General features: G+C 72.6%; 48 protein-coding genes, 2 pseudogenes and 3 riboswitches (1 of these 53 only partly in view). Of the genes and pseudogenes, 35 read left to right on the plus strand and 15 right to left on the minus strand.

Annotated features, from left to right (window positions below; all coding sequences use genetic code 11):
• Nucleotides 1-163: 163 nt before the first annotated feature.
• The 3 genes from aceB to ACFXGI_RS17235 all read left to right on the plus strand — a co-directional run bounded on the left by aceB (nucleotide 164) and on the right by ACFXGI_RS17235 (nucleotide 3571).
• Complete coding sequence (aceB, locus tag ACFXGI_RS17225) at nucleotides 164-1756, plus strand: malate synthase A (RefSeq protein WP_384706819.1); 1593 nt, start codon at nucleotides 164-166, stop codon at nucleotides 1754-1756.
• Nucleotides 1753-2622, plus strand: a complete 870-nt coding sequence (locus ACFXGI_RS17230; RefSeq protein WP_384706821.1) for a 3-hydroxybutyryl-CoA dehydrogenase — start codon at nucleotides 1753-1755, stop codon at nucleotides 2620-2622. Before aceB ends, ACFXGI_RS17230 begins: the two co-directional genes overlap by 4 nt.
• A 220-nt stretch (nucleotides 2623-2842) precedes the next feature.
• Nucleotides 2843-2916: riboswitch (cobalamin riboswitch) on the plus strand.
• A 166-nt stretch (nucleotides 2917-3082) separates the two neighbouring features.
• Nucleotides 3083-3571 carry a DUF4430 domain-containing protein gene (locus tag ACFXGI_RS17235; RefSeq protein WP_384706823.1) on the plus strand — a complete coding sequence of 163 codons (489 nt, stop codon included), beginning with the start codon at nucleotides 3083-3085 and terminating at the stop codon, nucleotides 3569-3571.
• A 61-nt stretch (nucleotides 3572-3632) separates the two neighbouring features.
• Here ACFXGI_RS17235 and ACFXGI_RS17240 read toward each other — a convergent pair.
• Nucleotides 3633-5044, minus strand: a pseudogene (locus ACFXGI_RS17240) (hypothetical protein).
• Nucleotides 5045-5154: 110 nt separating this feature from the next.
• Nucleotides 5155-5288: riboswitch (cobalamin riboswitch) on the minus strand.
• A gap of 123 nt (nucleotides 5289-5411) precedes the next feature.
• Nucleotides 5412-5484: riboswitch (cobalamin riboswitch) on the plus strand.
• A 131-nt stretch (nucleotides 5485-5615) separates the two neighbouring features.
• On the opposite strand from ACFXGI_RS17240, the gene ACFXGI_RS17245 reads away from it, so the two are divergent.
• The 10 genes from ACFXGI_RS17245 (at nucleotide 5616) to ACFXGI_RS17290 (ending at nucleotide 20688) form a co-directional block, all read left to right on the plus strand.
• Nucleotides 5616-8468: a prenyltransferase/squalene oxidase repeat-containing protein gene (locus ACFXGI_RS17245; protein WP_384706825.1), complete on the plus strand. Its 2853-nt coding sequence runs from the start codon at nucleotides 5616-5618 to the stop codon at nucleotides 8466-8468.
• On the plus strand, nucleotides 8465-9382 hold the full coding sequence (locus ACFXGI_RS17250; RefSeq protein WP_384706827.1) for a hypothetical protein: 918 nt from the start codon (nucleotides 8465-8467) through the stop codon (nucleotides 9380-9382). The genes ACFXGI_RS17245 and ACFXGI_RS17250 overlap by 4 nt, the downstream gene beginning before the upstream one ends.
• A 4-nt stretch (nucleotides 9383-9386) precedes the next feature.
• Nucleotides 9387-10571, plus strand: coding sequence for an energy-coupling factor transporter transmembrane component T (locus tag ACFXGI_RS17255; protein ID WP_384706829.1), 1185 nt, complete (start codon nucleotides 9387-9389; stop codon nucleotides 10569-10571).
• The gene (locus ACFXGI_RS17260) at nucleotides 10568-12223 is read left to right on the plus strand and encodes an ABC transporter ATP-binding protein (RefSeq protein ID WP_384706831.1); all 1656 of its coding nucleotides are present in this window, start codon (nucleotides 10568-10570) and stop codon (nucleotides 12221-12223) included. The genes ACFXGI_RS17255 and ACFXGI_RS17260 overlap by 4 nt, the downstream gene beginning before the upstream one ends.
• Nucleotides 12220-13074 (plus strand): ECF transporter S component, encoded by an 855-nt coding sequence (locus ACFXGI_RS17265; protein ID WP_384706833.1) that lies wholly within the window; start codon nucleotides 12220-12222, stop codon nucleotides 13072-13074. Before ACFXGI_RS17260 ends, ACFXGI_RS17265 begins: the two co-directional genes overlap by 4 nt.
• A 16-nt stretch (nucleotides 13075-13090) precedes the next feature.
• A complete protein-coding gene (locus ACFXGI_RS17270) occupies nucleotides 13091-13426 on the plus strand; it encodes an antibiotic biosynthesis monooxygenase family protein (RefSeq protein ID WP_384706835.1) in 336 nt (111 codons plus the stop codon).
• 52 nt (nucleotides 13427-13478) lie between these two features.
• Nucleotides 13479-14966, plus strand: a complete 1488-nt coding sequence (locus tag ACFXGI_RS17275) for an MFS transporter (RefSeq protein WP_384707073.1) — start codon at nucleotides 13479-13481, stop codon at nucleotides 14964-14966.
• A gap of 136 nt (nucleotides 14967-15102) precedes the next feature.
• A complete protein-coding gene (locus tag ACFXGI_RS17280) occupies nucleotides 15103-16092 on the plus strand; it encodes a polyphosphate kinase 2 family protein (protein ID WP_384706837.1) in 990 nt (329 codons plus the stop codon).
• A gap of 62 nt (nucleotides 16093-16154) precedes the next feature.
• Nucleotides 16155-18875 (plus strand): cation-translocating P-type ATPase, encoded by a 2721-nt coding sequence (locus tag ACFXGI_RS17285; protein ID WP_384706839.1) that lies wholly within the window; start codon nucleotides 16155-16157, stop codon nucleotides 18873-18875.
• Between the two features lie 13 nt (nucleotides 18876-18888).
• Entirely contained in the window at nucleotides 18889-20688 is a 1800-nt protein-coding gene (locus ACFXGI_RS17290; RefSeq protein WP_384706841.1) for a SulP family inorganic anion transporter, read from the plus strand.
• 44 nt (nucleotides 20689-20732) lie between these two features.
• On the opposite strand, the gene ACFXGI_RS17295 is transcribed toward ACFXGI_RS17290, so the two are convergent.
• Entirely contained in the window at nucleotides 20733-22070 is a 1338-nt protein-coding gene (locus ACFXGI_RS17295) for a diacylglycerol/lipid kinase family protein (protein WP_384706843.1), read from the minus strand.
• Nucleotides 22071-22275: 205 nt separating this feature from the next.
• Here ACFXGI_RS17295 and ACFXGI_RS17300 point away from each other — a divergent pair, with 205 nt between their 5' ends.
• A complete protein-coding gene (locus ACFXGI_RS17300) occupies nucleotides 22276-23964 on the plus strand; it encodes an alpha/beta hydrolase (protein WP_384706845.1) in 1689 nt (562 codons plus the stop codon).
• Nucleotides 23965-23978: 14 nt separating this feature from the next.
• Here ACFXGI_RS17300 and ACFXGI_RS17305 read toward each other — a convergent pair whose 3' ends face one another.
• On the minus strand, nucleotides 23979-24713 hold the full coding sequence (locus ACFXGI_RS17305) for a CPBP family intramembrane glutamic endopeptidase (RefSeq protein ID WP_384706847.1): 735 nt from the start codon (nucleotides 24711-24713) through the stop codon (nucleotides 23979-23981).
• Between the two features lie 16 nt (nucleotides 24714-24729).
• The gene (locus ACFXGI_RS17310; RefSeq protein WP_384706849.1) at nucleotides 24730-27210 is read right to left on the minus strand and encodes a SpoIIE family protein phosphatase; all 2481 of its coding nucleotides are present in this window, start codon (nucleotides 27208-27210) and stop codon (nucleotides 24730-24732) included.
• 295 nt (nucleotides 27211-27505) lie between these two features.
• On the opposite strand from ACFXGI_RS17310, the gene ACFXGI_RS17315 reads away from it, so the two are divergent.
• The 8 genes from ACFXGI_RS17315 (at nucleotide 27506) to ACFXGI_RS17350 (ending at nucleotide 34051) form a co-directional block, all read left to right on the plus strand.
• Nucleotides 27506-28840 carry a PP2C family protein-serine/threonine phosphatase gene (locus ACFXGI_RS17315; protein WP_384706851.1) on the plus strand — a complete coding sequence of 445 codons (1335 nt, stop codon included), beginning with the start codon at nucleotides 27506-27508 and terminating at the stop codon, nucleotides 28838-28840.
• Nucleotides 28841-28939: 99 nt separating this feature from the next.
• Nucleotides 28940-29956 (plus strand): MASE1 domain-containing protein, encoded by a 1017-nt coding sequence (locus tag ACFXGI_RS17320; RefSeq protein ID WP_384706853.1) that lies wholly within the window; start codon nucleotides 28940-28942, stop codon nucleotides 29954-29956.
• A gap of 187 nt (nucleotides 29957-30143) precedes the next feature.
• On the plus strand, nucleotides 30144-31529 hold the full coding sequence (locus ACFXGI_RS17325; protein WP_384706855.1) for a rhodanese-like domain-containing protein: 1386 nt from the start codon (nucleotides 30144-30146) through the stop codon (nucleotides 31527-31529).
• A gap of 42 nt (nucleotides 31530-31571) precedes the next feature.
• The gene (locus tag ACFXGI_RS17330; protein WP_384707076.1) at nucleotides 31572-31931 is read left to right on the plus strand and encodes a rhodanese-like domain-containing protein; all 360 of its coding nucleotides are present in this window, start codon (nucleotides 31572-31574) and stop codon (nucleotides 31929-31931) included.
• Nucleotides 31928-32683: a sulfite exporter TauE/SafE family protein gene (locus ACFXGI_RS17335; RefSeq protein ID WP_384706856.1), complete on the plus strand. Its 756-nt coding sequence runs from the start codon at nucleotides 31928-31930 to the stop codon at nucleotides 32681-32683. Before ACFXGI_RS17330 ends, ACFXGI_RS17335 begins: the two co-directional genes overlap by 4 nt.
• A gap of 88 nt (nucleotides 32684-32771) precedes the next feature.
• Nucleotides 32772-33344 carry a rhodanese-like domain-containing protein gene (locus ACFXGI_RS17340; protein WP_384706858.1) on the plus strand — a complete coding sequence of 191 codons (573 nt, stop codon included), beginning with the start codon at nucleotides 32772-32774 and terminating at the stop codon, nucleotides 33342-33344.
• Nucleotides 33345-33409: 65 nt separating this feature from the next.
• Entirely contained in the window at nucleotides 33410-33676 is a 267-nt protein-coding gene (locus ACFXGI_RS17345) for a metal-sensitive transcriptional regulator (protein ID WP_384706860.1), read from the plus strand.
• Between the two features lie 93 nt (nucleotides 33677-33769).
• Entirely contained in the window at nucleotides 33770-34051 is a 282-nt protein-coding gene (locus ACFXGI_RS17350) for a hypothetical protein (RefSeq protein ID WP_384706862.1), read from the plus strand.
• 252 nt (nucleotides 34052-34303) lie between these two features.
• Here ACFXGI_RS17350 and ACFXGI_RS17355 read toward each other — a convergent pair whose 3' ends face one another.
• Together ACFXGI_RS17355 and ACFXGI_RS17360 are read right to left on the minus strand one after the other, a co-directional pair.
• The gene (locus ACFXGI_RS17355; RefSeq protein WP_384706864.1) at nucleotides 34304-34663 is read right to left on the minus strand and encodes a hypothetical protein; all 360 of its coding nucleotides are present in this window, start codon (nucleotides 34661-34663) and stop codon (nucleotides 34304-34306) included.
• 125 nt (nucleotides 34664-34788) lie between these two features.
• Nucleotides 34789-35754 (minus strand): pirin family protein, encoded by a 966-nt coding sequence (locus ACFXGI_RS17360; protein WP_384706866.1) that lies wholly within the window; start codon nucleotides 35752-35754, stop codon nucleotides 34789-34791.
• Between the two features lie 119 nt (nucleotides 35755-35873).
• On the opposite strand from ACFXGI_RS17360, the gene ACFXGI_RS17365 reads away from it, so the two are divergent.
• The 6 genes from ACFXGI_RS17365 (at nucleotide 35874) to ACFXGI_RS17390 (ending at nucleotide 40252) form a co-directional block, all read left to right on the plus strand.
• Nucleotides 35874-36227, plus strand: coding sequence for a tetratricopeptide repeat protein (locus ACFXGI_RS17365; RefSeq protein WP_384706868.1), 354 nt, complete (start codon nucleotides 35874-35876; stop codon nucleotides 36225-36227).
• A 57-nt stretch (nucleotides 36228-36284) separates the two neighbouring features.
• Nucleotides 36285-37472: a methyltransferase gene (locus ACFXGI_RS17370; protein ID WP_384707078.1), complete on the plus strand. Its 1188-nt coding sequence runs from the start codon at nucleotides 36285-36287 to the stop codon at nucleotides 37470-37472.
• Nucleotides 37473-37524: 52 nt separating this feature from the next.
• Nucleotides 37525-38319, plus strand: a complete 795-nt coding sequence (locus ACFXGI_RS17375) for a MerR family transcriptional regulator (protein WP_384706870.1) — start codon at nucleotides 37525-37527, stop codon at nucleotides 38317-38319.
• 138 nt (nucleotides 38320-38457) lie between these two features.
• Nucleotides 38458-39120 (plus strand): DUF6230 family protein, encoded by a 663-nt coding sequence (locus ACFXGI_RS17380; protein ID WP_384706872.1) that lies wholly within the window; start codon nucleotides 38458-38460, stop codon nucleotides 39118-39120.
• Nucleotides 39111-39605: a DUF6114 domain-containing protein gene (locus ACFXGI_RS17385; RefSeq protein ID WP_384706874.1), complete on the plus strand. Its 495-nt coding sequence runs from the start codon at nucleotides 39111-39113 to the stop codon at nucleotides 39603-39605. Before ACFXGI_RS17380 ends, ACFXGI_RS17385 begins: the two co-directional genes overlap by 10 nt.
• On the plus strand, nucleotides 39602-40252 hold the full coding sequence (locus ACFXGI_RS17390; protein ID WP_384706876.1) for a hypothetical protein: 651 nt from the start codon (nucleotides 39602-39604) through the stop codon (nucleotides 40250-40252). The genes ACFXGI_RS17385 and ACFXGI_RS17390 overlap by 4 nt, the downstream gene beginning before the upstream one ends.
• Before the next feature lie 104 nt (nucleotides 40253-40356).
• Here the strand turns inward: ACFXGI_RS17390 and ACFXGI_RS17395 are convergent, their stop codons facing one another.
• A complete protein-coding gene (locus ACFXGI_RS17395; RefSeq protein ID WP_384706878.1) occupies nucleotides 40357-43113 on the minus strand; it encodes a penicillin acylase family protein in 2757 nt (918 codons plus the stop codon).
• 165 nt (nucleotides 43114-43278) lie between these two features.
• On the opposite strand from ACFXGI_RS17395, the gene ACFXGI_RS17400 reads away from it, so the two are divergent.
• Nucleotides 43279-43599 (plus strand): DUF2087 domain-containing protein, encoded by a 321-nt coding sequence (locus ACFXGI_RS17400; protein ID WP_384706880.1) that lies wholly within the window; start codon nucleotides 43279-43281, stop codon nucleotides 43597-43599.
• Here the strand turns inward: ACFXGI_RS17400 and ACFXGI_RS17405 are convergent.
• The 5 genes from ACFXGI_RS17405 to ACFXGI_RS17425 form a co-directional block, all read right to left on the minus strand.
• Nucleotides 43571-45010, minus strand: a complete 1440-nt coding sequence (locus tag ACFXGI_RS17405; protein ID WP_384706882.1) for a dihydrolipoyl dehydrogenase family protein — start codon at nucleotides 45008-45010, stop codon at nucleotides 43571-43573. The genes ACFXGI_RS17400 and ACFXGI_RS17405 overlap by 29 nt on opposite strands.
• Before the next feature lie 126 nt (nucleotides 45011-45136).
• Entirely contained in the window at nucleotides 45137-45526 is a 390-nt protein-coding gene (locus ACFXGI_RS17410; RefSeq protein WP_384706884.1) for a thioredoxin family protein, read from the minus strand.
• Between the two features lie 121 nt (nucleotides 45527-45647).
• The gene (locus ACFXGI_RS17415; protein WP_384706886.1) at nucleotides 45648-47087 is read right to left on the minus strand and encodes an aldehyde dehydrogenase family protein; all 1440 of its coding nucleotides are present in this window, start codon (nucleotides 47085-47087) and stop codon (nucleotides 45648-45650) included.
• A 163-nt stretch (nucleotides 47088-47250) separates the two neighbouring features.
• Entirely contained in the window at nucleotides 47251-48468 is a 1218-nt protein-coding gene (locus tag ACFXGI_RS17420) for a thiolase family protein (protein WP_384706888.1), read from the minus strand.
• Between the two features lie 490 nt (nucleotides 48469-48958).
• Complete coding sequence (locus ACFXGI_RS17425) at nucleotides 48959-49972, minus strand: LacI family DNA-binding transcriptional regulator (RefSeq protein ID WP_384706890.1); 1014 nt, start codon at nucleotides 49970-49972, stop codon at nucleotides 48959-48961.
• Nucleotides 49973-50305: 333 nt separating this feature from the next.
• On the opposite strand from ACFXGI_RS17425, the gene ACFXGI_RS17430 reads away from it, so the two are divergent.
• From ACFXGI_RS17430 to ACFXGI_RS17445, 4 genes are read left to right on the plus strand one after another with little or no spacing between them, the layout of a single operon-like run.
• Nucleotides 50306-51094, plus strand: a complete 789-nt coding sequence (locus ACFXGI_RS17430) for an MFS transporter (protein ID WP_384706892.1) — start codon at nucleotides 50306-50308, stop codon at nucleotides 51092-51094.
• A gap of 33 nt (nucleotides 51095-51127) precedes the next feature.
• On the plus strand, nucleotides 51128-51583 hold the full coding sequence (locus ACFXGI_RS17435; protein WP_384706893.1) for an MFS transporter: 456 nt from the start codon (nucleotides 51128-51130) through the stop codon (nucleotides 51581-51583).
• A gap of 55 nt (nucleotides 51584-51638) precedes the next feature.
• Nucleotides 51639-52343, plus strand: coding sequence for an alpha/beta fold hydrolase (locus ACFXGI_RS17440; RefSeq protein WP_384706894.1), 705 nt, complete (start codon nucleotides 51639-51641; stop codon nucleotides 52341-52343).
• A 58-nt stretch (nucleotides 52344-52401) separates the two neighbouring features.
• Nucleotides 52402-53826 (plus strand): amidase, encoded by a 1425-nt coding sequence (locus ACFXGI_RS17445; RefSeq protein WP_384706896.1) that lies wholly within the window; start codon nucleotides 52402-52404, stop codon nucleotides 53824-53826.
• A gap of 165 nt (nucleotides 53827-53991) precedes the next feature.
• Here ACFXGI_RS17445 and ACFXGI_RS17450 read toward each other — a convergent pair whose 3' ends face one another.
• The 3 genes and pseudogenes from ACFXGI_RS17450 to ACFXGI_RS17460 form a co-directional block, all read right to left on the minus strand.
• Nucleotides 53992-54366, minus strand: a complete 375-nt coding sequence (locus ACFXGI_RS17450; RefSeq protein ID WP_384706898.1) for an SDR family oxidoreductase — start codon at nucleotides 54364-54366, stop codon at nucleotides 53992-53994.
• A gap of 29 nt (nucleotides 54367-54395) precedes the next feature.
• Nucleotides 54396-55068, minus strand: a pseudogene (locus tag ACFXGI_RS17455) (AraC family transcriptional regulator N-terminal domain-containing protein); the annotation flags it as partial.
• A complete protein-coding gene (locus ACFXGI_RS17460) occupies nucleotides 55065-56318 on the minus strand; it encodes a hypothetical protein (protein ID WP_384707099.1) in 1254 nt (417 codons plus the stop codon). The pseudogene ACFXGI_RS17455 and the gene ACFXGI_RS17460, both read right to left, overlap by 4 nt.
• Here ACFXGI_RS17460 and ACFXGI_RS17465 point away from each other — a divergent pair.
• Nucleotides 56252-57022: a hypothetical protein gene (locus ACFXGI_RS17465; protein WP_384706900.1), complete on the plus strand. Its 771-nt coding sequence runs from the start codon at nucleotides 56252-56254 to the stop codon at nucleotides 57020-57022. The two genes, ACFXGI_RS17460 and ACFXGI_RS17465, sit on opposite strands and share 67 nt — an antisense overlap.
• Before the next feature lie 85 nt (nucleotides 57023-57107).
• Nucleotides 57108-57249, plus strand: the 5' end (the start) of a protein-coding gene (locus tag ACFXGI_RS17470; RefSeq protein WP_384706902.1) for an ArsR/SmtB family transcription factor. Its footprint extends 452 nt past the window's final position; only the first 142 of its 594 coding nucleotides appear in the window; the start codon lies at nucleotides 57108-57110; the stop codon falls past the right edge of the window.

The raw sequence follows: 57249 nt of genomic DNA on the forward strand, positions 1-57249 counted from the left end.
CGCCCCGCCGTCCCCAGTGTCACTAACCCCCCCCCTCCCGCGCACCCCCGGGGGGGGGGGGGGGCCCGGTGCCCCCCTTCCCCGGCCCCCCCCCCCCGCCCCCGGTCGTCCCGCGTCCCCCGAGGGCCTTCGTCCCGCCCTCCCTCTCCCGGAGGAGACCCGCATGTCCACCCACGCACCGACCCGCCACGTCGAGGTCCTCGCAACGCCGGGCGACCGCCATGACGAGATCCTGACCCCCGAGGCCCTGGAGTTCATCGCACGGCTCGACGCCGCGTTCCACTCCCGGCGTCTGGAGGTCATCAAGGAGCGCGTCCGCCGCTCGACCCACCTGGCCGGCGGCACCCCCCTCGTCTTCCCCCTGGCCACCCGCGCGATCCGACACGACTCCGAGTGGAGGGCCGCGCCGCCGGCCTCGGGTCTCATCGACCGCCGCGTCGAGATCACCGGACCGCCGGACCGCCGGATGGCGGTGAACGCCCTCAACTCCGGCGCCCAGGTCTGGATGGCCGACCTCGAGGACGCCACCTCGCCCACCTGGGACAACGTCATCGGCGGCCAGTTGACCCTGCTCGACGTGATCGAGAGGCGGATCGACTTCACCACCCCGGAGGGCAAGGAGTACCGGCTCGGGTCGGACCTCGCGACCATCATGGTCCGCCCTCGCGGCTGGCACCTCCTCGAAGAACACCTGGAGATCGACGGCCGGCCCGTGTCCGCCTCGCTCGTGGACTTCGGCCTGTACTTCTTCCACTGCGCGCAGCGGCAGTTCGACGCCGGCCACGGCCCGTACTTCTACCTCCCCAAGCTGGAGAACCGGTACGAGGCCCGCCTCTGGAACGACATCTTCCTGTTCGCCCAGGACCTGCTCGGCATCCCGCGCGGTACCGTGCGCGCCACGGTCCTGATCGAGACGATCACCGCCGCGTTCGAGATGGAGGAGATCCTCTACGAACTGCGCGAGCACAGCGCCGGGTTGAACGCGGGCCGCTGGGACTACCTCTTCAGCCTCATCAAGACCTTCGGCCACCGCACCGACTTCCAGCTCCCCGACCGGTCCTCGGTCACCATGACCGCCCCGTTCATGCGGGCGTACACCGAGCTGCTCGTCCGCACCTGCCACAAGCGCGGCGCCCATGCCATCGGCGGCATGGCCGCCCACGTCCCGGGCAAGGACGCCGAGGCCGACACGGCCTCCCTCGCCAGGGTCCGGCTCGACAAGGAACGCGAGGCCGAGGACGGCTTCGACGGCTCCTGGGTCGCCCACCCCGGCCTGGTCCCCGTCTGCCGCGAAGTCTTCGACAACGTCCTGGGCGAGCGGCCGAACCAGCTGGAGCGGACGCGCGAGGATGTCGAAGTCGCCGCCGACGACCTGCTGTCGGTCCGCAGGATCGCCGCCCCGCCGACCTCCGAAGGCATCCGGTCCAACGTGGCCGTCGCGCTGCGCTACTTCGACGCCTGGCTGCGCGGGCGCGGGGCGGTCGCCCTGTCCGGGCTGATGGAGGACGCGGCCACCGCCGAGATCGCCCGCGTCCAGATCTGGCAGTGGCTGCGCCACGACAGGGCGGAACGCTCCGCGGTCCTCGACCTCCTCGACGCCGAATGCGAGGCGCTGGCGGAGGAGGACCCGCAGGCCCTGGTCACCGAGGCCCGCGAGGTCTTCGTGAACACCGCGCTCTCCCCCGGCCTGCCCTCCTTCTTCACACCCGAGGCCTACACCCGCCACCTCGTCCGCCGGACGGAGGCCCGATCGTGAGCACCTCGATCCGCCGGATCGGCGTCGTCGGGGGCGGCCAGATGGGCTCCGGCATCGCCGAGGTGTGCGCCCGCGCCGGCCTCGACACCATCGTCTGCGAGGCCGACGCCACCGCCGCCCGCGGCGCCCGGGAACGCGTCGCCGTCACCCTCGAACGCGCCGTCCAGCGCGGGAAGCTGGACCGGATCTCCGCCGAGGACGCACTGGCCCGGATGGTCTTCACCGGAGACCTCGAGGACCTCGCCGACCGGCAGCTGGTCATCGAGGCCGTCGTCGAGAACGCCGACGCGAAGACCGGGATCTTCACCGCCCTCGACAAGATCGTGGAGGACCCGGAGGCCATCCTCGCCTCCAACACCTCCGCGATCCCGATCATGCGCCTCGGCATGGCCACCGGCCGTGCCGACCGCGTACTGGGCCTGCACTTCTTCAACCCCGTACCGGTCCTGCCCCTGGTGGAGATCGTCTCCTCGCTCCACACCACCACGGGCAGCGTCGAAACGGTGGAGGGCTTCGTCCGGGACACGCTCGGCAAGACCGCGATCCACTCCCAGGACCGGTCCGGGTTCGTCGTCAACGCCCTCCTCGTCCCGTACTTGCTGTCGGCGGTCCGCATGGCCGAGTCCGGCTACGCCAGTGCCGCGGACATCGACGATGGCATGGTGCTCGGCTGCGCCCACCCCATGGGCCCGCTGAAGCTCGCCGACCTCATCGGCCTCGACACCGTCGCCGCCATCGCCGAATCCCTCTACGCCGAGTTCAAGGAACCCCTCTACGCCCCGCCGCCGCTGCTGCTGCGGATGGTCCAGGCAGGCCTGCTGGGCCGCAAGGCGGGCCGCGGGTTCCACACGTACGACCGGGACTGAGGGGTCCCGGTCCGCCGCCCGGGCAGAGGGTGCCCGGCAGCCGAGGGAAGGCGGGGCGTGACGAGTGGTGTCGTCACGCCCCGCCGTGCTGCCCGCCGTCGGCGACCCGGGCCGGCGGTCCGGATCGGAGTTCGCCGCCATGCCCCGCGCTCGAGGCCGTACGATGCGTTCTGCTCCGGCGCACCACGGCCGGAGCCACAACCGAATGCATGCACAACTGGGGGAAGCCGGTGGGAATCCGGCGCTGACCTGCAACCGTGAACGGCCGCCTGCGCGCCGTGAGTCGGAGAACCCGGGGTGCGATGTGCACCGCTTCCCACTGTCATGGTCTGCAGTACGAAGCCCCAGCCTGGCTCGGCACCCCCGCGCGCCCTCTTCGAGGGCGCGGACACGGGGTGTGCGCGGGTGCGGTCGGCGGGTTCGCGTCGGCAGACCCGAAGATCCGCCAGGAAGGCATTCCATGCGCCAGACCCTCGCCAGCCGCTCCGTGATCACCACGGTCGCCCTGGGCCTCGCCCTCGCGGCCGCTCCCACCGTGGCCGAGGCGAAGCCGAAGCCGGACACGAACGCGGCCGTCAAGGTGAACCTCACCGTCCAGGGCCCCGCCGGGCTGCTGTTCAAGGGCAAGGTCAAGACCAAGGGCCACGACGTCACCACCGTGACCGGCGGCACCCACAAGTGCGACGGCACCAACGGCGGCGCCAACCCGTCCAAGGTCCCCACCCCGACCGCCGCCCTCGACGACGCCGCCCACAAGAAGGGCTTCACCTGGGACGGCACCTGGTACGCGTCCTTCGACGACTTCTCCGTCGACACCATAAAGAACGTCAGCGGCGGCGGCTCCGCCTACTGGAGCATCGCCGTCAACGGCACCCCCACCCCGGTCGGCGGCTGCCAGTTCAAGCTCAACGCAGGCGACCAGGTGTCCTTCACCTGGACGTCCTTCTAGTCCGGCGTGCCGGTGGGGGCCGCGGCCCCGGAGGTCCGCGGCCCCCACCGGTGTTCGATGATCAGGCGCCCCAGCGCAGGGCGATGGTGTCGCCGACGCCCACGACCTTGTCCCGGGTGGCTCCGGCGAAGGCGGAGCCGTCGACGCTCACCTTCCAGGTGTTGGAACCGCTGTTGGCCTTGCCGTTGACGTCCGTGACGGTGCCGGTGCCCGACGCGGGGGTCACGCTCGTGACGCAGCCCGAGGGCGTGGCACCGCTGATCGCCGCGTTCAGGACGTCGCCGAGGGTGGTGGTCGTACCGGTCGGGTGAAGGACACGGAGCAGACCTTGAGGCTGCCGGCGCCGTCGTCGACGGTGAGCGCCAGCCTGGTGGCCGTACCGGCGGTGAAGGCCGGCTGGGCGACCCACTGCGGGGCGCCGGGGGTGACCGGGACCGGCGGGGCCGTGGTGAATCCGCCGCCGGCGACCGCGCGCAGGGCGTCGATGGAGGCGTAGGCGGACGGGACGGTGTCGGCCGGCTTGTACTTGAATCCGCCGGCCGGGTTGTACTGGTTGGCGATCAGGAAGTCGATCGGCGTCTTGCCGGCGGCGGTGAGGAAGTCCCCGGTCTGCGGGTTGAAACCACAGGCGTTCAGGCCCGCGACGCCCCAGCCGTTGGAGCTGGTGTTGACCCCGTACAGGGAGTTGAAGGCACCGCTGGTGGTGACGAGCTTGCTCTTGAGGAAGTTCTTCGCCTGGACGACGTCCGTGTCCGTGCTGGGGACGCCTGAGACGCACAGGGCCGCCATCGCGGCGCCGGTCATGTCCACATCGCCCGCGGAGTTGAGGACGGTCGGGTTGCCCTCGGCCTTGTTGTAGGTCCAGCCGCCGTCGACGTGCTGGTTGGCGCGGATCCGGGTGACCATCGCGTCGGTCAGGGCCTGCGGGACGCGCGTGCCGCCGGCCTGGGTCTTGGCCCCGCCCAGCGAAAGGGCCGCGAAGACGGTGCCGTTGAAGTTCCCGGAGGGGCCGAAGTAGCCGGCCTCCGCGGTCTGCCAGTACGCGTAGATGTTCGCGACGAGGTTGCGGGACGCGGAGACGCGCGCCGGGTCGATGCCGGCGGCGTACGCGTTCAGCGTGCCGCGCTCGTAGTCGGTCACCACCGGGGAGGCCGAGGGCCAGCCGGACGTGGAGAGCAGGTTGCGGTAGACGGTGCGGGCGTTCCTCGTCGTGTCGCCCGCGGGGTAGACGTCGACGACGGCCGTACCGGTGGCGGCGAAGGCGCTGAACGCCCACTCGTTGGACAGCCCGGCCCCCGCGTACGAACCGTCCGCCGCCTGGAGCGACTTGAGGTAGGCGACGCCATTCGTCTTGGACGTGGCGATCTGCGCGGGCGACGAGGTCGCGAACGCGGGCAGCGCGGTGAGGGCGAGGGCGCCGAGTGCGGAGGGCACCGCGAGCGCGAGGCGGCGGGAGGTGCGGGGACGGGACATGGCCTGCTCCTGGAATCGGCGGACGCCGGCCGCTGCCGGCGCCCTGCCGCCGTGCGGACACACGGCCGGGCATGCTCGGAGGGCCGTCGCCCGGAACGCGTGGTACGGCTTCCTGTACTGCATCGCCGCATGGGCATTCGGGCTCGGAGACGGCCCCCGCCGTCCCACACCGCTGCGCGTCAGCTCCGGCTTCTCACCGGATTCCCCCATCTGGCAGCCCAGGACGCTACCCGAGTGATCAAGGGTCCGCCAGCCGCCTCGGGACGTGCTGCCGGAGGAACGCTGGAGCGGCCCCGGGTGAGACACAGCCCACCTTGACGCTGTCTTTATCAGCGTGTTCCACTCCGACTGATACGCACTCAACTCCAGGGGAAGCCGGTCGAATTCCGGCGCTGACCCGCAACCGTAGGCCCGGCACCGCCGGGCGAGCCGGACTGCCTGGAGCCAGGTTTTTGCAGCGAGAAACGCCGTCGCGGACTACGGCGTGGTTCGAACGGCTTCCTCTGCGCTCCATGTGCGGCAGAAGCCCTTTGCCACGCATGGGTCCGCTCGGCCGACACGAGGGGCCGTGGTGGGGACCGCAGAGCTAGCAGAGCGACGCACGGGGAAGAAGAGGCTGGTGTCGCTGATATCGGCGGCGCTGCTCACCTTCGGCGCGAGCGTGGCCTTCGTCACCGGGACCACCACCGCCGCGGCCGACCCGATCGAGGGCTGCACCGCCACCAACGGCGCGATCGTCGCCGTCGACTTCGGCCCGTTCGGCGGGAAGGTCGAGAGGGGCTGCGACACCACTCCCACCACGGGCTACGACCTGCTGCACGAGGGCGGTTTCAGCACCGAGGGCACCGTGCACGACGGTCCCGCCTTCATCTGCCGCATCGGCAAGGGCTCCTTCGACTCCGGTACGCAGTACCCCACTCCGGACAAGGAGGACTGCGTCCTCACCCCGCAGGCGACCGCGTACTGGTCGTACTGGACCGCCTCGCCCGGCCAGAAGAACTGGACCTACAGCCCCCTGGGCGCGATGGCCCGCACGCCGAAGCCCGGTGACGTGGACGCCTGGGTGTTCGGCGGCACGGACGCCGGCGGCACCTCGGGCAAGCCCGCCTTCTCCCCCGACGACGTACGCGCCCAGGGCGGCAGCCCCAGCCCGGACCCGACCGGTCCGACGGGCCCGCCCACCGCGGCGCCGGGCACCGTCGACCTGCCCGCCGCCACCCGCTGGCTCACGGGGAGGCTGACCGACGGGGAGCGGGTCGTCGACGAGGGCGCCACGGCCCCCGACCACTTCCTCACCACCGAGGCGGTCTACGCCCTCGCGGGCGCGGACCGGCAGAGCCCGGCCGCCCGCAAGGCCGCCGACTTCCTCGCCAGGCCCGCGGAGACGGACGCGTACGCCTACCCCGCCGGCAGGGGCGGGATCCCCGACGCGACCGCCGCCGCGCGGCTCGCGCTCGTCGCCGAGGCCACGGGCAAGGACCCCCGCGCCTTCGGCGGACACGATCTGCTCGGTGACCTCGTCACGTACGTCTGCCCGCGCGACATCGGCGACGGCGAGACGATCGACGGCTGCCTCACCAAGGGCGACTTCCGCACCACCGGCCAGTCCGACGCCCAGGCCATGGCCGTCATCGCCCTGCTGAACGGCGGCGTGACACCTCCGGCCGACGCGGTGAACCGGCTGACCGGACTCCAGTGCGAGGACGGCGGATTCACCGGCATCCTCATCCGCTCCGGCGAATGGTGCGACAGCGACGCGAGCTCCACCGCGCTGATCGCCCTGGCCCTCAAGCGGGCCGGCGGACACGACGCCGTCGTCGAGAAGGCCCGCGAGAACCTGAGGAAGTCCCAACTGCCCACCGGTGCCTGGCCGGCCGCCGCCGGCATGACCACCGGAAGCCCGAGCGCCACGGGCTGGGCGGCCCAGGCCATGCGCGCCCTCGGTGACACGGCACACGCCGACGCGGGTCTGTTCCGGCTCTCCAAGCAGCAGCTCTCCGAGGGTGGCTTCGCCTTCGAAGAGGGACTCACCGAGCCGCAGTTGTACCCCACCGTGCCGGCCGTCGTCGCGGCCGCGAAGAGCGACCTGGTGGCGCTGACCGCCAAGAGGGCCGAGCCGAGCCCCTCGCCGACCGCCCCGAAGCCGTCGCCGAGCGAGCCCAAGCCCTCCCCCGGCGACCCCAAGCCGTCGCTCCCGCCGGGCGACGGGCCCGACCTCAAGAGGGCCACGGCGTACCTCACCCACCCCACCCGCCTGATCCAGGGCCGCTACTACGAGAGCTCCCCGGGCTTCGCCACGTACGGCCTGACGATCGACGGCGCGTACGCGCTCGCCGCCACCGGCACGGACGACGCCACCCTGCGCAACATCGTCGACTTCCTCGACAAGGGCGGCAAGGACGGCCAGGGTCGGACGGTCCATGCCTGGACCCTGATCGGCACCAAGTACGCCGTCGGCGGGGCCATCGGCAAGACGGCGCTCCTCGCCGAAGCGGTCGGCCGCGACCCCCGCGGCTTCGGCGGCCAGGACCTGATCGCCGCCCTGGCGAAGGACACCTGCCGGGCCGGGAACGTCGACGCCGTCCCCTACTGCGGCGGCAAGGGCGCCTACGGCAACGCCAAGTCCGTATTCGACCAGTCCCTCGGCGTCATCGCCCAGGTCCGCGCGGGCGAGAACGCGGCCGCGGCCGAGCCGATCACCTACCTCAAGAGCCTCCAGCGGCCCAACGGGGCCTTCGGGAGCATGCTCGTCGAGAAGAGCGACGACGAGGTGGACTCCACCGCCATGGCCGCCATGGCCCTGGACCTGCTGCCCGACGCGGACGCGCAGGCGGCCGTGGACAAGGCCGTCGCCTGGCTCGCCACGCGGCAGAAGGACGACGGCGGCGTCCCCGGCGCCTCCGGCAACTCCGTGAACTCCGCCGCCCTCGCAGTCCAGGGCATGTCCCTGGACGCGCAGAAGTACGGCGCGCAGATCGCCAAGGCCCGTAAGTTCCTGGCATCCCAGCAGAACGCCGACGGCGGTTTCGAGATCGCCAAGGGCTCCCAGCCCGGCTCCGACGTCCGCGCCTCCACCCAGGCCCTCGGCGGCACCACCGGCATCTCCTTCGCCACCCTCACCCGGAGCCTCGACGGCACCACCCCGCTGCCCATTCCCAGCCCCACGGCCACGTCGGGCCCGTCGGGCGGAACGGGCGCCGCGGGCGGCGCACCCGTCATCATCACACCCGGGGACACCGCGGGAACCGCGGCCGGTGCAGGCGGCAACGGCGCTTCTGCTCAGGGCGGTTCGGGCGGCAACCTCGCCTCCACCGGCGTCCGGGCAGGGGCGCTCGCGGGCGCCGCGGCCGTCCTCGTACTGGCCGGCTGGCGACTCGTGGCCATGGCCCGCACGCGCCGCATCCGCGAGGAGGACGGCCGATGATCTCCCGCATCACACGCGCCGCCGCCCGTGCGGCGGCCGCGCTGGGGCTGACGGTGGCGGCCTTCGCCGCCGGCGCGGCCCCGGCCGGCGCCGCCCCGCAGCCCATCGGCCAGTGCACCACCTCGTCCGGGGCCGTCCTCGCCGTGGACTTCGGCCACTGGGGCGGGCCGGTCTACCGCTCCTGCGGTACGACACCCACCACCGGGTACGAGCTCCTCAGCCAGGGCGGCTGGGCCACCACCGGCACCGGCCACGACGGCCCCGCCTTCATCTGCCGGATCGGCTACAGCGGCCACCAGGGCGGCAAGCAGTACCCGACCCCGGAGCAGGACGACTGCGTCCTGACCCCGCCGGCGTCCGCCTACTGGTCGTACTGGCACGCGAACCCCGGCCAGAACACCTGGGAGTACAGCCAGCTCGGCGCGATGCTCTACAAGCCGAAGCCCGGCAGCGTCGACCTGTGGACCTTCGGGGCGACGGACGTCGAGGGCACCCAGGGCCGGCCCCGGGTCACCCCGGACCAGCTGCGCGCCCACAACGCCCAGCCCACCGGCGTGCCCCAGCCCAAGGACACCCGTACGGCGGCGCCCCTGCCGCCGAATGTCGACACCGGGCCCAGGCCGGAGAACCCGCGGCCGGCCGATCCGACCCCGTCGGCGCCGGCGAGCCCCTCGCCCTCCGCTTCCGCTTCCGCCCAGGAGAGCGCCTCGCCCACCCCTTCGGCCCCTCCGTCCGGCAGCGCACCGGCCGCGGCCGCGCCCGCCCCCGGTCCCCAGGTCGTCGAGGCGGCGCCCGCCGCCGACGCGCACCACGACGCGGGCTCGTACCTGCCCGCCGTCACCACCGCAGCACTGGTGCTGCTGATCGGCGGCGCCGCCTTGTTCGTCGCCCGACGCCGCCGTCGTACGGAGTAGCCGCGTGTCACGCACCACCACGGTCGCGGCCGAGCCGCCCGCGGCCGGCCTCGCGCCGGACGCGGGCGGCCGCCGTCTGCCCCGCACCCTGCACCCCGTCGCCTGGTGGATCTGGGCCCTGGCCCTCGCCACCGCCGTCAGCCGCACCAACAACCCGCTGCTGCTCTTCCTCGTCCTCGCGGTCCTGGGCTACGTCATCACCATGCGCCGCACCGAGGCCCCCTGGGCGCGCGGCTTCAAGTACTACCTCTACCTGGCGCTGACGGTCGTCGCGATCCGGGTGACCTTCCGGGCGATCTTCGCCACGGGCGTCACCCCCCGCGACCACTTCCTCTTCTCCCTCCCCCACATCCCCACCCCCGACTGGTACGCGGGCATCCGGCTCGGCGGCCCGGTCTCCCTCGAAGCGCTGCTCTCCGCCGCCACCGACGGACTCCGCCTCGCCTGCATGCTGTGCTGCATCGGCGCCGCCAACACCCTCGCCAACCCGAAGCGGGCCCTGCGCGTCCTGCCCGGCGCCCTCTACGAGCTGGGCGTCGCCGTCACCGTCTCCATCAGCGTCGCGCCCCAACTGGTGGCGAGCGTCCAGCGCGTGCACCGCGCCCGGCGGCTGCGGGCCGGCCGCACCAAGGGGCTCCGCGCCCTGCGCGGGATCATCGTCCCCGTACTCGAGGACGCCCTGGAGCGCTCGCTGCGCCTCGCGGCCGCCATGGACTCCCGGGGCTACGGCCGCGCCGGCACCGCCACCCGCCGCTCCCGGCGCCTGACCGGCGCGCTGATGCTGCTGGGCATGTGCGGGCTGTGCGCCGGGGCGTACGGACTCCTCGACGCGACCGCGCCCACGCTGCTCGGTCTGCCCGCGCTGGCGGCCGGCGGAGCGCTGTGCGTGGCCGGGCTGCGGCTCGGCGGGCGCCGCATCACCCGTACCGCGTACCGGCCCGACCCGTGGCTCGCGGCCGAATGGACCGTCGCCGGGTGCGGAGTGCTGTCCGCGGTCCTGCTGTTCGGCAACGCGGGATTCGACGCCGCCGAGCTGAACCCCTCCATCTACCCGCTCAGCTGGCCGACCCTGCCGCTCGTACCGGCGGCGGCGATCCTGCTCGCCGGGACGGCCGGTTTCCTGGCACCGCCCCCGACAGCCCCCGCCCGGCCCACCGTCCCCGCACAGCGCCCCGAGGAACCCAAGTGATCCACTTCGACCAGGTCACCGTCCGGTACGAGGACACGGCCGAACCGGTCCTGCGCTATGTGAACCTCACCGTCGAGGAAGGCGAACTCTGCCTCGTCGTCGGCCACACCGGCGTGGGCAAGTCCACGCTGCTCGGCGCCGTCAACGGGCTCGTCCCGCACTTCACGGGCGGCACCCTCCACGGCCGGGTCCTCGTCGACGGCCGGAACACGGCCGAGCACCCGCCCCGCGAACTCGCCGACGTGGTCGGCGTGGTGGGCCAGGATCCGCTGGACGGCTTCGTCACCGACACGGTCGAGGAAGAACTCGCCTACGCCATGGAGCAGTTGGCGGTCCCGCCGGCCACCATGCGCAAGCGCGTCGAGGAGACCCTCGACCTCCTCGGCCTCGCGGACCTGCGCCACCGCGCCCTGCACGAACTGTCCGGCGGCCAGCAGCAGCGCGTCGCGATCGGCTCCGTCCTCACCGCGCACCCCCGGATCCTCGTCCTGGACGAGCCGACCTCGGCCCTGGACCCGACGGCGGCCGAGGAGGTCCTGGCCGCCGTCACCCGGCTCGTCCACGACCTCGGCGTCACCGTGCTGCTCGCCGAACACCGCCTGGAGCGCGTGGTCCAGTACGCCGACCGCGTCATCCACCTCCCGGGCGACGGCCGCGTGGTCTCGGGCCCGCCCGCCGAGATCTTCCGTACGTCCTCCATCGCCCCGCCCATCGTGGAACTCGGACGCGCCGCCGGCTGGTCCCCGCTCCCGCTGTCGATCCGCGACGCCCGCCGCGCCGCCGCCGCCCTGCGCTCCCGGCTCACCGGTACGACTCCGCCACCGGTGCGGCCGGCACCCGCCCCGGACCCCGCCCTCCTCCTCAAGGCCCGCGGGGTGACGGTGACCTATCAGGGCATCCCGGCCGTCAGGGAGGTCGACCTCGATCTGCGGGGCGGCGAGATCACCGCGCTCATGGGCCGCAACGGCTCCGGCAAGTCCTCCCTGCTGTGGGCGCTCCAGGGCTCCGGACCCCGCAAGGCCGGCACGGTGCTCATCCCCGCCACCGGCGGGGGCAGGGGCGCCGACCCGCAGAAGCTGTCGGCGGCCGAAGCCCGCCGGCGCGTCGGCCTGGTCCCCCAGACCCCCACCGACCTGCTCTACCTGGAGAGCGTCCAGCAGGAACTCGACCAGGCGGACGCGGAATCGGCGGTCGGCGCCGACGCACCGGCCGCACGCGAGATCCTCGACCGCCTCGCACCCGGCATCGACGACGCCACCCACCCCCGCGACCTGTCCGAGGGCCAGAAGCTCGCCCTCGTCCTCGCCATCCAGCTGTCGGCGGCTCCCCGGGTGGTGCTCCTCGACGAACCCACCCGCGGTCTCGACTACCGGGCCAAGGAACAGCTGATCGCCATCGTCGACGACCTCGCGAGGCAAGGACGCGCGATCGTCATTTCCACGCACGACGTCGAGTTCGTGGCCCGCGCCGCCGACCGGGTCGTCGTCATGGCCGAGGGCGACATCGTCGCGGACGGCCCCACCACGGAGGTCATCGTCGCCTCCCCCGTCTTCGCACCCCAGACGGCCAAGATCCTCTCGCCCCTCCCCTACCTCACGGTCGCCCAGGTGGCCCCCGCCCTCCCCGACGACGAGACGGAACCGGCCCCATGAGCGCTGCCGCACGCACCGCAGCCATCCGCATCAACGCGCGCGCGGGCGTCGTCATCGCCATGGCCGCGTTCCTGGGGATCGTCGCGTTCTTCTGGCCCTTCCTCGTCGCGCCGGGGAAGTTCGGGTCGAACTACGCACCGCCCCTCATCTTCGGGGTCCTGCTGGTCATCGTGCTGTGCGTGGTGATCTCGGAGATCGCCGAGGGCGGCATCAACTCCAAGGCCCTGGCGATGCTCGGCGTCCTGTCCGCGGTCAACGCCGCCATCCGCCCGCTGGGCGCGGGTACGGCCGGCATCGAGACGGTCTTCTTCATCCTCGTCCTGGCCGGCCGGGTCTACGGCCCGGGCTTCGGCTTCACCCTGGGCTGCACCTCCCTCTTCGCCTCCGCCCTGATCACGGGCGGGGTCGGGCCCTGGATGCCGTACCAGATGTTCGGCTGCGCCTTCGTGGGCATGCTGGCCGGCTTCCTGCCGAGGTCCTCCGGCCGTCGGGAGATCCTCATGCTGGCCGTCTACGGATCGGTCTCCGGCTACCTCTTCGGCTTCCTCCTCAACCTCTCCTTCTGGCCCTTCTCCCTCGACCCCAACAGCTCCATCGCCTACCTTCCCGGCCTGCCCTTCACCGAGCAGTTCCACCGCTACCTCGCCTTCGACCTCGCGACGTCCCTCGGCTGGGACACCGGGCGCGCCGTCACCAATTTCGTCTGCATCACCCTCGCGGGCCCGGCCGTCCTCACCACGTTCCGCCGCGCAGCGCGCAAGGCCCGCTTCCAGGCTCCCGTCCGCTTCGACCCCGCCCCGCCTCCGATCGGGGGAAAGTCGGCCGCGGGAGGAAACGGCGGAAGTTCGTAAGGGGAGCAATAGATCCATGACCGTTACCGCGAGCATCGACTCGACTCGCCCCGTGGCCACGCTGATCAACGTCTTCACGGTGGCGCCCGAGCGCCAGCAGGAGCTGATCGCCCTGCTGGCGCAGGCCACCGAGGAGACGATGAAGCACCAGCCCGGCTTCATCTGCGCCAACTTCCACGCCAGCGAGGACGGGCAGCGCGTGATCAATTACGCCCAGTGGGAGTCGGAGCAGCACTACCGCGCCATGCTGGCCAACCCCGAGGCCCGCGTCCACATGGACCAGGCGGCCACCATCGCCACCGACGTCCAACCCCGCCTGTTCCACGTCATCTCCACCCACCCCAGGCACTAGAAGCCCGTCCCGCACCCCTTCGATCGGGAGGGTGAGACGTTCCCGCTCCGGAATGCACCGGGCCCGGGCGCAGTGCACGCTGGAGCTGGCACACATCGAGGTGATACCGGTGGCCGGGACACGAACCCCGCAAGGTACGTCCAGCGCACAGCGACGCGTCCTCGCTCCGCTGGCGCTCGCGCAGTTCATCTGCAGCTTCGCGGGGTCCAACATGAACGTGATGATCAACGACATCAGCGAGGACCTGGACACCACCGTCCAGGGGGTGCAGATCGCCATCACGATCTTCCTGCTGGTCATGGCCGCGCTGATGATCCCCGGCGGCAAGCTGACCGACCGCTACGGCCGCAAGCGCTGCCTCCTGGTCGGCCTCGTCGTCTACGGCATCGGCGCCCTGCTGAGCGCCGCCGCCCCGGGCCTGGGCGTACTGATCCTCGGGAACTCGATCCTGGAGGGCATCGGAACGGCCCTGCTCATCCCGCCCGTCTACATCCTCACGACGCTCATCTTCACGGACCTGACCTCGCGGGCCCGCGCCTTCGGCGTCATCATGGCGCTGGGCGGCATCGGCGCCGCCGCCGGGCCGCTGATCGGCGGGCTCATCACCTCGTGGCTGAGCTGGCGTGCGGCCTTCGTGTTCCAGGCCCTGGTCATCGTCGTGATCATCGTGCTGAGCCGGAACCTCGAGGACCCCCTGCCGCCCGATCCGACGCGCTCCTTCGACACCACCGGAGCGGTCCTCTCGGCGACCGGCCTCGTCCTCCTCGTCATGGGCATCCTCGCGGCCGACAACAACGTCTGGCTCATGATCGGACTGCTCGTCCTGGGCTCCCTCGTGCTCCTCTGGTTCTTCCGGTCCGTACGGGCCAAGGAGCGGGCGGGCAAGGAACCCCTGCTGTCCACCAGCCTGTTCCGTGATCGCACCTCCAACCTGGGCCTCGTCACGCAGAACGTCCAGTGGCTGCTGCTGATGGGCTCCTCGTTCACCATCGCGGCCTACCTCCAGGTCGTGCGCGGCTACGACGCCGTCCAGACCGGCGTCATCTTCACCGCCGCCACGCTCGGCCTGCTCGTCTCCTCGCTCGCCGCCGAGCGCCTCGCGAAGCGGCGGTCCCAGCGGACCCTGATCATGACGGGTTTCGTGGTCACCGTCGCCGGCATCGTCATCCTGATCGCGATGGCCGGCGGCTCCCCGAACCCCTGGGCCCTCACCCCCGGACTCCTGCTGATCGGACTGGGCCTCGGCGTGATGCTCACCCCCTCGGTCAACGTCGTCCAGTCGAGCTTCCCCGAAGAGCGGCAAGGCGAGATCTCCGGCCTCTCCCGCAGCGTGTCGAACCTCGGTTCCTCCCTCGGCACGGCGATCGCCGGCACCATCCTCGTCTCGGGCCTCACCACCGGCGCCTACGCCGCCGCGATGATCACGCTGGCCGTGATCGGGCTCGCCGGGCTCGCCGCCGCGGTGCTCCTTCCGAGGAAACCGCCGCCGGGCACGGCGCCGGGCTCCGCCCCCGGGCCCGCCACCCGGCTGACCTCGTAGAACGCAAGGAGGCCGCCGGTTCTCCCCCGTCGGCGCACGCCCGGAGGGCGATCTTGTCGAGTCGCGCAGAGAATGACCACGAGGGACCGGCGCCGCCTGCCGCACCGAACCCGGACCGGAGAAGGGGTGACGGGTGATGTCGGACGAGAGAGCCGAACGCATCGCGGACTTCATCGAGCCGCTACGGGTGCGGCCGGGGTCGAAGGTGCGCCTGGACCGGGACTTCGACCCCCGCTTCAAGGCCGGCATGAAGAAGCGGGACGGGGCCGAGCTGCTGCGTACGGGGGTGTCCTTGCTCGCCGAGTACCAGGAGCGGCTGGCCGCCCAGGACACGTACGGCGTGGTGCTCTGCCTCCAGGCGCTCGACGCCGGGGGCAAGGACGGGACGATCCGCCACGTGATGAGCGGCGTCAACCCGCAGGGCGTGCGGGTCAGCAGCTTCAAGGTGCCGTCCACCGAGGAACTCGACCACGACTACCTGTGGCGGTACGCCCGGCGGCTGCCCTCGCGCGGCGAGATCGCCATCTTCAACCGCTCGCACTACGAGGAGGTCCTCGTCGTACGGGTCCACCCCGAGGTCCTCCTCCGGCAGAAGCTTCCCGAGCACGTGCTCGGGAAGGACATCTGGGACCGGCGCTACCGGGAGATCAACCGCTGGGAGCGCTATCTCACGGACAACGGGTTCAAGGTGGTGAAGATCTTCCTGAACCTGTCCAAGGAGGAACAGCGCACCCGCTTCCTGAAGCGGATCGACCTGCCGGAGAAGAACTGGAAGTTCTCCGCCGCCGACGTCCGGGAGCGGCGCCGGTGGGACGACTACCAGCACGCGTTCTCCGAGATGCTGTCCGCCACGAGTACGCGGTGGGCGCCGTGGTACGTGGTCCCGGCGGACCGGAAGTGGTTCGCGCGGATCTGCGCGGCGGCGGTCCTCGCGCACACCCTGATGGAGATCGACCCGCAGTACCCCGAGGTGGCGCAGGAGGCACGGAAGGACCTGCTCGTCACGAAGCGGAGCCTGGAGCGGGAGGCCCCGGCAGGGGCCCCGGCCGATCCGTACGCCGCCCGGCACCCGTCGGCGGACCGGCGCGGCGGGCACGGGAAGAAGCCGGGCGGGAAGCGCGGCTAGCCACCCTCGGACGGAGCGCGACCGGCCCGGATGCGTCCGCGGCCCGGATCGGAGGCACAACCATGACGGTGCGGTCGGATTCCGTGGCGGAACAGCCCGGGGCTGCCGGGGACGGCTGGTACACGCGCTCGCCCGAGGAGGTCGTGGCGGCGTTCGGTGTCGATCCCGCGGTCGGTCTGTCCACGGCGCGGGCCGCGGAACTCCTGAGCGCGCACGGCCCGAACGCGCTGCCCGAGGAGGCGCGTACCCCGGCCTGGCGCCGGTTCCTGGCGCAGTACCGCAGCTACATGCAGATCGTCCTCGTGGCCGCGGCGATCGTCTCGCTGGCCATCCGGGAGTGGACCACCGCCATCCTGCTGATCGTGCTGACCCTGCTGAACGCGGTCATCGGCCTGCGCCAGGAGGGCAAGGCCGAAAGCGCCATGAACGCCCTGAAGTCGATGATGAAGGCGACGGCTCGGGTACGCAGGGACGGCCGGGAGGCCGAGATCCCCGCCGAACAGCTCGTCGACGGCGACGTCGTGCTGATCTCCGCCGGGGACCAGGTGCCGGCGGACGGACGTCTCGTCGAGGCCAGCGCCCTGCAGATCGACGAGTCGGCGCTCACCGGTGAGAGCGTTCCCGCCGCGAAGGACACCGGCGCGCTGGCGGGCAGCCGGCTGTCGCCCGGCGACCAGACCAACACGGCGTTCATGAACACGCCGGTCACCCACGGCAGCGGCGTCATGGTCGTGACCGCGACCGGCGCGGGCACCGAGCTCGGCAAGATCTCCGGAATGCTGTCGGCCACCGAGAAGGAGGTTCCGCCCCTCACCAAGGAGCTCGACCGGCTGACCCTGTGGATCACGGCGGCGGCGGGCCTCACCATGATCGTGATGTTCGCCCTGGGACGCCAGCGGGACCAGGCCTGGGACGTCCTGTTCGTCAGCGCCGTCTCACTGGCCATCGCCGCCATCCCCGAGGCCCTGCCGACGGTGACCCAGGCGATCCTGTCCGTCGGGAGCCTGAACCTGGCGAAGCGGAACGCCATCGTGAAGGAGCTGCCCTCGGTCGAGACGCTGGCGTTCACGTCGGCGATCAACTCGGACAAGACCGGCACCCTGACGATGAACCAGATGACCGCCGTCGAAGTGCTGAGCCCCACCGACCGGTACACCGTGTCGGGCACGGGCTACGGGCTCGCAGGCAAGATCCACCATGCCGCCGGGTCCGCCGCGGGCATCGAGGACGCGATCCTGCCGTACGTGGTGGCCAGTGACGCCAAGCTGGTGGGCGGCGAGGTGGTGGGCGATCCCACCGAAGGCGCGCTGCTGGTTCTCGCGCACAAGGCCGGCCTGGACACCGACGCCACCCGCGACGCCCTTCCCCGCCTCGCCACCCTCCCGTTCGACCCCGAGTACAAGCTGATGGCCACCTTCCACTCGGCGGCCGACGCCTCCGGGCGGCAGGTCGTGCGCTGCTTCGTGAAAGGGGCGGCCCCGGCCGTGATGGCGCGGGCCGCCACCGCGCTCGCCGCCGGCGAAACGGTGCCGTGGGACGCCGAACTGCTCGGCCGGGCCGAGGCGGCGAGCGAGCGGATGGGCGGCGAGGGCCGCCGCGTGATGGCCGCGGCCACCCGTGACCTGGACCCGGCCGGCTTCGACCCGGAGGGCGACCTGCTCTCGTACGTCACCGATCTGCGGATGACCAGCCTCGTCGGCATGGTCGATCCGCCCCGCGAGGAGGCCAAGGCGGCGGTGGCCGACGCCCAGGCGGCGCACATCCGGGTCCGCTTGGTGACAGGGGACGACGTGACCACCGGGGCGGCGATCGCCCGGCAGATCGGCATCCCGGGCGAGGCCGTCCTCGGCGCCGACTTCGCCGCGATGAGCGAGGACGAGCAGCTCTCCCGCATCGAGGGCATCGGCGTGGTGGGGCGGGTCGCGCCGGAGCACAAGGTACTGCTCGCGAACACGCTCAAGAAGAAGGGCGAGGTCGTGGCGATGACCGGGGACGGTGTCAACGACGCTCCCGCCATCAAGGCCGCGGACATCGGCATCGCCATGGGCAGCGGCACGGACGTGGCGAAGAACGCCGGCCGCATGATCCTCTCCGACGACAACTTCGCCACCATCGTCTACGCCGTGGAACAGGGCCGGACGATCTACGACAACCTCACCAAGTACATCCGGTTCGTGCTGCTCCTGCTGGTCACGTTCGTCCTGACCTTCCTCGGGGCCACCGTCTTCAACATCGCCGCGGGTGAGCCCTTCACCCCTCCGCAGGTGCTGTGGATCCACTTCGTCGTCAACGCCTCCTTCGGCTTCGCGCTCGGCTTCGACCGGGAGAGCGCCGGACTCATGCGGCGCAGGCCTCGCCCGCGCGGGGAATCGGTGCTCACGCGGCCCGTACTCGTCACGGTCGGACTGGGCGGGCTGGCGATCACCGTCCTCCTGCTCGGGCTGATCCAGCTCGGCCGGGCCCGCTACGACAGTGTCGCGACGGGCCAGTCGATCGCGTTCACGGCCTTCTCGCTCTGTCTGATCGTGGCCGCCTTCGAATGCCGCAGCGAGACGGAGTCCGTGCTGACGACCTCCACGTTCGACAGCAAGCAGATGAACTGGGTCGCCCTGGCCCAGATCGTGCTCTCCGTGCTGGTGACCCAGATGGACGGCTTCCAGCGCATCCTCGGGACGACCGAGATCGACGCGCGGCAGTTCGGCTGGGCGCTGCTGTCCGCCCTCGCACTCCTGCTGCTGTGGGAACTGGGCAAGTTCGTGGCCCGCCGGGCGAAGACCGCCTGAGGAAGGCGCGTCCGTGACCACCCGGCACGACGGCCACGGGGCGCTCTCCCGCTTCCGGGCGGTTCCGGGGATCCGCGCGGTGTCGTCCTACCGGCGCGAGTGGCTGGTCAAGGACCTGGTCGCGGGTGTCGTCCTGAACACGCTGCTGGTGCCGCAGGGCATGGCGTACGCGGAGCTGGCGGGCCTGCCGGCCATCACCGGGCTGTACACGACCGTCCTCTGCATGCTCGGATACGCGGTGTTCGGCCCGTCCCGGATCCTGGTGCTGGGTCCGGACTCCTCACTGGGGCCGATGATCGCCGCCACCGTGCTGCCCCTGGTGGCCGCCGGCGGGGATCCCGACCGGGCCGTCGCACTGGCGTCGATGCTCGCGGTCATGGTCGCGGCCATCATGATCCTCGCCTCGGTGGCGAAGCTCGGCTTCATCGCCGACCTGATCTCCAAACCGACGATGATCGGCTACATGAACGGCCTGGCCCTGATCATTCTGATCGGCCAGCTGCCCAAGCTGCTCGGCTTCGAGGTCGAGGCGGACAGCCTGATCGGCGAGTGCGCCGGCCTCGTGCAGAAGATCGCCGACGGGGCGACGGTACCGGCCGCCGCTGCCGTGGGCCTCGGCGGGATCGCCCTGATCCTGGTCCTGCAGCGTTTCCTGCCGAAGGTCCCCGCGGTGCTCGTGATGGTGGTCCTGGCGATCGCCGCGGCCGCCGCCTTCGACCTGGACGAGCGCGGCGTCGGCCTGGTCGGGGTGCTGCCCGAGGGCTTCCCGCCGTTCACGATCCCCGACGTGCGGCTCGCCGACCTCGCACCGCTGCTCGGCGGCGCGCTGGGCATCGCCCTGGTGTCCCTGGCCGACACGATCTCCAACGCGTCCGCCTTCGCGGCCCGTACGGGGCAGGAGGTCCGCGGCAACCAGGAAATGGCGGGCGTCGGGGCGGCCAACCTGGCGGCCGCCCTCTTCCAGGGCTTCCCCGTCAGCACCAGCGGGTCCCGGACGGCGGTGGCTGAGCGCGCGGGGGCCAGGAGCCAGCTCACCGGGGTCGTGGGGGCGGCGCTCATCGTCCTCATGCTCGTGCTGGCTCCGGGTCTGTTCCGCGACCTGCCCCAGCCGGCCCTGGCCGCCGTGGTCATCACCGCGTCGCTGTCCCTGGCCGACGTACCGGGAGCCGTACGGCTGTGGCGGCAGGGCCGGGCGGAGTTCCTGCTGTGCTTCGCCGCCTTCGCCGGCGTGGCGCTGCTCGGCGTGCTGCCCGGGATCGCCATCGCCGTGGGCCTGTCCGTCCTCAACGTCTTCCGCCGTGCCTGGTGGCCGTACGACACCGTACTGGGGCGGGTGCCGGGCCTGGAGGGCCATCACGACATCCGCTCCTACCCGCGGGCCGAGCAGCTGCCGGGCCTGGTGATCTACCGGTTCGACGCCCCGCTCTTCTTCGCCAACGCCAGGGCCTTCCGGGACGAGGTCAGGCGACTGGCCGGCGCGGAGCCGCGGCCGAGCTGGATCGTGATCGCGGCGGAGCCCATGACCGACGTGGACACGACCGCCGCCGATGTGCTGGAAGAGCTCGACGAGGCGCTCAACGCGGAAGGCGTCCACCTCGTGTTCGCCGAGATCAAGGATCCCGTGCGGCGGAAGATCGAGCGGTACGAACTCACCCGGACCATCGATCCCCGGCACTTCTTCCCCACGGTGGAGGCCGCCGTCGCCGCCTTCCGTCTGCGCACCGGAGCGCAGTGGACGTCTCCCGACACCGGCGGGCCGCCCGCCGGACCCGAACCCGGGTCCACCGGCCCCGCGCCCACCGGCGAGAAGTGACCATCCGCCGGGCGGATGGACCGCGATGGCCCCGACAGCCGCCGTCAGGCGGCGCCGTGTCCCGCCGCGGTCCGTCCCATGGTCAGCGCCAGCCGCCGCACCCGGCGCCAGTCCATCGGCGGCTTGGCCCGCGGCACGCCGGGACGGTGCCGGGGCACGCGTACGCGCAGGGCGCCGGACGCGATGCGGCAGTGCACGGGAGTGGACAGGACCAAGGCCTCGCCGTCGACACCGACCGGGATGGTGCGGGCGTCGGCATCGACGACGACCTCGCGGGCGGTGACGGCGGTCAGCCCGCGGCCCTGCCTGCCGTGCAGCAGCAGCCCCGCCGCTTCGGCGGCGCTCGAGACCTCGACGCCCAGCACCCCCAGCCGACCGGAGTCCAGCCGCTCCCGGCGCCCGAGCCCCGCCGAATCACCCTTCTGATAAGGGTTGTTGCTCACCAGTACGGCCTGGGGTGCGTCCAGGACCAGCGCATCCGCACGGACGCTCAGCCGCGATCCGCTGCCGTGGGTCAGCAGATCCGGAAGCATCTCCAAAATGGTGCCGGTCTTGTCGTCGCGGTAGGCCGGACTCTGCACGACCTCCGCGTACACGCCGAACGAGGCGCTGTTGACGAAGACCCGACCGGTGTTCCCGTCCGCCGGTTCTCCCTCATGGATGTAGCCGAGGTCGACGTGCAGTTCGACGGCGTCGGTCAGGGCCTCCAGGCACCGGGAGGGATCCTGCCGGTCCAGGCCCAGGTCCATGGCGAAGTGGTTGCGCGTGCCGGCGCTGATCACCATGAACGGAATGTCGTGCTCCACGGCCACGGCGGCGACCAAAGCCTGTGTGCCGTCGCCGCCCGCGACGCCCAGCAGGTCGGCCCCGTCCTCGACGGCCTGCCGTGCCAGCTCGGCCACGTCCTGGCGCCGGGCCGGATCCAGTACGACGACCTCGGCGCCCAGGGCCCTGGCCCGCTCCGCCAGGCGGAACTTCTCGACCTTTCCGCCACCCGAGCGCGGATTCATGATCAGGAAGGGCCGCTCGGCCCGGCCGGCGGTGTGCTCCGGCATGCTCGGGGCGTCCTCGGCGAGGGCGGCGCTGCCCGCGGCGACGGCCAGCGCCCACAGGGCGAGCGAGACCAGTACGACCCACAGCAGTCCGGCGGCCGAGTACAGGAGGAGGACGGCGAGCGGTGCGCCGACCGCGAGCAGCCCGGCGAGCACCCTGATCCAGCCGGTGTGGGTGAGCATCCACCACCCGCCGGCCGCCGTGAGGACCAGTCCGGCCCATCCCACCGCCATCAGCAGGAGGCTCGCGAGGCCGCCGAACACCACCAGCACCACGAGCGCCGCCAGTCCCGTCGCCAGGGCCAGACGTGCGGTCCAACGCCTGCTCATGGGACCACCTCCCGCCGCTTCACGGGCCGCCGGACAGGAGTCGGCACCCACTTCAGGCTACGAGCGCCGGCACCGCGCGGCCTGCCGACCACGGCCTTGCGCTGCCGGCCACGGCCTTCCGCTGCCGGCCTCTGCCGGCCTGCGGCCGTCCGCGCCGGATGGCACGACCGACCGGGCCTTGGGACCATGGCCGCGGGAGGCACCCATGACCGCTGACCCCCCGCCGGTCCCTGCATCCGCGTCGGAGGAGCCGGCACCGCGCAAGCGCCGCGGGCGGCTGCGCCTGACGCTCCCCGGCTGCTGGGGCGCCCTCGTCCTGGCGTGCCTGTCCTTCACCCCGTCGCTGCTTCCGCGCGGAGGCGTGCTCCAGGGACTGGTCTGCGGCATCAGCGCGGCCATCGGGTACGGGCTGGGCGTGGTCGCCGCGTACGTGTGGCGCGCTTTCGCCGACCGACAGGCGCGCACCCCCTCGCGCAGGTCATGGCTCGCCCTGCTCGTCAGCGCGATCGTGCTCTTCGGCGTCTCGTTCGGGCTCGGACAGTACTGGCAGCACGAGATCCGCCGACTCATGGACGTCACGGACCACAACGTCCTCGCCACCGTCGCCTGCCCCTTCGTCGCCGCTGTCGTCTTCCTGCTGCTGCTCCTGGCCGGGCGGGGGCTCCGGGCCCTGTACCGGTGGGCCGCCCGTCAGCTCGGGCGCTGGATCGGCGGGCGCGCGGCGCGGGTGGTCGGCTGGCTCCTGGTGGCCGCTCTGGCGTGGGCCGCGTTCTCCGGACTGCTGCTGAGCGGCATCGTGAACGCGGCCAACGAGGCGTTCTCGCTGCGTGACACGCAGACCCCGGAAGGCGTGCACCAGCCCACGTCGACACTGCGCTCGGGCGGGCCCGGCTCGCTGGTGCCGTGGGACTCGCTGGGCTACCAGGGCCGGGCGTTCACCGGCAGCGGACCGTCGGCCCGGACCATCGGCGCGTTCACCCACCGTCCGGCGCACGAGCCCATCAGGGCCTACGCCGGGCTGGAGACCGCCGACGACACGGAGGCCCGGGCGGTCCGGGCCGTCGCGGACCTCGAACGGGCGGGCGGTTTCGCGCGCGAGAACCTGCTCGTGGTCACCACCACGGGCAGCGGATGGGTCGACCCCGCCGCCGTGGACTCGTTCGAGTACCTCGCCGACGGAGACGCGGCCAGCGTGGCGATCCAGTACTCGTACCTGCCGTCGTGGTTGTCGTACCTGGTGGACCAGTCCAAGGCGCGCGAGGCCGGCCGCGACCTCTTCGACGCGGTCTACGACAAGTGGTCCAAGCTGCCCCAGGACCGGCGGCCGCGCCTGTTCGTGGCGGGCGAGAGCCTGGGCTCGTTCGGCGGTGAGACGGCCTTCAGCGGGGAGGCCGACCTGCGCAACCGCACCGCCGGCACCCTGTTCGCCGGCCCGCCCAACTTCAACACCCTGTTCCGTGAGTTCAGCGACCACCGCGACACGGGAAGCCCCGAGATCGAGCCCGTCTACCGGGCGGGCCGGACCGTCCGGTTCACCGACGACCCGGCCGCGGGGATCCCTCCCACGGACCGGCCGTGGGACGGCCCCCGGGTGCTCTACCTGATGCACCCGTCCGATCCGATCGTCTGGTGGAGCCCCGGGCTGGCCCTCTCCGAGCCCGACTGGATCGGCGAGCGGCCCGGCTCGGACGTGCTCGGCGCGATGGTCTGGATCCCGTTCGTGACCTTCTGGCAGGTCACCGCCGACCTGCCGTTCGCCACGGGCGTGCCGGACGGCCACGGTCACACGTACAAGGCCTCGTACGTCGATGCCTGGAACGCCGTCATGCGGCCCCAGGGGTTCACCGCGCAGGACCTGGACCGGCTGAAGGACGTCGTCTCGCCGCCGAAATGATCCCGCCGAGCCGGTCAGCGCAGCAGGAACCCGACGAGGTAGCCGAGTGCGTTGACCGCCCAGTGCAGGCCCATGGGTGCCAGCAGGCTGCCACTGCGGCGGCGCAGTTCGCAGAAGAGGACTCCCGCCGCCGCCGTGAACAGCACGGCCCCCAGGACCGCCAGAACGGCCCCGAGCCCGGACTGGCCGACGACCGAGGTCACGGCCGGTTTCGCGGTCGCCAGGTGCAGCGAGGGCAGCACGTGCCACAGGCCGAACAGCAGGCTCGACACGGCGGTCGCCCACACCGCCCCGCGGTCGCGGCGGACCAGACCGTAGAGCACCCCGCGGAAGGCGATCTCCTCCACGAGGACCGTGCCGACGGGGACCAGCACGAAGACGCGGAGCATCACCTCGCCGCCGTCCATCGCGCTGTACCGCCGGTCCTCGAACAGCGTCCTGGTGGCCGGCAGCAGGGCCCCGGCCAGGTAGACGACGGCGACCAGGCCGATCAGGGCCAGCGCCCAGCGGGCACCGCGGGCCCGCGTGCCCGGCGCCAGCCCCGCGTCCGCGAGGGTGCCGCCGGCCCGGCGGAGCACGCCGAGCAGCACGGCGCTCACCACGACGGCCGTCACCACGCCCCAGAGGCCCGACCAGCGGTGCAGGGCCAGGTTGGCGGCGACGAGGACGGCCACCGTGACTCCCACGGCCGGCCAGGTGCCGATCGGCCGTCGACGCCGCGCTGCGTCATCGCGGGTGCTGCGGGTCATGGGAACCCACCTGGTGTCACCGGTTGAGCACGAGGTCCTCCGCGGCCGCGGAGTCCCCCTCCGCTGTCGTGGCAAGGGGGAACTCCGTCCAGACGGTCTTGCCGTCCCGGGTGTAGCGGGTGCCCCACCGTTCGGTGAGCTGGGCCACCAGGAAGAGGCCGCGCCCGCCCTCGTCGGTGGTGCGCGCCCGTCGCAGGTGCGGAGCGGTGCTGCTGCTGTCGGAGACCTCGCAGACCAGGCTGCGGTCGCGGATGAACCGCAGGGTCAACGGCGTGCCGCCGCCGTACCGGTAGGCGTTGGTGACCAGTTCACTGACGACCAGTTCGGCGGTGAAGGCCAGCTCCCCAAGACCCCACCCGGTCAGTGTGGTCTCCGTCAGGCGCCGTGCCCGGGCGGCGGCGGTCGGCTCTGCGGGCAGTTCCCAGGAGGCGATCTGCTCCGGCGCCAGCACGCGGGTGCGGGCGAGCAGCAGTGCGACGTCGTCCGGTGGGTGATCCGGAAGCAGGGCGCTCTGCACGTCCGTGCAGGTCTCCTCCAGCGAGCGGCCGGGCCGGGACAGGACTTCCCGCAGCCGCGAGAGCCCCTCGTCGAGGTCGAGGCCACGGGCCTCGACCAGGCCGTCCGTGTACAGCGCCAGCAGACTTCCCTCGGCGAGTTCCAGCTCGGCGGACTCGAACGGGAGTGCGCCCAGCCCCAGCGGCGGACCCTCGGGAAGGTCGGGCACGCCGACCGTGCCGTCGGAGGTCACCACGACGGGGGGCACGTGACCCGCCCGGGCCAGGGTGCAGCGCCGGGAGGTGGGGTCGTAGACCGCGTAGAGGCACGTCGCGCCGACGATCTGCTCTCCCCGCGCGTGTCCGTCGGCAGGTCCCTGCTCGGCTGCCAGGCGGTTGACCAGGTCGTCCAGGTGGGAGAGGACCTCGTCCGGCGCGTAGTCGAGGCCGGCCAGGGTGTGTACGGCCGTGCGCAGGCGGCCCATGGTGGCCGCGGCGTGCAGACCATGGCCGACGACGTCGCCGACGACGAGGGCGACGCGAGCTCCGGAAAGGGGGATGACGTCGAACCAGTCCCCGCCGACGCCGGTGGCGGGATCGGCCGGCAGATAGAGGTGCGACACCTCGACCGCGCTGTACTCGGGCAGCGCCTGCGGCAGCAGGCTGCGCTGGAGCGTCAACGCGGCCTGATGCTGCTGGGTGTAGCGGCGGGCGTTGTCGATGCACAGGGCGGCCCGCGCGGCGAATTCCTCCGCGAGCGTGAGGTCGTCCTCCTCGAACGGCTCGGGCCGCTCGGCCCGCCACAGGCTGAGCAGGCCCAGGAGCACGCCGCGGGCCGTCAGCGGTACGACGATCAGCGAGTGGGCCGCCAGGCCGAGGGCGCGCCGTCTGCGCTCCTGATCCTGGAAGTACCAGCCGGGGCTGGTCCGGAGCACCGGCTCCAGGATGGACTTCTGTTCGGCGAGGCACCTGGCGTGCGAGGTGCGGGGGTCGAACCGGAAGACTTCGCCGGCGGAGTACATCACCTGCAGCGCCTCTGCCACGACCGATTGGACGGCCATTCTGCGGACCGGTCCACCCGCCTCCCGGGCCGGCTCCTCGCCCCGGGCCACCGACTCCAGCAGATCCACCGAGACGGCGTCCGCGAGGTCGGGGACGGCGACTTCGGCCAGTTCCCGGGTGGTCTGGCCGAGATCCAGTGTGGTCCCGATGCTGGTGCTCGCCCGGTTGAGGAGGGCGAGCCGCCGCCGGGCCCGGTAGCGGTCGGTGACGTCCTCCACCAGTTGGGTGACTCCGAGGATCCGGCCCGAGGGGGCCTGCATCCGGAACGCCGACACCGAGACCACCCGCTCGTGGTCGGGGTCGCTCCTCAGGCGGCAGGGCTGCTCGGTGAAGATCAGCGGGGCGCCCGTCTCCAGCACCCGGCGCAGCCGGGTCTCGATGGTCTTCACGTCCGGGCCGATGAGGAAGTCGCCGATGCGCCGGCCCCGGATCTCCGCCGCGGAAAGCTGCGTGAACCGGGCCAGCGCCCGGTTGATCCGCAGGACGCTGAGGTCGGGGGCGTGGACGGACAGGCCGATCGGGGAGCGTCGGAACAGACCATCCAGGACCGACCGATCGGTCTCCCACCGGAGCACCTCCTCCGCCGGGGCGACGACGAGGAACCACTCGCGCGCCGAGCCGGCGCGGATGACGGCGCGGGCGCGGAAGCCCAGGTCCACCCGTCGCCCGCTGCGGTGCAGGACGGGCAGGATGCCGGACCAGCCCCCGTCGCGCTCGCACGCGGCCGCCGCGTCGACGACCGCCTCACGGTCACCGGGGTCGAACAGGAATTCCGAGGCCACGCGGCCCAGCACCTCCTCGGGCGGGTAGCCGAGGTGCTCCTGTGCGCGCTCGCTCCAGCCGACGACCCTGCCGTGGTCGTCCAGAACGGCGGAGGCGGAGTGGTGCAGCGCGAACGGGTCCTGGGGCGCTTCGCCCGAACCAGGCGCCGGTGCGTCCATCGCTGCCACCCTTCGACCTGCCGAACGGACCGCACAGCGGGCATTACCGCAGCGACTACCCGGAGTGATCGCAGACCACGGGACGGGCAGTCGGCTCACCTTCAGTATCGCCGCGCCGCCGTACGTCGGCAGAAGGTCGTCCACCGCGTGCACCGAAGTGGCATGCGGGCCGGCAGGTGGGGTGGCATGCGGAGTGGCGTGCCGCCTTCGGAGTAATGACCGATTTGCCTGTGACGCCATGCCACGCTGTGGTCCCCATTGATCAGGGTCGTGTCAGGAGCACCGGGCGTTCGTGATGGCAGGAAACGAGGAAGCGAAGCAGCCAGGGCAGCCGCACCTTCCCGACCTGCACGTACGTCTGCGTGCCGAGTTGGACAGGATCGACGAGCAACTGCGCTCCCTGCTGGCCGCCATGGACCGGCTGCAGGGCCTGCTGGACGCGGTGGTGTCCATCAGCCGGGAGGTGGAGCTGACCGACGTACTGCACCGGATCGTGACCACCGCCATGGACTTGGTCGGGGCTCGCTACGGGGCACTGGGCGTACTCGGCGAGTCCGGCGCGCACTTGGAACAGTTCATCACCGCCGGCCTGTCCGAACGGGAGCGCGCCGATCTGGCCGAGACCGGTCTGCCCCGCGGTCTGGGTGTCCTCGGGCACCTGATCCACCATCCCGAACCCCTGCGGGTCGACAGCATCTCGGCCCATCCGTCGTCCGCCGGGTTCCCGTCCGGCCACCCGCACCTGCACACCCTGCTCGGTGTCGCCATCAGCGTCCGCGGCGAGATCTACGGTGACCTCTACCTCTCGGAGCGGCGCGACGGGCGTCCCTTCGACGTCCACGACGAGAACGTCGTCGTCGCCCTGGCCAGTGCCGCCGGAATCGCCATCGAGAAGGTCCGCCTGTTCGAACAGGTTCGCCTCGGGGCCGAGCAGTTCCAGCGGCTTCTGCTGCCCACCCTGCCGGACCTGCGGCCTTTCACCGCCGCCGCCATCTACCGGCCGGCTGCCGAGCCCAGCCAACTCGGCGGGGACTGGTACGACGCCATCCAGCTGGCCGACGGCGTCGTGGCGGTCGTCATCGGCGACGTGGTCGGTCACGACCTGAAGGCCGCGGCCTCCATGGCCTCCACCCGCAACATGCTGCGGGCCCTGCTGTTCGACCAGGGCAATCCGCCCAGCGCCATCCTCGCCCAGCTCGACCGCACCCTGCACGCCATCACGAGCAATCCCGTCACCACCACGACCCTGGCGCGCATCGAACCCGAGGAACCGGGCTGGCGGCTCCACTGGAGCACCGCGGGCCACGTCCCACCGCTGCTGATCACCCCCGGGCGCCCGGTGGAGTACCTCTTCGCCGAGCCCGGGGTACCGCTCGGGGTCGACCCCGAGCAGCCCCGCCCCGACCACTCCCGCTTCCTGCCCCCGGACTCCACCGTGGTCTTCTTCACGGACGGGCTGGTCGAACATCCCGAGCATCCCATCGACGAGAGGCTCAACCGGCTCACCGATCTCGCCACCCTGTACGCCGCCCTGCCCCTGCAGGAGTTCGTTCAGGCCTTGGCCGATCACCACCCGAGCGACGGTCACGACGACCTGGCCATCCTCGCCCTGCGCACCCCGCACCTCTGATCCCCGTGCGTCACGTCCAGCGCGCCGGTGCCATGGAGGATCCGGGGGATCCGACGGATGATGGACTTCGGGGCGATGTCGATGCGGAGGTGTCGCCTGATGACCGCCGCGCGGCCTGAACGGCTCCGGAAGGCAGGCTTGGCCGCCCTGGAGATCTGCGCCGTTGCCGCGCTGTACTACGGCTCAGCCACGCTGGGACTGATCCAGCAACTGGTGGGAGGCCAGGTCACCCCGCTGTGGCCGCCGACCGGTATCGCCCTGGCGAGCCTGCTCCTGTGCGGTCTGCGGGTCTGGCCCGGCATCGCGCTGGGCGCGTTCCTGGTCAACGCCCCGCTCGGCCCGTCGATCCCGGCCGTGCTCGCGATCGTGTCGGGAAACACCCTCGCGCCCGTCTGCTCGTACGTGCTGCTCCGTCGTACCGGGTTCCGTACGGAATTGGACCGTCTGCAGGATGCGCTGGGCCTGATCTTCCTGGGCGCGCTCACCGGGATGCTGATCAGCGCGACGGTGGGCAGCGGGACCCTGGCCCTCTCCGGTGCGCTGAGCGCCGAGGACTTCTGGCCGACGTGGTCGGTCTGGTGGACGGGCGACGCGATGGGCGTACTGGTGGTGACGCCCGTCCTGCTCGTCCTCCGCTTCGCACACTGGCCGAAGGACGCGCGGCCGGCCCGTTGGGCGGAGGGGCTGCTGCTTCTGGCGGCCACGGTGTTCGTCGGTTTCCTCGAGACCAGCAGCACGCCGCTCATCTTCCTCGGCTTCCCGCTGCTGATCTGGGCGGCCTTCCGCTTCCAGCTGGCCGGGGCTGCGCTCTGCGCCCTGTCCGTGTCGACCTTCGCCATCGTCGCCGCCGCCCGCGGCTCAGGCCCGTTCGCCGGTCACGACCTGCTCACCAACATGATCACCCTCCAGGCGTTCAACGGTTCCTCCTCGCTGACCGCGCTGCTGGTCGCGGCCACCGTCAGCCAGCGCAACCAGACCCAGAAGGAGATCGCGCGAGCCTGCGGTCTGCTGGCCGACATGGCGGCCAAAGCCACCGCCGGCGGCCGCCGCCCGAGGCTCCCCGATCGCGGGGACGGGACGGAAACGGACGGCGGACGAACCGAGAGGCCGACGTGATGTGCCCTGCAGACGGCACGACCACGGGCTGACCACCGGGTCAGCCGGCCTGCACCGGCCCTCCGCGGCGCGGTGGTCGAGCACGTCGCCGAGGGCGTTGCAGAGTCCCGAAAATACCCCCGGGGGTACCCGTGCTACGCTCGAAATATACCCCCGGGGGTAATTCTCGCGAGAAGGAGCGAACAGCGTGTTCTTCATCGACACCCTTGATCTGGAAGGGCTCGGCAACCGCAGCTACCTGGCAGGCGGCGCCCACACGGCCGTGGCGGTGGACCCGCCGCGTGACATCGACCAAGTGCTCACCGCGGCGGCCCGGCGGGGGGTGCGGATCTCCCACGTCGTGGAGACCCACGTCCACAACGACTACGTCACCGGCGGCCTGGACCTGGCCCGCATCACCGGCGCCGCGTACCTGGTGCCCGCTGCGGCCCGGGTGTCCTTCGCCCGCACGCCGGTCCATGACGGCGACACCGTCACGGTGGACGAGGGGATCGCGCTGCGGGCACTGGCCACCCCCGGCCACACCCCGCACCACACCTCCTACGTCCTGGAGGAGCAGGGTTCGGCCGTCGCCGTGTTCACGGGAGGTTCCCTGCTGATCGGGACGGTCGGACGGCCCGACCTGGTCGAGCCGCGACTGACGCAGGAGCTGGCCCGCGCCCAGCACTCCTCCGTACACCGGCTGGCGTCCGAACTGCCGGACGAGACCGAGGTTCTGCCCACCCACGGGTTCGGCAGCTTCTGCTCCTCCGCCCGGGCCGAAGGGGACGCCACCACCATCGGCAGGGAAAAGGCGGGCAACGATGCCCTGGTCCAGGACGTCGACGCCTTCGTCTCCGCCCTGCTGGCGGGACTCGACGACGTGCCCGCCTACTACACCCACATGGGACCGGCCAACGCCGCGGGACCGGCCCCGGTCGACCTCACCGCACCGCCCGTGGCGGACGCCGCCGACATCGCCGCCCGGCTGGCCGCCGGGGAGTGGGTCGTCGACCTGCGCAGCCGCATCGCATTCGCGGAAGGGCACGTGGCGGGGTCGTTCAACTTCGAGGCCGAGGGGAAGATCGCGACCTACCTTGCGTGGCTGATCCCCTGGGGCAGACCTGTGACGCTGCTCGCGGAGTCCCCCGGTCAGCTGGCGAAGGCGCAGCGGGAGCTGGCCCGCGTCGGGATCGACCGCCCGGCCGCCGCAGCCACCGGAGAGCCGGCCGATTGGATCTCCGCGCACGAACAGCCGCGAGGCTTCCCGCGGGCCACGTTCGCCGACCTCGCCGACCTCGCCGCCTCGGACCCCTACGAGCACCGGATCGTGCTGGACGTACGGCGGGACTCCGAACGCGCGCAGGGCTGGATCAAGGACTCGATGCACATCCCGATCCACCAGCTGCACCGACGCCAGGACGAAATACCGGCCGGAGTGGTGTGGGTGCACTGCGCGGGCGGGATGCGCGCGGGGATCGCGGCCTCCCTGCTCGACGCCGCCGGGCGCGACGTCGTGGCCGTCGACGACTCCTTCGACGCCGCCCGGCGCGCAGGCCTCCCGATGGCCACCGGACCCCGCTGCGGCAGCTGACGCCCCGCCCTCCCCGTTCCCGACGAGAGAAGGACCCCGATGATGTTCCCCTTCCGGCGCCGCCCCGCCCGTGTGACCCCAGCCGCTGCGCATCAGCGTGCCCGTGACGAGGGCGCCGTCCTCCTCGACGTACGCGAGCGGGCGGAATGGACGGCCGGGCACGCACCCGGCGCCGTGCACGCCCCGCTTTCCGCCCTGCTGGCCGGGGCCGACCTGCCCCGGGACGCCCGGGGACGGCCGCTGATGGCGATCTGCCGCTCCGGACACCGGTCCCGGCAGGCCGTGAGACTCCTGACCGAACGGGGAGCCGAGGCCGTCGACGTCACGGGCGGCATGAACGCCTGGGCCGCGGCGGGACTGCCGGTCGTCGACGGCCACGGAGACCACGGCTCGACAGCGTGAGCACGCTCGTCCTCGCCCTGATCGCGGGAGCCGTCGTCGGCTTGGCACTCGGCGCCCTGGGCGGCGGCGGCAGCGTGCTCGCGGTCCCGGCCCTGATCTACCTGCTCGGCTTCACCCCGGCCGCCGCGACCACCGCATCCCTGATCATCGTCACCGCCACCTCCGCCACCTCCCTCTACTCCCACGCCACCTCCGGCAACGTCCACTGGAGAACCGGCTCCCTCTTCGCAGCCGCCGGCATCCCTCCCGCCGTGGCGGCAGCCGCCCTCTCGGCACATCTGCCCGGACAGCTGCTCACCGCGGCGTTCGCAGCCGTCGCGGGCCTCGCGGCCCTGCGCATGCTCAAGTCCCCCGCACCCGAGAGCGCGCTCCGCCCGGTCCGCCCGGTCCGCCCCGTACGGGCCGCCGGAGCCGGCGCGGGCCTGGGCGCGGTCACCGGATTCCTGGGCGTCGGCGGCGGGTTCCTCGCCGTCCCCGCCCTCGTGGGAGTGCTGGGCCTGAAGATGCGGGCGGCCGTCGGAACCAGCCTCCTCGTCATCACCGTCAACTCGCTCGCCGCGCTCACCGTCCGTACGGGCAGCGCCGCGCCTCTGGACTGGGCGGCCGTCGCGCCCTTCACCGGGGCGGCGATCCTCGGCGCCCGGGACGGAAAGCGCCTGGCCGCCGCGGCCAAGGGCCGGACCCTGCAACGGATCTTCACGGTCGTACTGCTCTCCGTTGCGGCCTCCATGCTCATCGACGCGCTCCGCTGACAGCGGACGCACCCCGCGACCACACCCCCGGGCGCTCGCCCGGTGTCCGCACCCGGACACCGCCCACAACCGGCAGGAGCCAGTCGTCATGACCACCCCCCACACCCTCAGCGCCCAGCAGGCCCGCACCCGCCTGCACGAGCTCACCGTCCTCGACGTGCGCACTCCCGGCGAGTACGCGGCAGGTCACCTGCCCGGCGCCCTGAACATCCCGCTCGACCGGATCCCACACGCTCTTCCCGCCATCCGCCACGCCGCCGACCGCGGCGACGTCCTCGTCGTCTGCGCCTCCGGAGCACGCTCCGACAGCGCCCGCCGGACGCTCGCCGAGCACGGCATCGACACCGCCACCCTCGCAGGGGGAACCGGCGCCTGGGCCGCAGCGGGACACGACCTCCACCGCCCCGGGCAAGCCTCGCGCACCACGTGGGGCATGGAACGCCAAGTCCGCCTGACCGCCGGCGCCCTCGTCCTCGCGGGCCTCGTCCTCGGACCGGTCCACCCCGCTTTCCTGCTCGTCTCCGCCGCGGTCGCCGGCGGCCTCACCTACTCCGCCCTCACCGACACCTGCGGCATGGCGGCCGTCCTCGCCAAACTCCCCCACAACCGGCCCCGGCCCGGCGACATCAATGCCACCCTCACAAGGCTCCTCGATCACTGACCGCAGAAGCCAGATACCCCCTGGGGTACCATGGAGCGGACAGCACGCCACGCAGGAGGTACCCGGTGAAGATCGACGACGACGCAGTCGGCTCAGTCCTCAACCGGCTGCGCCGCGCCCAGGGACAGCTCGCCGGCGTCATCGCCATGATCGAGGCCGGACGCGACTGCAAGGACGTCGTCACCCAGCTCGCCGCCGTCTCCAAGGCGCTCGACCGCGCCGGCTTCAAGATCGTCGCAAGCGGCATGCGCCAGTGCATGGACAACGCCGACGGAACCCAGGCCCCCATGACCGAGGAAGAACTCGAAAAGCTCTTCCTCACCCTCGCCTGACAGGCACCCGGACAACCGCACGGGCCGTTCCGGTGAGCGCCGGGATGCGCATTCGGGTATTGGTTGGTCAGGTACGTCGCCGTCCGCACGGGCATGGAGGTCACCACGTGGTCTCGGGCCGGGCTTGAGCAGGCTTCTGCAGCCGACTCGGATCGCCATGAGGAACTGTTGGTCAATCCCGCGGTGCCCACCCTGGTGGGGCAGCGTGGCCGGATCGACTGCGGCGGCCTTCGCCATTTCGTGGTGCGCTACGGCAACTTCCACCAGCTCGTGGTGCCCATCGACGACCGGAGCCACCTTTCGGTGGCGCTGGAAACCACCACCGACCCCCGGCACTACGCCGAGCGTGCCGTCGCTCTCGTCGGCTCCGACTGATCGCGCTCGCAGACCGTGCAGGAGCCTGTCGGGCACCAGCCACAAGGTCTCCAGGTGCGGAGTGCTCGGCCAGCGCCCGCAGGAGGGGCTGCAATGGAGCCCCCGCCCAACGGGCCGGACCGTCCGGTGAGGGCAGGGGCAGCAGGTTGGGGTCCTCGTCCAGCGGCACTGCGAAGAGCGCCGGCGCCGGCCGGTCGGCGCGCACCACCAGCGCCGGCATCCGCGAGCCGCGGCGGACGGGTTCACAGAGCACTACGCCCGGCGGCAGCACCGCACGCAGTTCCTGGAAGGTGGGTGGATGTCCATGTGCGCGGAGGCGGGCCGGCCGGGACGCGGGAGGACTCCGCCTCGTACTCGTCCTTGCTCCATCCCGCGTTCCCGGTCGTGCAACCGCGCCAGCTGCTGCGGGAGTTCAGGTGACACGGAGTAGCCGAACACCTCCGGCAGCAGTCGGGACCGGCTGCGCTCGGCCGGCTCGACGGCGTAGGCCGGGGTGAGGCGGGAAGCCCGCCCGTCGACGATGAGCTCGATCAGCCGGGCGGGGGTGAGGTCCAGGTCGATGCGGGTGTCGCCGTCACTGACACGTCCCCGCAGCCGCTCGACGAGATCCACGACGGTCAGAAGCTCGGTGGTGAGGCCCGGCCGACCGACAACCAGGCAAGGGGCCCGCCGTTGCCGGAACCGGCCCCACGAACCCTGTCACCCGATCGTGGCCGCCGCGGACCACCGCCCGAAGGTCAGCGCACCCGGCCGCGTGCCTTGAGCGGCACCGGCGGGAGTTGCGGAGCGGGGATCGGTGGGCCGTCGTAGCCCTTCACCTCGCCGTAGCGGGTGCCGTTCGTCCAGGCTTCGCGGAACTCCTCGATGTCCGCCTGGCTGCGCCCGATCCAGTTCCAGAACATCACGATCTCCTCCTCGAACGGCTCACCGCCCAGGAGCATCAAGCCGGCGTCCGAGGTCGCGCGTACGGGGAGTTCCGTGCGGCCGCAGCCGAGGTAGAGCATCGAGCCGGGGAGGACCGGGACGCCGTCCACGTGCGCCTCGCCCGACATCGACAGCACCGCGTACTCGAAGTCCGGGTCGAGCGGGATCCGGGTCTGCGTGCCCGCCGCCAGGGCCAGGTCCGCGCCGACGATCGGGCTGTACGCCGTGCCCGGCGAGGTCGCCGTGTCCAGGGTGCCCAGGATCACCGTCGCCGTCAGGCCCGGGGCGGTCACCTGCGGGAGCTCCGCGTGGTGCTGGAAATGGGGTTCCACGTTCCGGTGTTCGTCCGGCAGGGCAACCCACAGCTGGGCGCCGTGCAGGATGCGGCCGTGCGAGCGCGGGCTCTCCTCCGAGTGGCTGATCCCGCGGCCCGAGGTCATCAGGCCGAGCTCCCGCGGTCGGATCGTCTCGAGACTGCCCACGCTGTCCCGGTGCAGCACCTCGCCGTCGTGCAGCCAGCTCACGGTCTGGAGCCCGGAGTGCGGGTGCGGGGCGACCTGCATGCCGGGCTCGCCCGCGATGTCGTCCGGGCCGTAGTGGTCGACGAAGCACCAGGCGCCCACCATGCGGCGGCCCAGGTTCGGCAGGAGTCGGCGGACCTCGGTGGATTCCCCGAGCTTGACCGTGCGCGGGCTGAGGAGCTCGCGCACGGGTTCGGCCACGACGAAGCCGCGGCCGCCGCAGGCGGAGAGAGCGGGCTGGCGATCGAGATTGCTCATACCGCACAACCTAGTACCGCCGCCCGTGCCGCGTTCGGTGGAATGTCCGGCCGCCGTCACGTGTTGGGGCAGGCGGACGGTCAGGCAAAGACGCCACCTGAACGGCGGAAGGGATCCCGATGAACTCGCCGACGACATACTTCGAGCACGGCACGGCGGCCGAGCGCTGGGAGCGCGCCCGGCTCTTCTTCGACGCGAAGGAGTACGCGACGGCCGCGGCCATCCTGGACGCGCTGGCCGGCGAAACGCCTGACCAGCTCGCTCCCCGGCTGCTGCTGGCCCGCGCCTACTACCACTCGGCCCAGCTCTCCCGCGCCGAGCGCGAGCTCCGCGCCATCCTCGAGCGCTGGCCGGTGGAGGACTACGCGCAGCTGATGCTCGGCCGGACGCTGGAGCGCCAGGGCCGGGCCGACGAAGCCCGCCCCCACCTGCGGATGGCCGCCGCGATGGCGGGCGAGTTCCCCGAGCGCTGAGCGAGTGGTGCGGGGCCGGGCCGCCGCCTCGGTTAGCCTGGGGTCACGATGAACCGTCTGACCACGCCTTTCGGCTCCTACGAGCTCACCCGCTTCCCCGAAGACCCGCGCGACCAGCTCCGCGCCTGGGATGCCGCCGACGAGTACCTGCTGCGCCACCTCGACTCCGGTACGGGGGAACACGGCCCGGTGGACCTGGCCGGCGCCGGGCAGATCACGATCCTCGGGGACCGCTGGGGGACGCTCACGACGGCCCTGGCCGCGTACCACCCGACGCAGATCACCGACTCCTACCTCTCCCGGGCCGGCACCGCCGGGAACCTGGACCGCGCCGGGATCGGCACCGCCAAGTCCACGGTGCGGCTGCTGACCACGCAGGACGCGCCGCCCGAGCGGATCGACGTACTCCTCGTGCGGGTGCCGAAGAGCCTGGCGCTGCTGGAGGACCAGCTGTACCGGCTGGCGCCGCACGTGCACGCCGGCACGGTCATCGTGGGCACGGGCATGGTCAAGGAGATCCACACCTCCACCCTGAAGCTCTTCGAGAAGATCCTCGGCCCGACCAGGACCTCGCTCGCCGAGAAGAAGGCCCGCCTGATCTTCTGCACGCCGAACGCCACCTCGACGCGCGCCGTCGACCCGTGGCCGGTGACGTACACGCTGGACGAGGACGCGGGCTCGGGCGCCGGCCTGACCGCCGTCAACCACGCCGGCATCTTCTGCGCCGACCGCCTCGACGTCGGCACCCGCTTCTTCCTCCAGAGCATCCCGAACAACACGGGCGGCGCCCGGGTCGTGGACCTGGGCTGTGGGAACGGCATCGTCGGCACGGCGGTCGCGGTCGCGGACCCCAGGGCCGAGATCGTGTTCACCGACGAGTCGTACCAGGCCGTAGCCTCGGCGAAGGCCACCTTCCGCGCCAACGTCCAGCACGAGCGCGAGCGGGCCGACTTCCTCGTCGGCGACGGCGTGGCCATGCTGGACCCGGGCTCGGTCGACCTGGTGCTGTGCAACCCGCCGTTCCACTCCCACCAGGCGACGACGGACGCGACGGCGCTGCGCATGTTCGCCCAGTCGCGCAAGGTGCTGCGCCCGGGCGGTGAGCTGTGGGTGGTCGCCAACCGCCACATGGGCTACCACACCCACCTGCGCCGCCTCTTCGGCAACAGCGAAGTCGCCGCGAGCGAACCGAAGTTCGTGGTGCTGCGGGCGGTCAAGCAGGAGGAGCGGCCGCGCCCCGTGTGACCTGCCGGTACACCCACCGGTAGCTCCCCCTGTTCGTCCTACACTCGGCCGCGTGAGCAGCCAGGTACGAGAAGACGACGGTACGGACGGCAGTGCGCGGAGCCGTACGGACGCCGGCCCCGACGGCACGCGCTACCGCCGGGAGGACCTGGCCCGCGCGGCCGGCGTCAAGGTGCGCAACCTGCGCTACTACCAGGAGCGCGGGCTGCTCCCGCCGCCGCGCCGCGAGGGCCGCATCGCCTGGTACTCCGCGGACCATCTGACCCGGCTGCGCCTGATCAGCGATCTGCTCGGGCGCGGGTACACCGTCAACGGGATCGCCGAGCTGCTGCACGCCTGGGAGGCGGGCAGCGGGCTTTCCCAACTCCTGGGACTGGAGCGGGCGATGACCCGCGACTGGGTCCACGAGGAGCCGGTCACCATGACCCTGGCCGAGCTGCGCGAGCTGTTCGGCCCGGCGGGGACGGCCGAGGACACCCGGCGGGCCGCGGAGCTGGGGTACGTACGGATCGACGGCGACCTGGTCACGCACCGGAGCCGGCGGCTGCTGGAGGCGACGCTCGCGCTCGTGCGCCAGGGCGTGCCGCTCGCCGAGATCCTCGACGCGGGGGACTTCGTACAGACGCAGGCGGCCGCGCTCGCCGACCGGTTCGTCGGACTTTTCCGGCGGCATGTGATCGGACCGGACGGACTGGAGCGACTTTCGGCCACCCAACTGGATCACATCTCGGACGCGGTCGCGGCGCTGCGTCCGGTCGCGGGCGAGGTCGTGGCTTCGGAGTTCGCCCGGGCGATGGCCCGGCGGGTGGAGGCGGAGGTCGCGGAACTGATCCGCAAGAACCCCTGAAGCGACGCCGGAAGCGGTGACCGATCGGTAGGAGTCGGCCGAAAAGGCACGGTCGAACAACCTTGCCAACCCCCATTGGCACTCTTACATTCAACTCGTCGGTAACAACGGTGCACAGCCGAAATAAGGGATGATCTCATGGCAGATTCCCCCAACTTATCGGATACCTCCGCCCCGCCCGGCAGAGACGGCGGCAGCGAAGACGCGGGAGGCGGCCGCGTCCGCTGGCGCCGCTTCGCCGTCCTGACCGTCCCCGCCATCGCCGTGACCGCGGGCCTCGGCATCGCCCTCGCGCAGGGCGCGCTCGCCGCCTCCTTCGCCGTGTCGGGCCAGCAGTTCAAGGTGTCGGCGACGAGCCTGGAGGGCGAGGGCTTCGCCCAGTACGGCAGCATCGATGTCAACGCCCGCGAGGAGCTCATCCCGGTGGCGGTCACCGCCATCAAGGAGGCCAAGCTCCACAGCCTCTGCCAGTCCGTGGTGACCACGCTCCCGGTCGTCGGCGACATCTCGCTCAACCTCACCGCGGGCAAGAAGGCCCCCGTCGAGGCCAGCAACCTGTTCGTCGACGCCACCCAGCTCTCCGGTGACGCCGTGTTCAGCAACATCGAGATCGGCCGCGACGCCTCCACCCTCGACAAGGGGCCGGCGGAAGCCGTGGGCATGCAGGACCTGTTCGCCCAGCAGGCGGACACCGTCAGCATCACCGATCTCCAGCAGACGGCCTGGGCCACGAACGCGGGCACGTTCAAGCTCTCCGGGCTCAGCATGAACATCAGCAAGGGCAAGAAGGAATGCTTCTGAACCTCTGGCGGCGGTGGCGGCAGTGGCGTCGGGGCAGGCCGTTCTGGGGAGGGTTCTTCGCCGTCCTCGCCGGGGCGGAGATCTGCGCCCTGCCGCTCGCACCGCTGAAGGTGATGCTCCAGCAGGGCATCGCGGGCATCCCGTCCGTCCTGATGGGCATCGTCATGATCGTGCTCGGCCTCACCGCCTGGTTCTCGCCCGCGCAGCGCAGCCTCGCCGGTGTCCTCACCACGCTCATCGCCACCGCCGCGCTGGTCATGTCGAACCTCGGCGGTTTCCTGATCGGCACCCTGCTCGGGATCCTCGGCGGCGGGCTGATGTTCGCCTGGCAGCCGAACGCCGCCGCCCGGCGCCCCTCCCCCGAGCCGCAGTCCCCCACCCCCACAGGAACCACCTCCACCGGAACCTCCACCGGACCCGTCTCCACCGGACCCACCCCAACCGGCACCACCGCGCACCCCGATCCCCAAGGAGCACAGCCATGAGCCGCACGCGTACCGCGCTCGCCCTCGGGTTGGCCGCCGCCGGAGCGCTGTCGGTGGCCTCGGTCACCGCCACCGCCGCGCCCGCGCCGCTGGCCGGATCGACCACCGTCACCCCGGCCGGGCATTCGTTCAATGCCACCCTCAGCGGCAAGGCCACCCTCAAGGCCGGTTCGGTGACGGTGACTTGTACGGTCTCCGTCTCCACCGGCACGGTCCCGGCCGCGCCCGGGAACCAGAACTCCTCCGGCCCCGTCTCCTCTCCGATCTCCCCGCCGACGTACAGCTCCTGCACCTCCAGCATCTGGGGAGTGACCCCGACCGTCACCACCAGCGGTTCCTGGTCGGTGTCGATGCAGAACGGCTCGCCGATCACCGCCACCATGACCGTCCCGGTCGGCGGCCTCGTCGTACAGACGTCCGGCCTGGCCACCTGTACGGTCACCGCCGCCCCGACCGCCCCGGCGAACGTCGCCGGGACCTGGGCGAACGGCGCCCCGCCGAGCCTGACCTTCACCAACGCCTCCGTGCCGGTCACGGTCACCGGCGGGTTCGGCTGCCCGACCAGCGCGACCTCGTCCGTCTTCAACGCCGTGTACAAGGTCACCGACACGACCGACCCGGCGCAGCAGATCACCGTCGGCCCCTGACGGCCCGCTGCGGCCCTCCTGCGAAAGGGGGCGCAGCCGAGGAGGCCCGCCGGCCCCGGATCGCTCCGGGGCCGGCGGGCCTTCCCGCACGCACGGCCGGATCCTCAGCGGTGCGCCGGGAACTCCACCACCTGCTGGTAGGTCGGCCGGTTCTGCCAGTTGATCTGCGGGTGGCTCAGCCCGCCCACCGGGCGCTGCACGATCGAGTCCGCGCACCACTGGTTGCCGGCCGCGCAGGTCCCGTCGGCCGGGTAGACGGACGCCGGGGTGGCGGCGGCCGCCTGCCCCAGCGTGGCCGCCATCGCGTCCCGGCACGCGGACAGCGAGCCGCCTCCGCAGTACGCCTTGGCCAGCGGACCGGCCACCGGACGCCCGAGCACCGTCCGCAGGTCCTTGTCCGCGTAGCTCCACCAGCCGTACTGGAACGCCGACCCGGCATGTGAACCAGTGGGCCCGTGGCCCGCGTTGGGTGCTTCGTCCACGGTCAGCGAGGCCCGCAGGGCGTCGTACAGCGGCGCGCCGAGGCCCGGCTTGAACTCGGCCTCGATCAGCAGTGGCCACCAGGCGTCCATGATCCGGACGGCGTCGGCGTGCGCGTACGCCTTCGAGCCCTGCGCGGTCTCCTTCCGCTCCGTTCCCGACGCCTGCCACGCGGCCAGCTTGTCGACGGCGGCGGCCACCGCCGGATCGGTGACCGGCCCGCTGCGCAGTACCGCCAGCAGCTCGGGCAGCAGGTTCTCGGCCCGCAGGTCGGTGACGGCCGCGTCCGCCATGGCCTGGGTGAGCTTGGCGCGGGTGACCCCGCCCGCGGCGACGAGCGGCGCCACCCGCCGGTCGAGGAGGTCGCCCCGGTGCACGGAGCCCATGCCGAAGCCCGCCGCGCCGTACTTCTTGGCCTGCTTGTTGTTCCAACTGATGTAGTAGTCCTGCCCGATGGACTGCGGGTGCTCCGCGGGCGGGGTGTAGGCGGCGGTGTTGGCCACCGGGTCGAAGCCCTGCCACTCGTAGCCCTGCTTGCCCGCGATCGGCAGCGCGGCGTCGACCCCGGCGGGCCGGACCGGGTTCAACCCGCTGTTGTAGTACGCCGCTTCGCGCGCGTCGGCGTAGAACCAGTTGAAGGCGTAGCCGATGTGCTGGGCGGCCTGCTGGAACGTACGGGCGTCCGTCACGTACGAGGGGTCGTTGAGCATCTGGAAGCCGATGATCGAGTCGGCCTCGTGGCGGTACGTGGAACGCAGCGCGGTGTAGGCCACGGGCTTGCCCGCGATGGTGGCGCGGTGGGTCACGATGCCGTAGTTCGTCCGCCAGGCCTGCATCCGGTACGAGCCGTTCGGCGTCGGGTCGGCCACCGAGGACTTCCAGGCGTTGGTGCGCTCCAGCTTCTCCATCGGGGTGCACGTGCCGCGGTAGAGGTACGAGGCGCTCGCGGTGGTCGGGGTCCCGCCGCCCGGCTCGCACAGCTCCACGGCGAAGGTGTCGGTGATGTCCTGCCCGGCGGAGGTGGCGCTCCAGGCGTAGTCCTGGCCGCGGCCGAGCTGGACGTACATGCCCACACCGGCGAAGGAGGCGCCGCGGGCGCTGATGCCGGGTCCCTGGATCTCCTGGAGCATGAGGAGCTGGGGCGCGAGATAGCCGGTCTGCGGGCCGAAGACGGCGACGGGGTGGCCGCTCGCGGTCTTCGCCCCCGAGACGAGCAGGGCGTTGGACATGCTCTGCTTGACCGGCTTCGGCGGGTTCGCGGCGGCCGCCGTGGCCGCCGCTCCCGTACGGTCGTACACGAGCTGCTCGGCGATGACCGATCCGGGGTCCGGGAGCGCGGTGCCCTGCGGGTTCACGGGCTTCTGCGCGTACGGGAAGCTCGTGCCGTCGTGGACGGTGAGCACGGCCTCGGGGTCGTCGCGCTCGCGGAAGGACTCCCAGACCCGGGTGCCCTCCTCCAGGCCGTACTTCTGCTGCGCGGAGAGCAGGGAGAGCGCGGCCTGCACCTCGCCGCCGCCTCCGCCTCCGAACAGCCCGCCGACGACGGAGGCGAGGGCGATCAGGTCGGTGATCTTGAACGGCTGGATCTCGCCGGCGTTGGTGATCGAGTCGATGTGGCCGGTGAGCACGTACTCCCCGGGGAAGTAGCGGCCGTTCTTGGACTGGACGCGGTAGGCGTTGATCCCGTCGACGTACGCCTGCGCGTCCTCCATCGCGAGCCTGCCGCGGTCGCCCTCGGTGGTGCGGATCCGGTCCACCTGGGCCTGGAGGTCGGCCTCGGTGTACGGGGCCTGCGGCCAGAACTGCTGCTCCAGCCCCTGGTTGGCGAGGGCGCCGCCGGCGAACGGGGTCAGGTCGCCGCGGCCGACGTGGCGGAAGAGGTCCATCTGCCAGAGCCGGTCCTGGGCGGCGGCGAAGCCCGCGCCGTAGGAAGTCCCGTAGCGGGTGGTGCCCTTGATGTGGGGGACGCCGCTCTTCTTGTCACGGGTGATGGTGACGTCGGAGCGCGGACTGCTCGTCGACTCGACCTGGCCGGCGGGGACCCCGAACGACGCGTCGTTGAAGAAGTCGTTGACCTTGGCGTCGGTGAGACCGGGGTAGCCGGCCACCAGCGAGTCGTAGCGGGCCAGTTGGTCGGAGGCGTGGGAGGGCATCGTGCCGAACGCCTTGTGCAGGAGGATCTGGGCGAGGGTCGCGTTGCCGTTCTGGCCGGGCGGCAGGATGTCCGCGCACTGGCCGCCGCAGTAGTCGGCGACGGGCAGCGGGACGGGGTCGGCGGACGGCGCGGCGGCCGCGGACGCGAGCGGGGAGAGCAGGGCCGCGCCGAGGACGATCACCCCGGCGGCGACGGCAGTTCTCAGGCGGGCGGTGGGACGTCGCATGCGTGCTCCTCCGTGGGGCGGGAAGCGGTCACGGGGGAGGGTACTGGCGGGTCTACCACTCAGTAAGATGAACGACCGTCACTTTTGAGGGGAGTTGGCGCCGAGCCCCGGTCGACGGCATAAATGCGTTGCCGGACGTGCGGGATGTCGGAGAGGGTCGCTGTCATGTCACAGAAAGAGCGCCAAGTGGCCGACCTCTTCTCCGGCGGGCGGCTCATCGCCGTCCCGCGCAAGGCCGCCCGCCGCGGGCAGCTGCTCGCCCACCTCGCCGAGACCCTCTTCGAGGAGGGCCGGACGTACACGGAGCCCGAGGTGAACGACGCGCTGCGCACGGTGCACGAGGACTGCTCGGCGCTGCGGCGCCATCTGATCACCTCGGGCCTGCTGACCCGCACCCGCGACGGCAGCAGCTACCGGCGGGCCGGTGCCGCGGCCTCCGCCGCAGCCGGTACGTCCGCTATCCCCGGTACGTCTCCAGCAGCCTGAGCCAGATCTCGCTGATCGTCGGGAACGCCGGGACCGCGTGCCACAGCCGCGCGATCGGCACCTCCCCCGCGACCGCGATCGTCGCCGCGTGCAGCAGCTCGGCCGCGCCCGGGCCGACGAAGGTGGCCCCGAGGAGCACTTCCCGGTCCAGGTCGACCACCATCCGGGCCCGGCCCCGGTACCCGTCGGCGTACAGGCCGGCGCCCGAGACCTTGCCGAGGTCGTAGTCGACGGCGCGGACCCGGTGGCCCGCCCGCTCGGCCTCCGCGAGGGTGAGGCCCACCGCGGCCGCCTCCGGGTCGGTGAACACCGCCTGCGGCAGGGCCTGCGTATCGGCGGTCGCGGCGTGCGCGCCCCACCGGCCGGTGTCGAGCGCGGAAGCGCCCGCCGCGCGGGCGGCGATGGCGGCCCCGGCGATCCGGCCCTGGTACTTGCCCTGGTGGGTCAGCAGCGCACGGTGGTTCACATCGCCGACGGCGTACAGCCAGTCGTGGCCCTCGACCCGGCAGCTCTCGTCGACCGGGATCCAGCCCCCGGGCGTCAGCCCGACGGTCTCCAGCCCGATGTCCTCGGTGTGCGGGGAACGGCCGGTCGCCATCAGCAGCTCGTCCCCCTCCAGGATCTCCCCGCCCTCCAGTACGACCTGGACCGGCCCTGTCGAGCCGTCCCGTACGACCGCCTCGACGGAGACGTCCGTACGGACCACCGCGCCGGCTTCGCGCAGCGCCTCGGCGACCAGCTCGCCGGCGAAGGGCTCCATCCGCGGCAGCAGTCCGGAGCCGCGTACGAGGACGGTGACCCGGGAGCCGAGGGCCTGCCAGGCCGTGGCCATCTCCACGGCCACCACGGAGCCGCCCACGATCAGCAGCCGGCCCGGCACCTGCCCGGCGGAGGTGGCCTCGCGGCTGGTCCACGGCCGCGCCCCGGCGAGCCCGGGCACGTCCGGGATCACGGCGCGGGTGCCGGTGGCGACGACGACGGCGTGCCGGGCGGCAAGCACCACGTGCTCGCCCTCGGGGCTGGTGACGGCGACCTTGCGGACGCCGTAGAGGCGGCCGTGGCCCCGGTAGAGATGGGCGCCGGTCGACTCGACCCAGTCGACCGCGCCGTCGTCCTTCCAGCTGGAGGTCCAGTAGTCGCGGTGCGCGAACACGGCCGACGCGTCCAGCGGCCCCTCCACGGATCCCGCGAGCCCGGGCACCCGGCGGGCGTCGGCCCTGGCCAGCGCGGGGCGCAGCAGCGCCTTGCTCGGGACGCAGGCCCAGTACGAGCACTCGCCGCCGACGAGCTCGGCCTCCACCAGGGCCGTGCTCAGCCCGGCGGCGCGGGTCCGGTCCACGATGTTCTCGCCGGCCGGCCCCCCGCCGAGCACCACGACGTCGTACTCCACCGCTTCCGACACAGTCACCATCCGTGGTTCCAGGGGCTCTTGTTTCCCTGTCACCTTACGTGCGGACCGTGGGGCCCGCCGCAGACGCGCGGCGGCGTGGCCGGCGCGTCGTCGGGGCATCGGGGCGACGCGGCGGACCGGCGGCGCTCAGGCCTCCGCGGTACCCGCCTGGCCGTCCTGCTGCGTCGCGGCGATCTTCGCCCGCACCTCTTCCATGTCCAGCGAGCGCGCCTGCCCGATCAGGTCGGTCAGCGCGGCCTCCGGCAGCGCGCCGGGCTGCGCGAAGATCGCCACCTGGTCCCGGACGATCATCAGCGTCGGGATCGAGGTGATCTGGAAGGCGGCGGCCAGCTCCTGCTGCGCCTCCGTGTCCACCTTGGCGAACACCAGGTCCGGATTGGCCTCGGAGGCCTTCTCGTAGACCGGGGCGAACTGGAGGCAGGGCCGGCACCAGCCCGCCCAGAAATCGATCAGCACGAACGGGTTCTCGCTGACCGTCCGGTCGAAGTTCTCCTTGGTGAGCTCGACAGTAGCCACGGTTCCAGACCTCCTGATTGCCTTGTATGCACCTTGAACGATCGGCTCGCCCCGCGCATTCCGCCGCGGCGCGCGTGCGGGCGGGCCGCGGAAAGTCCGCGGCCCGCCCGCACCTGCCGCCTCAGAAGGGGTGCCCCGCCGGAGTCGAGCGGACCGTCGTCCAGCGCAGTTCCGTGAACGCGTCCAGGTTCGCCTCGCCGCCGAACCGGGCCCCGGTGCCGGAGGCGCCGACCCCGCCGAAGGGGGCCACGGCCTCGTCGTTCACGGTCTGGTCGTTGACGTGCGCGATCCCGGTCGGGATCCGTTCGGCCAGGTCCATCCCCCGCGCCGCGTCGCGCGTCACGATCCCGAGGGACAGGCCGTACGGACCGGCGGCGGCCAGGGCCACCGCCTCCTCCTCCGTCGCGAAGGAGCGTACGGGCGCCACCGGGCCGAAGACCTCCTGCACGTAGGCGGGGGTGTCGTCGGCGACGCCCGCCAGCACGGTGGGCCGGTAGAAGAGGTCCTCGTACGTGCCGCCGGCGACGAGCTTGGCCCCCTGCTCCGTGCTGGCCCCGACCAGGGAGTGCACCCGCTCCAGCTGGCCGCGGTCGATCAGCGGCCCCAGGTGCACCCGCTCGCGGTACGGGTCCCCCACCGCCAGCGCCTCGGCCCGTGCGGCGAGCCGCTCGACGTACTCGTCGTACAGCGAGGCGTGGACCAGGTGCCGGCCGGCCGTCATGCAGATCTGGCCCTGGTGGAAGAACGAGCCCCAGGAGGCCTGCGCGACGGCTGCCTCGACATCGGCGTCCTTCAGCACGACGAGGGCCGAGTTCCCGCCCAGCTCCAGGTGCGCCCGCTTGAGATGACGGCCCGCCAGCTCCCCGACCAGCCGCCCGGCGGCCGTGGACCCGGTGAACGACACCACCCGGACCAGGGGATCGGCGACCACCGCCGCCCCGGTCCCGGCGCCCCCGGGCAGCACGTGCAGCAGCCCGTCCGGCAGTCCGGCGGCCGCGAAGACGGCGGCGAGCGCGAGGCCCCCGCTCACTGCGGTCCGCGGGTCCGGCTTGAGCAGCACCGCGTTGCCGAGGGCGAGCGCCGGGGCGACCGAGCGGATCGACAGGATCAGCGGCGCGTTGAACGGGGCCACCACGCCCACCACCCCGGCCGGGACCCGGCGGGTGAAGGACAGCCGCGGCGCCTCGCTCGGCAGCACCTGCCCGGCCGGGCGCGAGGCCAGCGCCGCGGCCTCGTAACACTCCTGGGCGGCGACGTGCAGCTCGAAGTCGGCCTTGCCCGGTATGGAGCCCGACTCCCGCACCAGCCAGTCGCGCAGTTCCCCGGCATGGGCGGCGAACAGGTCTCCGGCGCGGCGCAGGACGGCGGCCCGCTCCATGTGCCCGGCCCGCCCCCAGTCCTCCTGGGCTGCCCGGGCCCGCAGGGCGGACTCGGCGACATCTGCGGGCGCGGCCAGGGCGAGGGTGGCCAGGGTGAGGCCGGTGGCGGGTTCGACGACCGGGGCGGAGCCCCCGGTGAGGGTCGGTCCGTCCTGCCAGAGCGTCGGATCGAGGAGCGGCATGGCGCGGGGCCTCCGGTGGGGATGGGCGGGGCGGGGGGCGGCAGCACGCGCCATCGTGCCAGACCGGAGGCACCACATCTGTTCAGTTATTGGGCAGTTGACGCGCCACCGTGACCGGAAACGATCGACGGCGGTGCGGTGTACGGGAGTTCAGGGAGCCGGCTCAGCGCTCCAGGACGAGCGCGATGCCCTGCCCGACCCCGATGCAGAGCGTGGCCATGCCCGTGCCCGAGCCGGCCGCTGCCAGCTGGTGCGCCACCGAACCGGCCAGCCGGGCCCCGGAGGCGCCGAGCGGGTGGCCGATCGCGATGGCACCACCGCGCGGGTTGAGCACGGCCGGGTCCAGCTCCGGCCACGCCGCGACGCAGCCCAGCGCCTGGGCCGCGAAAGCCTCGTTGAGTTCGAGCGTGGTCAGATCGGCCAGGCTCCGGCCGGCCTTGGCGAGCGCGTTCCGCACGGCGTCGACCGGGCCCAGACCGAAGAGCTGCGGCTCGATGCCGGTGACCGCGGAGGCACTGATCCGGGCGAGCGGCTCCCGGCCGGTGGCGGCCAGCCCCTCCTCGTCGGTCAGCAGCAGCGCCGCGGCGCCGTCGTTGAGCGGGGAGGCGTTGGCTGCCGTGACCGTACCCGTGCCATCGGACCGGAAGGCGGGCTTCAGGCGGGCCAGCGACTCGGGCGTGGAGCCCTCCCGGATGCATTCGTCGCGTACGAGGTCCACTCCGGGGTACGCGACGACCTCGTCCCCGTACTGTCCGGCGGCCCAGGCGGCCGCGGCCTTGCGGTGGCTCTCCAGGGCGAAGAGGTCCTGGGCCTCGCGGGTGATGCCGTGCTTCTCCGCGATGAGTTCGGCGCCCTCGCCGAGCGAGCCCGTCCACTGCGCGGGCATGCGCGGGTTGGTCATCCGCCAGCCGAGGGTGGTGGACCACATCTGCTGGTGGCCGGCCGGGAAGGGGCGCTCGGGCTTCTGCACCACCCAGGGGGCGCGGCTCATCGACTCCACGCCGCCCGCGATGGCGACGGAGGCGTCGCCCAGCGCGATGGCCCGGGCGGCCTGGATCACCGCTTCGAGACCCGAACCGCAGAGCCGGTTGACGGTGACCCCGGGGACGGACACCGGGAGCCCCGCGAGCAGGACGGCCATCCGGGCCACGTCCCGGTTGTCCTCGCCCGCGCCGTTGGCGTCGCCGAAGACCACGTCGTCGATGCGGGCGGGGTCGAGGTCGGGCGTACGGTCCACCAGCGCGCGGACGACGTGCGCGGCGAGGTCGTCGGGGCGGACCCCGGCGTAGGCTCCGCCGAACTTGCCGATCGGGGTGCGGACGGCGTCGACGACGTAGACGTCGCGGACACCGCGTCCGTCGCGGGCGGTGCGGATGCTCATCGGGGCTCTCCTGGGCGGATCCGTACGGGCGGCGCCGGGGTGGTGCCGGGGTCGGCACCCGGTGCGGCGCCGGGCGCGCCCGGTGGGGCGCGCCCGCAGTCTCCGTCCGCAGGTCACCGGCTGTCAACGGCCCGCTGTCGGCCAACGACCGGCCGTTCCGTCGGTGCGGTCCCGGAGCCGCAGCCACGGGCCGGCCGACACGGACCGGTCGGCACGGACCGGTCGGCACGGACAGTCCGACGCGGACAGTCCGACGCGGCGCGGTCGGCACGGACAGGCCGACACGGCACGGTCTACACCGGCCACCCGACACCGGCCGCCCGACACGGGCCGGGTCCACACCGGCCGGCTCACGGCACGGTCGCGACGGACCCGTCCGCACGGGCCGGTCACCACGGACCCGTGGTCACGCGCCCGCCGTCACACGCCCGCCGTCACAGGCCTGCCGTCACACGCCCGCCATCACACGCCCGCCGTCACGGGCCTGCCGTCAGGTCGACTCCCGCCGGATGGCCACGGCGGAGATCAGGTCGTGCCGCCGCGTGATCTCGCCCGGCTCGCGCACCGCCCGGTCCACCAGCTCTGCCAGGTGGTCCCCGGTCGGCAGCTCGATCTGCACCGTGCTCAGCCGGGGCCGCAGCAGCCTGCCGATGAGCAGGTCGTCCGCGCCGATGACCGCGACGTCCTCGGGGACCCGCAGCCCCTCGTCCAGCAGGGCGCGCATCAGCAGCATCGCGTACTCGTCGTTGTACGCGAACACCGCGTCCAGGCCGAGGGAGGGCCAGCTCGCCGCCAGCGCGGCGGCCGACTCCTCCGAGTAGGCCATCGGCAGCGGTTCGATCTCTGCGCCCGCGACCGAACGGGCACCCTCCAGCCGGGGGGTGGAGAAGAGCTCCATCCCCTCCTCCTCCGGTACGACCACGCCGATCCGCCGGTGGCCCCGCCCGACGAGGTGGGCGGTGGCCCGGGCGCCGACCTCGCTCTGGTCCAGGACCAGCGCGTGGGCCCCGGGGACCCCTACCGGGCCCATCGTTATCACCGCGCGCGCCCCGGCCCGCTTCAGCGTGGCCACGTTGTGCGCGGACAGGGTGATCTCGCCGAGCGAGATCACCGCGACCGGCCGCAGCTCGGCCCAGGCGCGGGCCGCCTCGTCGCCGCTGAGGCCGAGGCTGCCGTACTGGACCACGGTGTAGTCGAGGCGGCGCAGCGACCACTGGAGCTCGTTGAGGAAGGCGCTGTAGAGCGGTCCGATCGGCACGTGCGAGGTGGGCAGCAGCACGATGCGGGTGTGCCCGGCGCGCAGACTGCGGGCGGCGGCGTGCGGTACGTACCCGAGCTCCTCGGCGGCGCGGCGGACCTTGCGGCGGGTGGGCTCGCTGATCCGCACGGCTTCCGCGTTGTTGAGGACGTAACTGACGGTCGCGCGCGACACGCCGGCGAGACGGGCCACGTCGGCGCTGGTCGGCACGGGGGCCGGCTGCGGCGGTTTCGATGACTGTGACATTGCCGTGGCATCTTTCCAGACCGATTGCACCCGGGGGCTAGCGGATGGCCGGAAACGGATGCTACACAGTGGTTACACGATTCATTGACACGTGTAACCCGGGCGTCACATCCCCTTCCCCGGGTCCGCGCAGCACGTGTCCGACCGTGTCCCCGCCGTGCCGCCGCCCTGTCGTGTTCCGACGCACCCCCGCCGTCACGGCAGGGCGGCGCGCACCCTCCCCGCACCCCTGTGTGCACTGCTTCCCCACACCTCCCGACGCCCCCTCCCACACCTTTCACCTCAGCTTCACCACACCCTCATCCGCACGAAGAACCCGCCCAGGAGGGCACCGTGGCCCTTTCCTCCTCCGGCACCGGCACCACCGGAGCCACCCCCGACGACGCGTCCGCCGCACCCGACGCCACCGGCCCCCGGCGCGCTCCCGGACGCGGACTGTTCCCGCTGCTGCTGGTCGGGAACAGCGCGATGTACTCGCTCTACATCGGCGTCGCCGGCGTCCTGCTCGCCCTCCAGGTCGAGGGCGTCGACCCGGCGAACAAGGTCTCCAACTTCGGCCTGATCGCGGGGGTCTCGGCGATCTTCGCCACGATCTTCAACCCGGTCGCCGGCGCCCTGTCCGACCGCAGCGGGCGGCGCAATCCCTGGATCCTGGGCGGCGGGATCGCCGCCGTACCGGCGATGTTCCTGCTCGGCGCCGCCGACACGATCCTGCTGATCACGATCGCCTGGTGCCTCGGCCAGGCCGTCATGAACGTCTACCAGGCCGCGATCACCTCCGTGGTCCCCGACCGGGTCCCGATGTCCGCGCGCGGCAAGGCCTCAGCCGCCGTCGGGCTCGGCCTGCCCTTCGGCTCCACCGCCGGCGCCCTGATCGGCGCCGCGTTCTCGGAGGACTACCGCACCGGATATCTCGTCTTCGGCGCGATCGTGGCGGGCGCCGCGGTCCTGTTCACCGCCTGCACCCGCGAGGAGCGGCTCCCGGCACGCGCCCCGCTGCCGGTCAAGGAGCAGCTGGCCGCCTTCACCGGCGCCCTGCGCGACCACGACTTCCGCTGGGCCTTCATCGGGCGGGCGCTGCTCGTCCTCGGGTACTTCGCGGTCAGCGGGTACCAGCTGTAGATCCTCCAGGACCACACCGTCCTGCCCGACGGCATGAAGCCGGAGGCGGCGGTGGCGGTGCTGATGCCGCTGACCAGCGTCACGATGGTCGTCTCCACGGTCCTCGGCGGGTACCTCTCCGACCGGCTCGACCGCCGCAAGCTCTTCGTCGGCGCCTCCGCCCTGCTGTCCGCCGTCGCGCTCGTGATCCCGGCCGTGTCGGACAGCTGGACGGCGATGCTGGCCTTCGCGGCCGTCAACGGGCTCGCGTTCGGCTCGTACATGGCCGTGGACACGGCGCTCGTGACGATGGTGCTCCCGAAGGCGGAGGACGCGGCCCGCGACATGGGCGTGCTCAACATCGCGAACGCGGCGCCGCAGATCATCGCGCCGTTCATCGCCTCGGTGATCGTCTCACTGAGCGGCGGCTACACCGCGCTGTTCATCGTCGCGGCGCTCCTGGCGGTGGCGGGCGCACTGGCCGTGAAGCCGATCCGCAGCGTCCGCTGAGCTTCCGGGTTCCCAGACATCCGCGGCATCCGAAACATCCGAGAAGGGCACCACCGTGAAACTGCACACCCGCACCTGGGGCGAGGGCGACCGCGTCGCGCTCCTGATCCACGGCATGATGGCCGACCACCGGACCTGGCGCCGTGTGGGGCCCGCACTCGCCGGGCGCGGCTACCGCGTCATCGCCGTGGACCTGCGCGGCCACGGCGCCAGCGGGCGGGGCGAGTACGGCCCCGAGCTGTTCGCGCGGGACCTGGTCGAAACCCTCCCGGCCGGCGCCGACCTCGCCATCGGGCACTCGCTGGGCGGGCTGGCCCTCTCGCTGGCCCTGGACCGGCTCAGGCCCGAGCGGGCCGTGTTCTCCGACCCGGCCTGGCACCTGGCCGCCCCGGTGGAGGGGATGGGGCCGGAGATGTTCGCGCAGTTCAAGTCCGCGCCCAAGGAGCGGATCCGGGCGATGAACCCGCGCTGGGAGGAGGCGGACGTCGACATCGAGCTGGAGACCCTGGCTCTGTGGGACGAGGGGACGGCGCTGAGCCTGACCTCGCTGTTCGGTACGGACCTGCTGCCGGCGGCGCCGGTTGTCCCCTCGCTCGTCCAGCTCGCCGACCCGAGCTTCCTCATCTCCCCGGAGCGGGCCGCGCTGCTCGAGGAGCGCGGCTTCGAGGTGCGGTCCGTGGCCGGCGCCGGACACACCATCCACCGGGACGACTTCGACGGGTTCATGGCCTCGCTGGAGGGCTGGATCCAACCGCTCTAGCCGCCCTCGGGCCTTCCCCGTTACCTTCGGTCCTACCGAGCGGTAACGGGGAGGTCCGATGTCGGTGACGTCGTCAGGTACGCAGGCTTCGACCGTGTCCGGCGGGTTGGTGGAAACGGCGCGGGCGCTCGCCGAAGGAGGCCTCAGCGCCCGCCGGCTGGCGGAGGAGGCCCTGGAGCGGATCGCCGCCGCGCAGCCCGTGCTCAACGCCTTCCGGATCGTACGCACCGCGGCCGCGCTCGCCGAGGCCGACGCCGCCGACCGGCGCCTGGCCGCCGGAGAGCGGCTCCCGCTGCTCGGCGTGCCCGTCGCCGTCAAGGACGACATGGACGTGGCCGGGGAGCCGACCGCGTTCGGCTGCGCCGGGGAGTTCCCCGCGAAGAGCGCCGACAGCGAGGCCGTACGAAGGCTGCGCGCCGCCGGCGCGATCATCATCGGCAAGACCCAGACGCCGGAGCTGGGCCAATGGCCGTTCACCGAGGGCCCGGCGTTCGGCGAAACCCGCAACCCGTGGAACCCGGCGTACACGCCCGGCGGTTCCTCCGGCGGCTCGGCCGCGGCCGTGGCCGCGGGACTCGTCCCGGCGGCCCTCGGCTCCGACGGGGCGGGCTCGGTACGGATCCCCGCGGCCTGGACCCATCTGGTGGGCGTCAAACCGCAGCGCGGGCGCATCTCCACGTGGCCGGAGCCGGAGTCGTTCCACGGGCTGACCGTCAACGGCGTGCTGGCCCGCAGCGTCGCCGACGCGGCGCTCCTGCTCGACGCGGCGAGCGGCCCGCACGCCGGGGACCGGCACCACCCGGCCCCCGTCTCGGCGGTGGAGGCCGCCCGCCGCACGCCGAGGCGGCTGCGCATCGCCCTGTCGTTCGGGATGGCTTTCACCGCGACGCCGAAGTCCCTCGACCCGGAGGTCCGTTCGGCGGTGGAGCGACTGGCCGGGCGGTTGGAGTCACTGGGCCACGAGGTGGTACCGGAGGACCCGCGCTACGGGCGGATCGGCCTGACCTTCGTGCCCCGGGCGACCAGTGGCGTACGCGACTGGGCGTCCCGGGTGCCGGATCCCGCTCTGCTGGATCCGCGCACGCACGAGTCGATGCGCACGGGCCGGATCCTGGGCGGCCTGCCGCTGCGGGCGTCCCGCCGTGCGGAGACCCTGCTGCGGCGGCGGGTCGGGGAGATCTTCGGCCGGTTCGACGTGGTCCTGACCCCGACGACGGCCACTCCCCCGTTGCGGATCGGAGCCCTGGCGGGGCTGGGAGCGATGGCCACGGACCGGGCGATGATCGCGGCCTGCCCGTACGCCTGGACCTGGAACGTCCTGGGCTGGCCGGGGGTGAACATCCCGGCGGGCTTCACCACCGAGGGCCTCCCCCTGGGAGCCCAGCTCCTGGGCCCGGCCGACTCGGAGCCCCTGCTCCTGTCCCTGGCGGCCCAGGCGGAGGCGGCGGAGGCCTGGACGGCCCGCCGGCCGGCCGGGTGCTGAGCGGGGCGCGGGGACCGGCCGCCCTCAGAGGTTCTGGCCGCCGGAGGCCCCGATGTTCCGGGCGGGCATGGTCGGTGAAGCGGGTGCGGGTGGCGCGGGGCGCGACGGAGTCGACGCGGATGCCGCGCGGGCTGAACTCCTTGGCCGTGTCACGGGCCAGTACGGTCATGCGCCCTCCAGCGACGCGTAGACGGAGTACCCGGGTGCCGTCACGTGCGCGAGCGCGGAGTTGCTCGTGGCGTTCACGATCGCGCCGCCGTCGGCCATCAGCGGCAGCCGCGCCCGGGCGAGGAAGAACGGCCGCTTGAACAGGCCGCGGGTGAGCCGGTCGAACATCTCCTCGGTGGTGTCCTCGGTCATCGACTCCCCCGCGAAACCGGCGTTGTTGACGAGGTGGTCGAAGGTGTCGCGCTGCCAGGTGGTGCGCAGAGCCTCGGCCACGGCCCGGCGGAACGCGGGGAAGCGCGCGGTGTCGGCGATCGCCGGGGGCAGTGCCACGGCGGTGCCGCCCCGCTTCTCGATCTCGGCGACGGCGACCACGCCCCCTGCTGGTTGGAGCCGTACGTGAGGAGGGCTCCGGTACGGGCGCGCACGGAACGGCTCGGCAGCACGGCGTCCTGGCCGGGCGACGCGCCGAACCGCCTGCGGTACTCGCGGCTGAACTGCGACGGGCTCTCGCAGCCCACGCGGAGGCTGACTCCGGTGACGTCACCGGAGCGCGTCGCCGGCATCAGCCGTGCTTCCGAGAGGCGGATCTGCTTCTGGCAACGGATCGGGCTCATCGCCGTCACCGTCTGGAACCTGCGGTGGAAGGCTGAGACGCTCATGCCGGTGAGCCGGGCGGCGAGCACGGCCCGGTCGCGGGGGCGGTCCGGCAGGCGCAGCAGCCGGGTCACAGCGTCGAGCAGCTCCGGCGGGGGCGTCGCCGACCGCGATGGCCGGGTGCGGGCCGCCCGGGATCCGCCCGGCGCCACCCGGCTCGGCCAGCAGCAGCTCGGCGACGGCGGCCGGCTCCAGGGTCTGCCCGAAGCCGAGGGCCGGCGCCTCGGGGCCGTCCTCGGTGAAGTTGCCGATGACCGGCAGGTCCGCCGAGGCGACGAGGTGCTGGCCGGCCCCGTACTCGTACACCCGCTCGCCCGGTGCCGGCCGCTTGGTCCCCTGGGCGACGACGATTGCAGCACAGCCGTCCCCGCGCGGGGGTGTGTACGCGTATCCGTCCGCGGTGGACGGCCCTGGACTCAGCGGGCGCGGCCGAAGAGCCGCTTCAGGAAGGACCGGGGCTTCGGGTCGCCCTGCGGCGCCGCGACGCGGGACGCCCGCGCCTCCAGCTCGGCCGTGATGCCGGTGCGGCGTTCCTCGTCGTCCTGCGGGGTCCGTGCGTCGAACTCCACGGCCGCCTTCAGCATCATCTCCGCCAGGTCGAGGAAGGTCTCGTCCAGCCACGGGCAGGCGAGCACGAGGCGGCACAGCGGGGCGAGGCTCGTGGCGTCGCGCTCCCGCCAGGCCTTGCCGACCGCCATCATGCGTTCGACGAGCCGTGCCCCCACGTCCTCGCGGGCTTCCGGGTCCGCCCAGGCCGTGGCGAGGAGTGCGAAGCCGGCGGCTTCGTTGGTCCAGTCCTCGGCTCCGAAGAGCAGGTCGAGGAGCAGGGCCCTGCGGCGGGAATCCTCCCAGGGCTCGTCCGCCCGGTGGTGCGCCAGCCCGAGGCAGGCGAAGGTCTGTACGGCACGGACCCACATCTCGGGCTGCCGGCCCAGCAGGTACGCCCCTTGCTCGTCCTCCCGGGGAAGCGGCGGGTGCACGCATACGGCGAGCAGGTCCTCGGGATCGAGGCCGGAGAGCCGGACGGCGTGGTCGTACGCGGCGACCGGCGCGGGCCAGGCCGGCTCGGCGACGTCGCGTACGAGTTCCGCCGCCTCGGCGGAGGGCGGGTCGAGGGCGGGACGCGCGTCGAGCCCCTCGGGACCCTCGAACCGCCACAGGGGCGTGTCGGGCCGGTACTGCGGAACCCGGGGGTCGGGCTCGGCCGCCGACTGGTAGTCGATCTTCGAGTTCGGGAAGCCCATGCGTACGGCGAGCCGCGTGCTGGGCGCCTCCAGGGCGGAGCTGAGCAGCTCGATCTCGTGATCGCGGGCGGTCTCGGGGTTGGCCAGCATCTGGTGCAGCACGTTGACGCTCGCCTCGGAGGCGGGGTGCACGTGGCCGAGCCACGGCCGGTCTTCGCACAGCTCGGCCAGGAGGGCGGCGGCGTAGCCGTGCTCGGGATGGGAGCGCAGATGGTCGGAGAGGTCCAGCAGGCTCCCCGTACCGCCGTCGACGGCGTGGCGCAGGGCGAACGACGCGGGCAGGGCCTTGGGGTGGTCCGGTGCGAGGGCGAGGCCGCGGTCGAGCCGGGCGAGGCCCTCGGCGGGGCGGTGCAGTCCCGGTGGAGTTCGGCGACGTCCACGTACAGGTCCACGTCGGAGGGGTCGCGGGCGATCTCCGCCTCCCACACGGCCAGGGCCTCGTCCGGGCGTCCGGCGGCGCGCAGTGCGCCGCCGAGGACGACGGCCTGCCAGTGGCCGGGGTCGAGGTCGCGGGCGTGCTCGGCCCATGCGACGGCCACGGCCGAGTCTCCGAAGCGGCGGGCCAGGGTGGAGCCCACGGTGTGCAGCAGCGAGTGCCCGGGGTGGGCGCTCACGCAGGCCCGGACCAGGGCGTAGAAGGGTCCGACGCCTTCGCGGAGCTGCGGCGGGAGCGGCTCGGGCAGGGTGCGTACGAGTACGGCGACGGCCTGCGTGACGGCGTCCGGCGGGACCCGGCCGGGCAGATCGGGGTCGGCCAGCCAGGCCACCTCGGCCCAGGGGCGCCCGGGGTCGGCGCCGATCACGGAGGCGAGTGCCGGCAGGGCGGAGTCCCATCGGCCGGCGGCGGCGTGGAGCTGGGCGATGCAGGCGACCGTGCCGATGTAGGGCTCGTCCGCGGAGAACAGCTCCAACGCGGCAGCGGGGCCGCCCGCGGCCACGGCGAGCTCGGCGAGGGCTTCGTAGGCGTCGGGGAGTTGGGGGGCGGCGGTCAGGGCATTGCCGAGATGCGCCGCCGCGTGCCGCAGGTCGCCGCTGTCGATGGAGAGCCGCGCCACCGCGACCTCGCCCTCGGCCTCGAGCCGCTCGTCCATGTCCGTGTCTCCCCCGCCTGGCAGTCGCCCCGACGGTAGCCAACGCCCCGGCGGCCCCCTTCCACGGGGTCGGATTTCCGAAAGAAATATTGCGCAACTTATGTTTCACATCTACGGTGCAGGCATGCGACCCAAGCCCGAGCCCGAGCAGATCACCGACCTCTCCCGGTTGAAGGCCTTCACCAACCCGCTGCGGATGCAGCTCTACCGGCTGCTGTACGCCGCCGGCTCGGCGACCGCCACCCAGCTCGCCGAGCAGGCCGACC

The sequence above is a fragment of the Streptomyces sp. NPDC059355 genome (assembly GCF_042752335.1).
Taxonomy (GTDB): Bacteria; Actinomycetota; Actinomycetes; order Streptomycetales; family Streptomycetaceae; genus Streptomyces.

Excerpts from the sequence above, each read along its gene's own strand:
- aceB (WP_384706819.1), top strand. The coding sequence starts at position 164 with ATGTCCACCCACGCACCGACCCGCCACGTCGAGGTCCTCGCAACGCCG.
- ACFXGI_RS17235 (WP_384706823.1), top strand. The coding sequence starts at position 3,083 with ATGCGCCAGACCCTCGCCAGCCGCTCCGTGATCACCACGGTCGCCCTG.
- ACFXGI_RS17250 (WP_384706827.1), top strand. The coding sequence starts at position 8,465 with ATGATCTCCCGCATCACACGCGCCGCCGCCCGTGCGGCGGCCGCGCTG.
- ACFXGI_RS17265 (WP_384706833.1), top strand. The coding sequence starts at position 12,220 with ATGAGCGCTGCCGCACGCACCGCAGCCATCCGCATCAACGCGCGCGCG.
- ACFXGI_RS17270 (WP_384706835.1), top strand. The coding sequence starts at position 13,091 with ATGACCGTTACCGCGAGCATCGACTCGACTCGCCCCGTGGCCACGCTG.
- ACFXGI_RS17275 (WP_384707073.1), top strand. The coding sequence starts at position 13,479 with ATGCACCGGGCCCGGGCGCAGTGCACGCTGGAGCTGGCACACATCGAG.
- ACFXGI_RS17280 (WP_384706837.1), top strand. The coding sequence starts at position 15,103 with ATGTCGGACGAGAGAGCCGAACGCATCGCGGACTTCATCGAGCCGCTA.
- ACFXGI_RS17285 (WP_384706839.1), top strand. The coding sequence starts at position 16,155 with ATGACGGTGCGGTCGGATTCCGTGGCGGAACAGCCCGGGGCTGCCGGG.
- ACFXGI_RS17295 (WP_384706843.1), bottom strand. The coding sequence starts at position 22,070 with ATGAGCAGGCGTTGGACCGCACGTCTGGCCCTGGCGACGGGACTGGCG.
- ACFXGI_RS17300 (WP_384706845.1), top strand. The coding sequence starts at position 22,276 with ATGACCGCTGACCCCCCGCCGGTCCCTGCATCCGCGTCGGAGGAGCCG.
- ACFXGI_RS17305 (WP_384706847.1), bottom strand. The coding sequence starts at position 24,713 with ATGACCCGCAGCACCCGCGATGACGCAGCGCGGCGTCGACGGCCGATC.
- ACFXGI_RS17310 (WP_384706849.1), bottom strand. The coding sequence starts at position 27,210 with ATGGACGCACCGGCGCCTGGTTCGGGCGAAGCGCCCCAGGACCCGTTC.
- ACFXGI_RS17315 (WP_384706851.1), top strand. The coding sequence starts at position 27,506 with ATGGCAGGAAACGAGGAAGCGAAGCAGCCAGGGCAGCCGCACCTTCCC.
- ACFXGI_RS17320 (WP_384706853.1), top strand. The coding sequence starts at position 28,940 with ATGACCGCCGCGCGGCCTGAACGGCTCCGGAAGGCAGGCTTGGCCGCC.
- ACFXGI_RS17330 (WP_384707076.1), top strand. The coding sequence starts at position 31,572 with ATGTTCCCCTTCCGGCGCCGCCCCGCCCGTGTGACCCCAGCCGCTGCG.
- ACFXGI_RS17340 (WP_384706858.1), top strand. The coding sequence starts at position 32,772 with ATGACCACCCCCCACACCCTCAGCGCCCAGCAGGCCCGCACCCGCCTG.
- ACFXGI_RS17350 (WP_384706862.1), top strand. The coding sequence starts at position 33,770 with ATGGAGGTCACCACGTGGTCTCGGGCCGGGCTTGAGCAGGCTTCTGCA.
- ACFXGI_RS17360 (WP_384706866.1), bottom strand. The coding sequence starts at position 35,754 with ATGAGCAATCTCGATCGCCAGCCCGCTCTCTCCGCCTGCGGCGGCCGC.
- ACFXGI_RS17365 (WP_384706868.1), top strand. The coding sequence starts at position 35,874 with ATGAACTCGCCGACGACATACTTCGAGCACGGCACGGCGGCCGAGCGC.
- ACFXGI_RS17380 (WP_384706872.1), top strand. The coding sequence starts at position 38,458 with ATGGCAGATTCCCCCAACTTATCGGATACCTCCGCCCCGCCCGGCAGA.
- ACFXGI_RS17385 (WP_384706874.1), top strand. The coding sequence starts at position 39,111 with ATGCTTCTGAACCTCTGGCGGCGGTGGCGGCAGTGGCGTCGGGGCAGG.
- ACFXGI_RS17390 (WP_384706876.1), top strand. The coding sequence starts at position 39,602 with ATGAGCCGCACGCGTACCGCGCTCGCCCTCGGGTTGGCCGCCGCCGGA.
- ACFXGI_RS17395 (WP_384706878.1), bottom strand. The coding sequence starts at position 43,113 with ATGCGACGTCCCACCGCCCGCCTGAGAACTGCCGTCGCCGCCGGGGTG.
- ACFXGI_RS17400 (WP_384706880.1), top strand. The coding sequence starts at position 43,279 with ATGTCACAGAAAGAGCGCCAAGTGGCCGACCTCTTCTCCGGCGGGCGG.
- ACFXGI_RS17405 (WP_384706882.1), bottom strand. The coding sequence starts at position 45,010 with ATGGTGACTGTGTCGGAAGCGGTGGAGTACGACGTCGTGGTGCTCGGC.
- ACFXGI_RS17415 (WP_384706886.1), bottom strand. The coding sequence starts at position 47,087 with ATGCCGCTCCTCGATCCGACGCTCTGGCAGGACGGACCGACCCTCACC.
- ACFXGI_RS17420 (WP_384706888.1), bottom strand. The coding sequence starts at position 48,468 with ATGAGCATCCGCACCGCCCGCGACGGACGCGGTGTCCGCGACGTCTAC.
- ACFXGI_RS17425 (WP_384706890.1), bottom strand. The coding sequence starts at position 49,972 with ATGTCACAGTCATCGAAACCGCCGCAGCCGGCCCCCGTGCCGACCAGC.
- ACFXGI_RS17435 (WP_384706893.1), top strand. The coding sequence starts at position 51,128 with ATGAAGCCGGAGGCGGCGGTGGCGGTGCTGATGCCGCTGACCAGCGTC.
- ACFXGI_RS17445 (WP_384706896.1), top strand. The coding sequence starts at position 52,402 with ATGTCGGTGACGTCGTCAGGTACGCAGGCTTCGACCGTGTCCGGCGGG.